The 55,667-nt window shown below is 72.8% G+C and carries 54 protein-coding genes, 1 tRNA gene, 1 pseudogene and 1 riboswitch (1 of these 57 running past the window's edge); of the genes and pseudogenes, 20 read left to right on the top strand and 36 right to left on the bottom strand.

The window, feature by feature from the left end:
• Positions 1-37: 37 nt before the first annotated feature.
• Positions 38-538: a hypothetical protein gene (locus BGP79_RS08415; RefSeq protein ID WP_143588347.1), complete on the bottom strand. Its 501-nt coding sequence runs from the start codon at positions 536-538 to the stop codon at positions 38-40.
• Between the two features lie 181 nt (positions 539-719).
• On the opposite strand from BGP79_RS08415, the gene BGP79_RS08410 reads away from it, so the two are divergent.
• The 5 genes from BGP79_RS08410 to BGP79_RS08390 all read left to right on the top strand — a co-directional run bounded on the left by BGP79_RS08410 (position 720) and on the right by BGP79_RS08390 (position 5,023).
• The gene (locus BGP79_RS08410) at positions 720-1,970 is read left to right on the top strand and encodes a helix-turn-helix transcriptional regulator (RefSeq protein WP_076694490.1); all 1,251 of its coding nucleotides are present in this window, start codon (positions 720-722) and stop codon (positions 1,968-1,970) included.
• A 72-nt stretch (positions 1,971-2,042) separates the two neighbouring features.
• A complete protein-coding gene (locus tag BGP79_RS08405) occupies positions 2,043-2,864 on the top strand; it encodes a methyltransferase domain-containing protein (protein ID WP_076694489.1) in 822 nt (273 codons plus the stop codon).
• A gap of 110 nt (positions 2,865-2,974) precedes the next feature.
• Entirely contained in the window at positions 2,975-3,511 is a 537-nt protein-coding gene (locus BGP79_RS08400; RefSeq protein WP_076694487.1) for a low molecular weight protein-tyrosine-phosphatase, read from the top strand.
• Positions 3,508-4,092, top strand: a complete 585-nt coding sequence (locus BGP79_RS08395; protein WP_076694486.1) for a hypothetical protein — start codon at positions 3,508-3,510, stop codon at positions 4,090-4,092. Before BGP79_RS08400 ends, BGP79_RS08395 begins: the two co-directional genes overlap by 4 nt.
• A gap of 49 nt (positions 4,093-4,141) precedes the next feature.
• On the top strand, positions 4,142-5,023 hold the full coding sequence (locus tag BGP79_RS08390; RefSeq protein ID WP_076694484.1) for an aminodeoxychorismate lyase: 882 nt from the start codon (positions 4,142-4,144) through the stop codon (positions 5,021-5,023).
• A 60-nt stretch (positions 5,024-5,083) separates the two neighbouring features.
• Here the strand turns inward: BGP79_RS08390 and BGP79_RS08385 are convergent, their stop codons facing one another.
• The 3 genes from BGP79_RS08385 to BGP79_RS08375 are packed head-to-tail and all read right to left on the bottom strand — an operon-like array spanning position 5,084 to position 8,213.
• Positions 5,084-5,905 (bottom strand): energy-coupling factor transporter transmembrane protein EcfT, encoded by an 822-nt coding sequence (locus BGP79_RS08385; RefSeq protein ID WP_076694483.1) that lies wholly within the window; start codon positions 5,903-5,905, stop codon positions 5,084-5,086.
• On the bottom strand, positions 5,902-7,599 hold the full coding sequence (locus BGP79_RS08380; protein WP_076694807.1) for an ABC transporter ATP-binding protein: 1,698 nt from the start codon (positions 7,597-7,599) through the stop codon (positions 5,902-5,904). Before BGP79_RS08380 ends, BGP79_RS08385 begins: the two co-directional genes overlap by 4 nt.
• Positions 7,596-8,213: an ECF transporter S component gene (locus tag BGP79_RS08375; protein WP_076694481.1), complete on the bottom strand. Its 618-nt coding sequence runs from the start codon at positions 8,211-8,213 to the stop codon at positions 7,596-7,598. The genes BGP79_RS08380 and BGP79_RS08375 overlap by 4 nt, the downstream gene beginning before the upstream one ends.
• 36 nt (positions 8,214-8,249) lie before the next feature.
• A riboswitch (TPP riboswitch) is annotated at positions 8,250-8,397 on the bottom strand.
• A gap of 75 nt (positions 8,398-8,472) precedes the next feature.
• Here BGP79_RS08375 and BGP79_RS08370 point away from each other — a divergent pair.
• Positions 8,473-8,733 carry a DUF4235 domain-containing protein gene (locus BGP79_RS08370; protein WP_076694480.1) on the top strand — a complete coding sequence of 87 codons (261 nt, stop codon included), beginning with the start codon at positions 8,473-8,475 and terminating at the stop codon, positions 8,731-8,733.
• 22 nt (positions 8,734-8,755) lie between these two features.
• Here the strand turns inward: BGP79_RS08370 and mnhG are convergent, their stop codons facing one another.
• From mnhG to BGP79_RS08340, 6 genes are all read right to left on the bottom strand, one after another.
• Positions 8,756-9,205 (bottom strand): monovalent cation/H(+) antiporter subunit G, encoded by a 450-nt coding sequence (gene mnhG / locus BGP79_RS08365; RefSeq protein ID WP_076694478.1) that lies wholly within the window; start codon positions 9,203-9,205, stop codon positions 8,756-8,758.
• 70 nt (positions 9,206-9,275) lie between these two features.
• Complete coding sequence (locus tag BGP79_RS08360) at positions 9,276-9,536, bottom strand: monovalent cation/H+ antiporter complex subunit F (RefSeq protein ID WP_076694476.1); 261 nt, start codon at positions 9,534-9,536, stop codon at positions 9,276-9,278.
• Positions 9,533-10,096, bottom strand: coding sequence for a Na+/H+ antiporter subunit E (locus BGP79_RS08355; RefSeq protein WP_076694475.1), 564 nt, complete (start codon positions 10,094-10,096; stop codon positions 9,533-9,535). The genes BGP79_RS08360 and BGP79_RS08355 overlap by 4 nt, the downstream gene beginning before the upstream one ends.
• On the bottom strand, positions 10,093-11,715 hold the full coding sequence (locus tag BGP79_RS08350; RefSeq protein WP_076694473.1) for a Na+/H+ antiporter subunit D: 1,623 nt from the start codon (positions 11,713-11,715) through the stop codon (positions 10,093-10,095). Before BGP79_RS08350 ends, BGP79_RS08355 begins: the two co-directional genes overlap by 4 nt.
• Positions 11,712-12,239, bottom strand: coding sequence for a Na(+)/H(+) antiporter subunit C (locus BGP79_RS08345; protein ID WP_083701704.1), 528 nt, complete (start codon positions 12,237-12,239; stop codon positions 11,712-11,714). The genes BGP79_RS08350 and BGP79_RS08345 overlap by 4 nt, the downstream gene beginning before the upstream one ends.
• Positions 12,236-15,181: a Na+/H+ antiporter subunit A gene (locus tag BGP79_RS08340; protein ID WP_076694472.1), complete on the bottom strand. Its 2,946-nt coding sequence runs from the start codon at positions 15,179-15,181 to the stop codon at positions 12,236-12,238. The genes BGP79_RS08345 and BGP79_RS08340 overlap by 4 nt, the downstream gene beginning before the upstream one ends.
• A gap of 211 nt (positions 15,182-15,392) precedes the next feature.
• Here BGP79_RS08340 and BGP79_RS08335 point away from each other — a divergent pair, with 211 nt between their 5' ends.
• A complete protein-coding gene (locus BGP79_RS08335; RefSeq protein WP_076694470.1) occupies positions 15,393-16,718 on the top strand; it encodes an MFS transporter in 1,326 nt (441 codons plus the stop codon).
• A 63-nt stretch (positions 16,719-16,781) separates the two neighbouring features.
• Here the strand turns inward: BGP79_RS08335 and dcd are convergent, their stop codons facing one another.
• On the bottom strand, positions 16,782-17,363 hold the full coding sequence (gene dcd / locus BGP79_RS08330) for a dCTP deaminase (RefSeq protein WP_076694805.1): 582 nt from the start codon (positions 17,361-17,363) through the stop codon (positions 16,782-16,784).
• A 194-nt stretch (positions 17,364-17,557) separates the two neighbouring features.
• Between dcd and BGP79_RS08325 the strand changes: the two genes are divergently transcribed.
• The 7 genes from BGP79_RS08325 (at position 17,558) to BGP79_RS08295 (ending at position 24,543) form a co-directional block, all read left to right on the top strand.
• The gene (locus BGP79_RS08325; protein WP_083701703.1) at positions 17,558-18,952 is read left to right on the top strand and encodes a CAP domain-containing protein; all 1,395 of its coding nucleotides are present in this window, start codon (positions 17,558-17,560) and stop codon (positions 18,950-18,952) included.
• Positions 18,953-19,202: 250 nt separating this feature from the next.
• Positions 19,203-19,273: transfer RNA gene (locus BGP79_RS08320), tRNA-Gly, on the top strand.
• Positions 19,274-19,453: 180 nt separating this feature from the next.
• Complete coding sequence (locus BGP79_RS08315; protein WP_233121281.1) at positions 19,454-20,629, top strand: M4 family metallopeptidase; 1,176 nt, start codon at positions 19,454-19,456, stop codon at positions 20,627-20,629.
• An 85-nt stretch (positions 20,630-20,714) separates the two neighbouring features.
• A complete protein-coding gene (locus tag BGP79_RS08310; RefSeq protein ID WP_076694468.1) occupies positions 20,715-20,993 on the top strand; it encodes a protealysin inhibitor emfourin in 279 nt (92 codons plus the stop codon).
• Entirely contained in the window at positions 20,990-21,913 is a 924-nt protein-coding gene (locus BGP79_RS08305) for an AEC family transporter (RefSeq protein WP_076694467.1), read from the top strand. Before BGP79_RS08310 ends, BGP79_RS08305 begins: the two co-directional genes overlap by 4 nt.
• 40 nt (positions 21,914-21,953) lie before the next feature.
• Positions 21,954-23,534, top strand: coding sequence for a helicase HerA-like domain-containing protein (locus BGP79_RS08300; RefSeq protein WP_076694465.1), 1,581 nt, complete (start codon positions 21,954-21,956; stop codon positions 23,532-23,534).
• A 1-nt stretch (position 23,535) separates the two neighbouring features.
• Entirely contained in the window at positions 23,536-24,543 is a 1,008-nt protein-coding gene (locus BGP79_RS08295) for a hypothetical protein (protein WP_076694463.1), read from the top strand.
• Between the two features lie 19 nt (positions 24,544-24,562).
• On the opposite strand, the gene BGP79_RS08290 is transcribed toward BGP79_RS08295, so the two are convergent.
• The 18 genes and pseudogenes from BGP79_RS08290 to BGP79_RS08205 form a co-directional block, all read right to left on the bottom strand.
• Positions 24,563-26,497: an NHL domain-containing thioredoxin family protein gene (locus BGP79_RS08290; protein WP_076694462.1), complete on the bottom strand. Its 1,935-nt coding sequence runs from the start codon at positions 26,495-26,497 to the stop codon at positions 24,563-24,565.
• On the bottom strand, positions 26,494-28,788 hold the full coding sequence (locus tag BGP79_RS08285; RefSeq protein ID WP_083701701.1) for a cytochrome c oxidase assembly protein: 2,295 nt from the start codon (positions 28,786-28,788) through the stop codon (positions 26,494-26,496). Before BGP79_RS08285 ends, BGP79_RS08290 begins: the two co-directional genes overlap by 4 nt.
• Before the next feature lie 101 nt (positions 28,789-28,889).
• Entirely contained in the window at positions 28,890-29,171 is a 282-nt protein-coding gene (locus BGP79_RS08280) for an HU family DNA-binding protein (RefSeq protein WP_076694459.1), read from the bottom strand.
• Positions 29,172-29,442: 271 nt separating this feature from the next.
• A complete protein-coding gene (rpsN, locus tag BGP79_RS08275) occupies positions 29,443-29,748 on the bottom strand; it encodes a 30S ribosomal protein S14 (protein WP_076694458.1) in 306 nt (101 codons plus the stop codon).
• Between the two features lie 3 nt (positions 29,749-29,751).
• Positions 29,752-29,919: a 50S ribosomal protein L33 gene (gene rpmG, locus BGP79_RS08270; RefSeq protein WP_076694457.1), complete on the bottom strand. Its 168-nt coding sequence runs from the start codon at positions 29,917-29,919 to the stop codon at positions 29,752-29,754.
• 1 nt (position 29,920) lies between these two features.
• On the bottom strand, positions 29,921-30,157 hold the full coding sequence (rpmB, locus tag BGP79_RS08265; protein WP_076694456.1) for a 50S ribosomal protein L28: 237 nt from the start codon (positions 30,155-30,157) through the stop codon (positions 29,921-29,923).
• 551 nt (positions 30,158-30,708) lie between these two features.
• Positions 30,709-31,503: an SGNH/GDSL hydrolase family protein gene (locus BGP79_RS08260; protein WP_076694454.1), complete on the bottom strand. Its 795-nt coding sequence runs from the start codon at positions 31,501-31,503 to the stop codon at positions 30,709-30,711.
• 77 nt (positions 31,504-31,580) lie between these two features.
• Positions 31,581-32,279, bottom strand: a complete 699-nt coding sequence (locus BGP79_RS08255; RefSeq protein WP_233121279.1) for a nucleoside/nucleotide kinase family protein — start codon at positions 32,277-32,279, stop codon at positions 31,581-31,583.
• Positions 32,280-32,436: 157 nt separating this feature from the next.
• Positions 32,437-33,546, bottom strand: coding sequence for a siderophore-interacting protein (locus BGP79_RS08250; protein ID WP_076694453.1), 1,110 nt, complete (start codon positions 33,544-33,546; stop codon positions 32,437-32,439).
• A gap of 299 nt (positions 33,547-33,845) precedes the next feature.
• Positions 33,846-34,721: pseudogene (locus BGP79_RS08245) on the bottom strand (ABC transporter ATP-binding protein); the annotation flags it as partial.
• A gap of 53 nt (positions 34,722-34,774) precedes the next feature.
• Positions 34,775-35,824 (bottom strand): iron chelate uptake ABC transporter family permease subunit, encoded by a 1,050-nt coding sequence (locus BGP79_RS08240; RefSeq protein WP_083701742.1) that lies wholly within the window; start codon positions 35,822-35,824, stop codon positions 34,775-34,777.
• 35 nt (positions 35,825-35,859) lie between these two features.
• Positions 35,860-36,954 carry an iron ABC transporter permease gene (locus BGP79_RS08235; RefSeq protein WP_076694451.1) on the bottom strand — a complete coding sequence of 365 codons (1,095 nt, stop codon included), beginning with the start codon at positions 36,952-36,954 and terminating at the stop codon, positions 35,860-35,862.
• A gap of 36 nt (positions 36,955-36,990) precedes the next feature.
• A complete protein-coding gene (locus tag BGP79_RS08230) occupies positions 36,991-38,022 on the bottom strand; it encodes an iron-siderophore ABC transporter substrate-binding protein (RefSeq protein WP_143588346.1) in 1,032 nt (343 codons plus the stop codon).
• Positions 38,023-38,140: 118 nt separating this feature from the next.
• Positions 38,141-38,986, bottom strand: a complete 846-nt coding sequence (locus BGP79_RS08225; protein ID WP_076694448.1) for a CoA ester lyase — start codon at positions 38,984-38,986, stop codon at positions 38,141-38,143.
• Positions 38,987-39,036: 50 nt separating this feature from the next.
• On the bottom strand, positions 39,037-40,344 hold the full coding sequence (locus BGP79_RS08220) for an MFS transporter (RefSeq protein ID WP_083701699.1): 1,308 nt from the start codon (positions 40,342-40,344) through the stop codon (positions 39,037-39,039).
• Between the two features lie 90 nt (positions 40,345-40,434).
• Positions 40,435-41,451, bottom strand: a complete 1,017-nt coding sequence (locus BGP79_RS08215) for an LLM class flavin-dependent oxidoreductase (RefSeq protein ID WP_076694447.1) — start codon at positions 41,449-41,451, stop codon at positions 40,435-40,437.
• A 115-nt stretch (positions 41,452-41,566) separates the two neighbouring features.
• Complete coding sequence (locus BGP79_RS08210) at positions 41,567-41,860, bottom strand: hypothetical protein (RefSeq protein ID WP_076694445.1); 294 nt, start codon at positions 41,858-41,860, stop codon at positions 41,567-41,569.
• A gap of 190 nt (positions 41,861-42,050) precedes the next feature.
• Positions 42,051-43,268, bottom strand: a complete 1,218-nt coding sequence (locus BGP79_RS08205) for a glycerate kinase (RefSeq protein WP_076694444.1) — start codon at positions 43,266-43,268, stop codon at positions 42,051-42,053.
• 162 nt (positions 43,269-43,430) lie between these two features.
• Between BGP79_RS08205 and BGP79_RS08200 the strand changes: the two genes are divergently transcribed.
• Positions 43,431-44,198 carry an IclR family transcriptional regulator gene (locus BGP79_RS08200; RefSeq protein ID WP_076694442.1) on the top strand — a complete coding sequence of 256 codons (768 nt, stop codon included), beginning with the start codon at positions 43,431-43,433 and terminating at the stop codon, positions 44,196-44,198.
• A 146-nt stretch (positions 44,199-44,344) separates the two neighbouring features.
• Positions 44,345-45,439, top strand: coding sequence for a DUF2332 domain-containing protein (locus BGP79_RS08195; RefSeq protein ID WP_143588345.1), 1,095 nt, complete (start codon positions 44,345-44,347; stop codon positions 45,437-45,439).
• 43 nt (positions 45,440-45,482) lie between these two features.
• Here the strand turns inward: BGP79_RS08195 and BGP79_RS08190 are convergent, their stop codons facing one another.
• Positions 45,483-46,226, bottom strand: coding sequence for an SDR family oxidoreductase (locus BGP79_RS08190; RefSeq protein WP_076694441.1), 744 nt, complete (start codon positions 46,224-46,226; stop codon positions 45,483-45,485).
• Between the two features lie 257 nt (positions 46,227-46,483).
• Between BGP79_RS08190 and aceB the strand changes: the two genes are divergently transcribed.
• Positions 46,484-48,094, top strand: coding sequence for a malate synthase A (gene aceB / locus BGP79_RS08185; protein WP_076694439.1), 1,611 nt, complete (start codon positions 46,484-46,486; stop codon positions 48,092-48,094).
• 114 nt (positions 48,095-48,208) lie between these two features.
• Complete coding sequence (locus BGP79_RS08180; RefSeq protein ID WP_076694437.1) at positions 48,209-48,622, top strand: MmcQ/YjbR family DNA-binding protein; 414 nt, start codon at positions 48,209-48,211, stop codon at positions 48,620-48,622.
• A gap of 60 nt (positions 48,623-48,682) precedes the next feature.
• Here the strand turns inward: BGP79_RS08180 and BGP79_RS08175 are convergent, their stop codons facing one another.
• Positions 48,683-49,159: a peroxiredoxin gene (locus tag BGP79_RS08175; protein WP_076694436.1), complete on the bottom strand. Its 477-nt coding sequence runs from the start codon at positions 49,157-49,159 to the stop codon at positions 48,683-48,685.
• 267 nt (positions 49,160-49,426) lie between these two features.
• On the opposite strand from BGP79_RS08175, the gene BGP79_RS08170 reads away from it, so the two are divergent.
• Positions 49,427-49,660, top strand: a complete 234-nt coding sequence (locus BGP79_RS08170; protein ID WP_076694434.1) for a hypothetical protein — start codon at positions 49,427-49,429, stop codon at positions 49,658-49,660.
• Positions 49,650-50,300 carry a hypothetical protein gene (locus tag BGP79_RS08165; RefSeq protein ID WP_076694433.1) on the top strand — a complete coding sequence of 217 codons (651 nt, stop codon included), beginning with the start codon at positions 49,650-49,652 and terminating at the stop codon, positions 50,298-50,300. Before BGP79_RS08170 ends, BGP79_RS08165 begins: the two co-directional genes overlap by 11 nt.
• Positions 50,301-50,318: 18 nt before the next feature.
• Here BGP79_RS08165 and BGP79_RS08160 read toward each other — a convergent pair whose 3' ends face one another.
• The 5 genes from BGP79_RS08160 to BGP79_RS08140 all read right to left on the bottom strand — a co-directional run.
• Positions 50,319-51,776 (bottom strand): APC family permease, encoded by a 1,458-nt coding sequence (locus BGP79_RS08160; RefSeq protein WP_076694431.1) that lies wholly within the window; start codon positions 51,774-51,776, stop codon positions 50,319-50,321.
• On the bottom strand, positions 51,773-52,969 hold the full coding sequence (locus BGP79_RS08155; protein ID WP_076694430.1) for a glutathionylspermidine synthase family protein: 1,197 nt from the start codon (positions 52,967-52,969) through the stop codon (positions 51,773-51,775). Before BGP79_RS08155 ends, BGP79_RS08160 begins: the two co-directional genes overlap by 4 nt.
• Before the next feature lie 46 nt (positions 52,970-53,015).
• Positions 53,016-53,492 (bottom strand): tRNA-dihydrouridine synthase, encoded by a 477-nt coding sequence (locus BGP79_RS08150; protein WP_233121276.1) that lies wholly within the window; start codon positions 53,490-53,492, stop codon positions 53,016-53,018.
• Positions 53,493-53,553: 61 nt separating this feature from the next.
• On the bottom strand, positions 53,554-55,296 hold the full coding sequence (locus tag BGP79_RS08145) for an AMP-binding protein (protein ID WP_158067154.1): 1,743 nt from the start codon (positions 55,294-55,296) through the stop codon (positions 53,554-53,556).
• Between the two features lie 34 nt (positions 55,297-55,330).
• A protein-coding gene (locus BGP79_RS08140; RefSeq protein ID WP_076694427.1) for an SGNH/GDSL hydrolase family protein crosses the window boundary here: on the bottom strand, positions 55,331-55,667 show its 3' end. It continues 467 nt past the right edge of the window; the window shows 337 of its 804 coding nt (coding positions 468-804); its start codon lies off the right edge, out of view; it ends in the stop codon at positions 55,331-55,333.

The raw sequence follows: 55,667 nt of genomic DNA, 5'->3' as shown, positions 1-55,667 counted from the left end.
GTTACCGACCGCAAGAACCGGTCTTGGGGTGAATCTGTCAGGCCGCGATGGGCGCGGAGTAGAAACGATCCGGCCAGTTGCCGACGGCCGGGATGATGGTGTTGAAGCGATCGGGCCAGTTGCCGACAGCGGGGGTGACGGTGTTGAAGCGATCGGGCCAGTTGCCGACAGCCGGTGTCACGGTGAAGAAGCGGTCCGGCCAGTTGCCGACAGCCGGTGTCACCGTGAAGAAGCGGTCCGGCCAGTTGCCCACGGCCGGGGTGACGGAGTAGAAGCGGTCCGGCCAGTTGCCCACGGCCGGGGTGACGGAGTAAAAGCGGTCCGGCCAGTTGCCCACCGCGGGCGTGACGGAGTAGAACCGGTCGGGCCAGTTGCCCACGGCCGGGGTGACCGAAGCCGAGACCGACGTCGACGTGACACTGTGCGCCGGCGTCACGGCAGCGTTCGCGGCCGATGCTCCACCAACGAGCAGCGGCAGCGCCAGTGCTGCACCCAGGACGGTCGGCAGTGTCTTCGAGACTCGAGTCTTCACGCTCATGGTTTCCCCAGTACCTTTCCGCCTGCGCGGTCACCGTGCCTCGACGCCGTCGAGGAACCGCCCCGACGGGCGGCGTGCTGTCAGGTTACGTGATGAAAGCAGAATTTGACAACCGATTCGCTGAAAAATTTGACTCGTGTACTTGACAGCTTTTGTCACATTCACCTGCTAGCATGACAGAATGTCCATCAGCACCAGTTTCAGTAAGAAGCTGAAGGCGGCGCGACTGGCCCGTGGCCTCACCCAGGCCGAGCTCGCCGGCGACGCCTACACGGCCAGTTACATCTCCCTCCTCGAGAGCGGGCGCCGCCGCCCGACGGACGCGATCCTGAGCGAATTGGCGGCGCGTCTCAGCGTTCCCATCGACGAACTGCGCAGTTTCCAGATGGAGGCGACGACCGGTGGCTCGATCGCCTCCATCGAGCTCGAGATGCAGGCGCGAGCGGCGTGGAAGAACTACGACTACGAGCAGGCTGCCGAGTTCGCGTCCCGCGCGCTCACGCATGCGCAGGCGGAACACAATCCGTCGGCCTGGTGGTCCCTGAGCATGCTCTACGCCGAGTGCCTCATGGTGAGCGAGAAGTACGAGCCCTGCTGGGAGGCCTGCCAGCAACTCCGCAACCACCCGATCGCCCGCGAGTCGGTCAATCTCGCCGCCGAGGCGGAGATCATCGCGGCCGCAGCCAAGCAGGGCATGGGCCGACTGCCCGACGCCGTGCACCATGCCCGCGCCGCGGTCGACCTGCTGCGCGGCCACCCCTCTGCCAACCCGTCGACGCTGCTCGAGGCGCAGTGCGCCCTCGTCGCGACGCTGGCGGAGAGCGACCAGATCGCCGAGGCGAATGAGGTGGCCGCCCAGGTCGACCTCGCGCCCAGCCCGCGGGTGTCGGCGCAGATGCGCGGCCGCGGCGCCTGGGCCGTCGGCAACATGGCATTCCTTCAGGGCAACCCGGAGGAGGGCGTCCGGCTGCACAACCAGGCGATCGACCTGCTCTCACCCGCGATGGGGCTGCGGCAGTGGGGCCGCCTGAACAAGACGACCGCGGACATGAGGATCACGGCCGACTCCGGCAGCGACCAGGTCACCGAGTATCTCGAACGCGCCCAGTTCGCCATCGACGTCGTCGGCAACCGCAGTGACAAGCTCGAGCTGGCGATGGTGAGCGCCCGGTGGGCACTCAGCCGTTCGCGCCCCGGCGAGGCGCTCACCCATCTCGCTCCGGTGCTGGCCGAACTCGAGACGCTCGCCCCGCAGACCGGTGGCGAGGCCGAACTGATCCATGCCCGCATCCTCGAGCAGATGGGCCGGGTCGGGGAGTCCTCGCGGGCCCTGCTCCGGGCCGCGCACGCGTTCGAGGGCGCCGGGGCCTACGAACGCGCCACGGACGCCTTCAAGCAGTACGTGACCCTCACCGCGCCGGCCTCGGCGTGATCGACGCCGAAGGAAACAACGGGTGACCTCTGGTCGACCGCGATGTGACCGGCTTTCAACACAGGGATGACAATGACGTCAGGATCACCGACGGCGCCTCCGGGTGTGCCGCGGTACACCCACGGCCACCACGAGAGCGTGCTGCGCTCGCACCGGTGGCGCACCGCCGAGAACTCGGCGGCCTATCTGCTGCCCCGGCTGACCCCCGGCATGAGCGTGCTCGACGTCGGGTGCGGGCCGGGCACCATCACCCGTGACCTCGCGGAGCGGGTGGCTCCGGGCGAGGTGATCGGGCTCGACAGTGCCGCCGATGTGCTGGACACGGCGGCCGCGCAGCCGGGGCCGCCGAACCTGCACTGGCGGCTCGGCGACGTGCTGGACCTGCCGTTCGCGGACGACCGCTTCGACGTCGTGCACGCCCACCAGGTGCTCCAGCACCTCACCGAACCGGTGCGCGCCCTGCGCTCGATGCGCCGCGTGCTGCGCCCGGGCGGCGTGATCGCCGTCCGCGACGCCGACTACCAGGCGATGTCCTGGTTCCCGCAGGTGCCCGAGCTCGACGAGTGGATGAGCCTGTACCAGCGGATCGCGCGGTCCAACGGTGCCGAGCCCGATGCCGGACGCCGGCTGCTGTCCTGGCTGCACCAGGCGGGGCTGACGGACGTCACCGTCACGGCGAGCACGTGGTGCTACACGGGCGACGAGCGGCGGTGGTGGGCCGAGCTGTGGTCGGACCGGATCACCCGGTCGGCCTTCGCCGACCAGGCCGTCCAGCGCGGGTTCGCCTCGCACCTCTATCTCGAGCGTCTCTCCCAGGGGTGGCGGCAGTGGGCGGAGAACCCGGACGCCGTGTTCCTCGTGCCCAGCGTCGAGGTCCTCGCCGTCCACCACTGACGGCGCTGGCGTTCGACCCGTCGGGCGGCGAGCTTCGATCCGTCGGGCGGCGAGCGCCGACCGACGGGCGGCGGCCGCGACGGGGCAGGAGGGCTGGGTACGGTGGAGACATGTTCCGGGTGATGACCGTCTGCACCGGCAATATCTGCCGCTCCCCCATGGCCGAGTACCTGCTGCGCCGCGCGCTCGAGCAGGAAGGCCTCGAGGACGACGTCGAGGTCACCTCCGCCGGTACCTCGCGCTGGGAGAGCGGCAACCCCGTCGACCCGCGAGCGCGTGCCGTGCTGCTGGCCGACGGCATCGAGGCCGTGGACCACCGGGCGCGGGAGTTCGACCCGGGGTGGTTCCCCGACCTCGATCTCGTGCTCGCGATGGACGTCGACCACCTGGACGACCTGCGGGAGCTCGCGCCGGACCCGCAGGAGGCGGACAAGGTCCACCTGTTCCGGGAATTCATGGACGAGTACTCCGCCGCATACTCCTCCGAGCACACCGCCGGGGCCGACCCGCGGCACGCGGGCATCAGCGACCCCTGGTACGGCACGGACGCGGACTTCGAGCAGACCCACCGGCTCATCACCGAGGCACTGCCCTCCCTCGTCGCCTGGATCCGCGACCACCGGAACGCCGGGGCATCGCGCCGGTGAGTCCGGCCGGCCGCACCCGGCTGATCGGGGTCGACGGGCGCTCCGGCGCCGGCAAGACCACCCTGGCCGACCGGTTGGCCGCCGCTCTGGCGGAGGGCGGCGCGCCGCTCCCGGTCGGCGTCTTCCACCTCGAGGAGCTCTATCCCGGTTGGGACGGGCTCGACGCCGGGATGGAGCAGTACCGCCGCAGCGTGCTGGAATCGCTCACCGCCGGACGACCGGCCCGATGGACCGACTGGGACTGGGTGCACGACCGACCCGGGCGGACCCACGTCATCGACCCGGGCGGCCTGCTGATCGCCGAGGGCGTCGGCGTCGGGCACGCGGCGGCCCGGCCGCTGCTGGACGCCCTGGTCTGGGTCGAGGTCCCTGCCGCCGAACGCCGGGAGCGGGCCCTGGCACGGGACGGCGATCTCTATCGACCCCACTGGGCGCGCTGGGCCGCCCAGGAGGACAGCTGGCTGGAGACGGACGACGTCGCGGCGGCCGCGGACGTCGTCGTGACCGGCGACCCCGGCGTCCACGAGATCGCCCGCCGGCTGATGGCCCGTCTGCACGCCGTGGACCCGGGCCCGCGGTGACGCGATCCGCGTCCGCCGGGGACGAGCACCCCGGCACTACTGTGAGGTCATGAGCGCCCTCGTCCTGCTGAACCCTGACGATCCGGACGGCCGCGTCGCCGATCCCGACGCCCCGCAGCTGCTCGTCACCGACCTCGGCGTCGTCCGCGGCGACGGCATCTTCGAGACGCTGCTGGCGGTGGACGGCCGTCCCCTGCAGCTGGACGCCCACCTGGACCGGCTCGTGTCCTCCGCCGACGCGCTCGACCTCACCCTGCCCGACGGCGCGCACTGGCGCGCCGCGATCGACACCGGGCTGGCCGAGTTCGCCCGCCGTCACGGCGAGGTCGACGCGATGATCCGGCTGGTCGGCACCCGCGGCGTCGCCGCCGACGGACCGCCCAGCTGCTGGGTGTACCTGCAGCCGGTGCCGCCGCGCGACCGCGAGCAGCGCGACCGCGGGCTCGACATCGTCCTGCTGGACCGCGGCTACTCCAGCGAGGCGGCCTCGGTGGCGCCGTGGCTGCTGCTCGGCTCGAAGACCACGTCCTACGCCGTGAACATGGCCGCGCTGCGGCACGCGCACCGGCAGGGGGCGGACGACGCCATCTTCGTCAGCTCCGACGGGCGGGTGCTCGAGGGTCCGACGTCGACCGTGCTGATCGCCCGCACGCGGGACGGCGTGCGCGAACTGGTCACGCCGCTGCTGCGCAGCGGCATCCTCGCCGGCACCACGCAGGGCGCCCTGTTCGCCACCGCCGAGCCGGCCGGCTGGCAGCTCGGCTACGGCCCCCTGACGCCGGAGGACCTGCACGGCAACGACGGCGTGTGGCTCGCCTCGAGCGTCCGGCTGCTCGCGCCCATCCGCCGCGTCGACGGCCGGGAGATCCCGGTCAGCCCCGAGCTGACCGAGGAACTGACGGAGCTGCTGCTCACCGCGACCCGCCGCTGACGACGCGGCCCGTCGCGGCGGGCCGTCGGGCAGTCCGGCAGTCGGGCGGTCGGGCAGGATCTAGAGGATCGGGTTCCAGGTGCCGGCGAGCACGGCGGCGGTGACGGCGACCGCCGCCAGCAGGACACCGCCGGCGACGACGAGGGCGTCCGACGGGTGGAACGTCGACAGCCGCGCCCATGTGCGCCGGCCCGTCCCGAAGCCGCGGGCCTCCATCGTGATCGCCAGCCGCCCGGCCCGGCGGATCGCCTGGACGAGCAGCGCCACCGTCTGACCGGCACCGGCGCGCGCCCGGCTCACCACCCGGGCCGGCCCGCGCCCGGTCCCCGCTCCGACCCCGCGTGCCCGGCGGGCCATCGTCAGCGTCGACCACTCCTGCACCAGCAGCCCGACGAGTCGCATCGCCGCGAGTGCTCCGAGGACGAACCGGTGCGGCAGGTGGAGGCGCTGGGCGAGGGCGTCCGCGAGATCGGTCGGATCGGTGGTGGCCAGCAGCATGATGCCCGGCACCGCGAGCGCCAGCCCGCGCAGGGCGATCCCGACGCCGGCGGTCAACGCCCCCGCCGTGAGGGCGAACGGGCCGGCCTGGAGCAGCACGCTGCCCGACGGCGGCGCCAGCACGGTGGTGCCGTAGCCGGAGATCAGGGCGGCGACCAGGATCGGCCAGCCCCGCCGCAGCAGCGTGCGCAGCCGGAGACCCGCCAGGGGCAGCAGGGCCAGTTCCCCGACGAGGGCGACGCCGGCGCACACCGGATCGGTCGTGGCCAGCAGGGCCACGGTCAGCACGAGGGCCGCGGCGAGCTTGGCCAGCGGGTGGGCCCTGGCGAGCACCGACCGGTCCCGCGCCGGACGGGTTCCGGCCGGGGCTGCGGTCGCCGTCATCGCGTGCCCGCCCGCGTCGGGTCCGCGGCGGTCGGGTTCGCGGCGGTCGGGTTCGCGGCGGTCGGGTTCGGGCTCGGGGTCGGGCCTGGCGGACGCGCCGTCGGCCCGGGGAGCTCGAGTCGGTCGCCTCCGAGCACGGCGGTGAACGCCTCGTCGTGGGTCACGGAGACGACCGCGCGGCCCTCGTCCAGCAGCCCGGTCAGCAGCTCGGCGAGCTGCCGCCAGGTGACGGCGTCCTGCCCGAACGTCGGCTCGTCGAGGACGACGACGCGCGGGCTCGCGGCGAGCACGGTGGCGACCGAGAGCCGCCGCTTCTCGCCGCCGGAGAGCGTGAACGGGTTGGCGGCGGCGAGGTGGGACAGACGCAGCCGCTCGAGCAGCTCGTCGACCCGCGCGTCCAGGGCGGACCCGCTCGGGGCCCGACCGGCACGTCCGGCGGCGTGCCGCGGCCCGAAGGCGAGTTCGTCCCGCACCGTGGTGGTGACGAACTGGTGCTCGGGTTCCTGGAACACGGTGCCGATCCGGCCGATCAGCTCGCCCGCATCCCAGTGGATCGGCTCGGCACCGGCGGCGCCGGCGAGCGCGGGCGTCGCCGTCACCTCACCGGCGGCGGGCGGCAGCAGCCCGGCGAGCGTGAGCGCGAGGGTGGACTTCCCGGCACCGTTCGGGCCGGTGACGCTCAGGGCCCGACCGGCCGCGAGGCTGACGTCGATGCCGTCGGCGGCGATGTCGATCGCGGGACGCGGGTCGGGGCGGCCGGCGCGGCGACGCCGCCCCGACCTCCGGTCCGCCGCCTGCCGGCTGACGGCGAGGTCCCGTGCGGTCAGCAGCGTCTCGCCGGGCAGCATCTCGCCGGGGCCCGTGCCACCTGACCCGGCACCGGTGAGCCCACGGCGGGGCAGCTCCGGTTCGTGCCCGGGCACCCAGATGCCGGCCGCCGCGAGGTCGGCGCCGTGCTCCGCGAGGATCCGGTCGATCGGCCCGTCGTGGGTGACGCCGGTCCTCCCGTCGGTCCCGGCGGCGAGGACGACGACGCGGTCCACGACCGGCGCCCACACCGCGACACGGTGCTCGACGACGACGAGGGTGGAGCCGGTCGCGTCCAGGGCCGCCGCGACCGCGTCGCGGACCTGCAGCACCCCGGCCGGGTCCAGGTTGGCCGTCGGCTCGTCCAGCAGCAGCAGGCCGGGAGCCATCGCCAGCAGCCCGGCCAGTCCGAGCCGCTGCTGCTGACCGCCCGAGAGCGCCCCGGTGGGGTGGTCCAGCGGCAGGGCGAGCCCGACGGCGTCGAGCGCGTCCCGCACGCGCGGCCAGATCAGCTCGCGCGGGACCGCGAGGTTCTCCGGGCCGAAGGCGACGTCGTCGCCCAACCGGGAGAGCACGATCTGCGCCTCGGGGTCCTGCTGGAGCAGTCCGGCGCGGCCGCGGGCCTCGAGCGCGGGAACGCCGTCGACCAGCAGCGCACCACGGGACTCGGCGTCCTGCGGGTCGAGCAGCCCGGCGAGGCCGTGCAGCACCGTCGACTTGCCGGCGCCCGAGGGCCCGAGCAGGAGCACCCGCTCCCCCGGCTCGATCCGCAGGTCGAGGCCGTCGACGGCCGCGGCCCGACGGCCGCCGTGCCGCCAGCCCCACCCGCGCGCCTCGACCGCGGCCGGCCGGGGCGCGGAGCCGGACCGCTGCGGCGCAGTGTTCAGACCCGCTCCCGTGCCGCGCGGCCGGAGGCGAGGCCACCGAGCACGCCCGTGCCGGCGAGGGCCCGCACGATCAGCCAGCTCACCAGTCCGGCGATCACCAGACCGGAGACGCCGGCCAGGACGGCGTACAGCACCTGCCAGCCACCGGCCCATTCGACGTTGTACAGCGCGTTCTCGCTGATGCCCATGGCCAGGCCGGAGACCAGGCCGGCGAGCAGCGCGACCCCGAGGCCGAACCGGCGGTACCGGAACAGCGCGAAGACGATCTCGGCGCCGAGGCCCTGGATCAGGCCGGAGAGGATGACGGTGAGCCCGAAGTGCGTGCCGAGAACGCCCTCGACGCACGCGGCGAGCAGTTCGCAGTACAGCGCGGCGCCGGGCTTGCGGATGATGAGTCCGCCGATCACCCCGGCGATCAGCCACCCGCCGCCGTAGAGGCCGCCGAGCGGCGGGAAGGCGGCGGTCGCGACGGCGACGGCCGCGTACCCCTGGCTCCACGCCCAGAAGACGACGCCGCAGGCGACGGCGACGACGGACGCGACGATGATGTCGATGACGCGCCAGCCGCGACGGGCGGTGGTGGGGGCGGCAGCGAACTCGCTGGATGTGCTCATGTGAATCCTCCTGGTATCAGGAGGGGGAAGCTCGTGGCTTCGAGAAACTCGACTCCCTAGCGCCGGTACTGACCGGATCAGGTTCGAGGGTCTGCGGCGGTCCGCACTCTCAGCGCCGGCCGCGTCGCCCGACCGGGTCCGAGAACCCGGCGGACGAGCAGGAGGCGCTCCCCTGTCGTTGTGCGCATCAGTCTACCCGGCGGCACGCAGTAGGCTGATGAGCGATCGAACGACATCGAGGGAAGGGGAGAAACACGCGATGGATACCGTCGTCAAACTCGCAGGAACCGGTCTGTCGATCGGCGCCGTCATGGTCGCGAACAAGCTGCTCACCGCCGGCTGGCAGAAGGTCGTCGGCAAGGAGCCGCCGACCAAGCCGGGCGACCGGGACGACGACACCGTCAAGGAGATCCTGGCCTGGGCCGTGCTGACCACCATCGTCAGCACCGCGATCAAGTTCGGGGTGGCCAAGTCGACCCAGCGTGCCGCCCGCTCGATGCGGGACCCGCGCGAGGTCTGAGCCCCCTCCCCGACAGTCCCGTTCAGGAGCCGTGAGACGGCGGATCGACAGCGGTCGATCCGCCGTCGTCGTGTCCGGCGCGGTCCCGCTCGTCCGACTCGGCGTCCCGGGACCGCCGGTCGCGGGCGGCGCCGGCACCCTGCACGACGTCGCGCAGTTCGTCGATGACGACGTCGCCGTGGTCGACGCGCCGGGTGCGGTAACCGGCCCGGGCCACCATGTGGCCACCGACCGGGATGGTCAGCAGCTGGAAGATCCACATCAGCACGAGCAGGGGCACGAGCGCCCACGCGTGCAGCGCGAGGGCGAGGGCGAGCAGGAGGAGCAGCAGCCCGAAGACCTGCGGTTTCGTCGCCGCGTGCATGCGCGTGAGCAGGTCCGGGAACGTGAACAGGCCGATCGCCGCGGCCAGCGACATCGAAGCGCCGACCACCATGAGCACGGCGGCGATGCCGTCCAGGATCTCGTTCACCGGTTCTCCTGACCGCTCACGTTGCGCCGTCCGACCTGTCCATCCCGGGTGATCCCCGCTCGCACCGGCCTCACCGCCGCGACGCCACGAACCGGGCGACGGTCACCGAGCCGATGAAGCCGACGATGGTGATGGTCGCGATCAGAGGAACCGAGTCGATGCTGTGCCGGTAGACGGCGTCGACGATCACCGCCGAGACGATGATGACGAGCAGCACGTCCGCGGCGAGCACCCGGTCCAGCAGGGACGGCCCGCGGCCGAGCCGGTAGATGGCTCCGGCGGTGGCGATCACGAGCATGACCGCACTGATCACGACGGCGACGAACATCATGCGGTGCCTCCGATCCGGGCGCGCTCGGCGGTACCGAGGCGCTCGAGTTCCTCCCGCGAGCCCATCATCTTGATCAGCCGCGCCTCGGTGCCCCGGACCGTCTCCCGCACGCGGTCCGCGTCCGCCGGTGTCGACACGTCCAGGCAGTGCAGGTAGAGGGTCGACCCGGCCCGGTCCACCTCGACGACCACCGATCCGGGCACGAGACCCGTCACGCTCGCGGTCGCGGTGATGATCAGGTCCGAGTGGGTGCGCAGGGGCACCGCGATGAGCGAACTGCGGACCGTCCGGCCGCGGAACACGGCGATGGCGAACACGTGGAAGCTCGCGATCGCCAGCTCGCGCAGGAACTCGAGGACGGCGATGAGCATCTGCACCACGTTGAACCGGCCGCCCAGCTGCACCGGGGGCAGGTAGAAGGTGTGCACGACGACGAGCGCGACCACCGCGCCGAACACCAGGGTGCCGAGGCTGAAGTCCTGCCACAGGGCACCCCACACCAGCACCAGCCAGACGAGCAGCGGCGCCTCGGTGCGCAGGGAGATGCGTTGCCGGCTCATCGGTCCGCCGCCCCGGCGCCGAGCACGGACTCGATGTACGGGGTCCGGTCCAGCATCGACTGGGCCGCCGAGTCCGCGAGGCCGAACAGCGGGCCGGCCACGACGGTCAGCGCCACGCCGACGGCGACGATCCCCACCGTCACCCCGACCATCCCGCTGGGCAGCAGCCGCGTGGACTCCGCGCCCGCCCAGCGGCCCTTCGGGGCGTCCATCACCATGGCGCTGGTCCGCACGGACCGGCCGTCCTCCCGGGTGGCCAGCAGCACCGGGTCCGGGTACTCGGCGTCCTTCGGGCTGCGCCAGAACACGCGGTTCCACACCCGGGCCAGAGCCAGCAGGGTCAGCAGGGAGACGGCGACGCTCGCGACGACGAGGGTGAGGGCCAGCGGGCTGCCGTCCTGCACGCCCGCCTGCAGCAGCCCCAGCTTGCCGAGGAACCCGGAGAACGGCGGGATGCCGCCCAGATTCATCGCGGGGATGAAGTACAGCACCGCCAGCACGGGCGCGATCCGCGCCATCCCGCCCAGACGGTCGATCGCCGTCGTCCCGCCCCGGCGTTCGATCAGCCCGGCGACGAGGAACAGCGCGGTCTGCACGACGATGTGGTGGACCACGTAGTAGATGGTCGCGCCGAGGCCGACGCGGGAGGAGAGGGCGAGGCCGAAGATCATGTAGCCGATGTGGCTGACCAGGGTGAACGAGAGCAGACGTTTGATGTCCGTCTGCGCGAGCGCGCCGAGGATGCCAACCACCAGGGTGAACAGGGCCACCACCATGAGCAGGGCGTTGAGCTCGTCGCCCGGGAACAGCAGCGTTTCGAGCCGCACGATGGCGTAGACGCCGACCTTGGTCAGCAGCCCGGCGAACACGGCCGTCACGGGGGCGGGCGCCGTCGGGTACGAGTCGGGCAGCCAGAAGGAGAGCGGGAAGACGGCGGCCTTGATGCCGAACGCGACGAGCAGCATCAGGTGCAGCAGGGTCTGGGTGCCGGGGTCCAGGTGGGAGACCTCGACGGCGATGTCCGCGAGGTTGACCGTGCCGGTGGCCGCGTACACCAGGGCGATGGCGATCAGGAACAGCATCGAGGAGATGACGCTGACGACGACGTAGGTGACGCCGGCCCGGATCCGCGGGGACGTGCCGCCGAGCGTGATGAGCACGTAGCTCGCGGTCAGCAGGATCTCGAAACCGACGTAGAGGTTGAACAGGTCTCCGGCGAGGAACGCGTTGGACACCCCGGCCACGAGGATGAGGAACGCCGGGTGGAACACCGAGATCGGCTCCTCCTCCTCACCGCCCGCGGCGCCCTGCGCGGTCGCGTAGACAAGGACCGCGAGGCTGACGACGCTGGAGACCACGAGCATCAGCGCGGAGAACTGGTCCACGACCATCACGATGCCGAAGGGCGCCGGCCAGCCGCCGAGCTCGACGGCCCGCGGCCCCTGGTCCCACGAGTTCGCGAGCAGGACGCACTCCAGCAGCAGCGTGGCGGCCAGGACGCTGTTGGACATGATGGCCTGCGCACGCCGCCGGCGGATCAGCAGGAACGCGAACGCCGCCCCGAGGAAGGGCAGGACGACGGCGAGCGGCGCCAGGGAGACGAGGCTGAAGCCGGTCATGCGTCCACCCCCCGGTGGGGCTCGTCGGCGTGACCCGCGGCGCGCGCGGCGTCGGCGTGGCCGGGCCGGCCGGGCCGTTCGTCCTGGTCCTCCAGCGGCGTCTCCGTGGCCCCGGTGAACTCCGAGGTGTCGTACGGGATGACGGCGTCCTCCTCCCGCTGGAAGCTGGGTTGGTGGGCCACGCGGCGGTCCTCGATGTCGTCCTGCACCTCGTCCTGGCGCGCGAGCATCCAGGACCGGTAGATGACGCCGAGCAGGAACGCCGTGACCGCGAAGCTGATCACGATGGCCGTGAGGGTCAGGGCCTGCGGCACCGGGTCGGTGTACGCGTGCGGGTCCGTGCCCGAGACGATCAGCGGGGCCTTCCCCGCGACGCCCGCCGTCGTCAGCAGCAGCAGGTTGGTGGCGTTGGTGATGAGGATGAGGCCGAGCATCACGCGGGTGAGGGAGCGCTCGAGCAGCAGGTAGACGCCGCACGCGTAGAGGGCACCCATGACGATCAGCAGGGTCAGGTTGATGCTCACCGGTGCCCCACCTCCGCCAGGGCGGGTGACTCCTCGCTGCGCCGGTCCACCTCGGCGCCGAGGCTGCGCAGCACGTCGAGAACGAGGCCGACCACCACCAGGTACACCCCGATGTCGAACAGGGTCGAGGTGACGAGCTTGACGTGCCCGAAGACGATCCAGTCCATCTCGATGATCGCCGTCTGGAACACCTCCCCGCCGAAGAACAGCGGCAGGACGCCGGAGACGCAGGCGATGGTCAGGCCCACGCCGAGCAGCTGCCCGGCCGTGAGCACGGTGGCCTCGGCCAGTTCGTACCGGCCGCCGGCCAGGTAGCGCACCGCCAGGGCGAGGCCGGCCACCAGGCCGCCGGCGAAGCCACCGCCTGGGGCGTTGTGGCCGTTGAGCAGCAGGAAGACCGAGAACAGCACCATGGTGTGGAAGATCAGTCGCGTCATCACCTCGAAGAGGATCGAGCGCCGCTCGGGGGCGAGGGTGCGCCCGGCCACCAGCCACGGCTCCCGGTCCGAGTCCGCGAACCGGCGGGCGACGTCCAGCCGGGCGGACCCGGTGGACGTGCTGCGGCCGACGGAGCCGATCTGCTCGGCGGTCGCCCGCTGCAGGGGCCGGCCCCGGCCGTGCACGAACACCAGGGACGCGACACCGGTGGCGGCGGCCGCGAGCACGGTGATCTCCCCGAAGGTGTCCCACGCCCGGATGTCCACGAGGGTCACGTTGACGATGTTCAGCCCGCCGCCGCCGCGATAGGCGAGGTCCGGGAACGCCAGCGAGATGGGCTCCGCGGTGCGGGCCGCCATCGCGGTCGCCGCGACGAACACCATGCCGCCGCCGACCGCCAGCGCCAGGATCAGCCGGCCCACCCGGAAGCTGGACGGGGCGCGGCGCCACAGCCGGGCCGGCAGCACCCGCAGGGCGAGGACGAGGGCGACGAGGACGATGGTCTCCACGAGCATCTGCGTGAGCGCCAGGTCCGGAGCGCCCTGCAGGGCGAAGATCACGACCATGCCGTACCCGGTGACCGAGACCATCAGGACGGCGAGGAACCGCTTGGACGCCCGGGTGGCGGCCACGGCACCGAAGACGATGCCGGCGCCGACGGCGATCTGGACGGGGCTGTCCGCGAGCAGCCACTGCGGGGTGCCGCCGGGTCCCCGCGCCGCGCTGCCGGCCGGTCCCCCCGCGAGGGCGGCGGCGCCGACGGAGGCGACCACGAACACGCTGAGGATGATGAACAGGTAGAAGACCAGCGAACCCCGCTGGGTGCGGCCGGTGGTCCATACCGCGACGATGTCGAGGACGTTGACGACGTCGCGGTAGACGACGTCGGCCGCTCGCATCCGGGGCAGCGCGGCCTGCACCCGCTCCACCCGTTCACGGAGCAGCACCAGGGTGAGCCCGAGGGCGAGCGTGATCGCGGTCAGCCCGAGCGCGGCGGTGAACCCGTGCCACAGCGCCAGGTACGGATCGGGCCCGTGCGCGGGAAACGCCTGCAGGTACGGCCCGATCCAGGCGTTGATCGGTGCCGGCCAGAGCCCGTACAGCACGGTCGCCACGGCCAGCACCACGGGGGCGGCGAGGAAGAGCGGGGACGGGGCGGGGAAGTCGATGGGTTCGAGGCCACGCTTGGTGGCGAAGGCGCCCCACAGGAACCGGCCGCTGTACGCGACGGTCAGCACGGAGCCGGCGACGATGCCGATCAGGCCGAGCAGGCCCCAGATCCCGTCGACCTCCGCGGCGTGGACGAACGCCTCGTAGGCGGACTCCTTCGCCACGAACCCGCCGAGGAAGGGGATGCCGGCCATCGAGGCGGCACCGACGACGCCGACGACGGCGAGCAGGGGCGCCTGGGCCCCGACGCCGCTGAGCCGGCGCACGTCGCGGGTGCCGGCCTGGTGGTCGATGATGCCGACGACGAGGAACAGCGTGGCCTTGAACAGGCCGTGGGCGAGGACGAGCGCGAGCCCGGCGAGCGCGGTCTCCCGGGAACCGGCCCCGGCGTTGAGCGCGAGGAAGCCGAGCTGGCTGACGGTGCCGTACGCCAGGATCAGCTTGATGTCCGTCTGGCGCAGGGCCGCCCAGCCGCCGAGCAGCATCGTCCCGGCGCCGACGATCAGCAGCAGCCACCGCCACAGCGGGCTCTCCCCGAACACCGGCGCGAACAGGGCGACCAGGTAGATCCCGGCCTTGACCATGGCGGCGGCGTGGAGGTAGGCGCTGACCGGGGTGGGGGCGGCCATCGCGCCGGGCAGCCAGAAGTGGAACGGCAGCAGCGCGGACTTGGTGATCGCCCCGGCGAGGATCAGCACGAGCGCGATCCCGATCGCCGGGCCGTGCTCGAGCAGGGCCGGCCCGAGGGCGAGCAGCGCCGAGATGCGGTACGTGCCGGCGACGGTGCCGAGCACGATCAGCCCCACCAGCATCGCGAGGCCGCCCGCCGTCGTCACCACGAGGGCCTGCAGCGCGGAGCGACGGGCGGAGAGCTTGTTCCGGTTGTAGCCGATCAGCAGGTACGACAGGATCGTCGTGATCTCCCAGAACACGAAGAGCAGGATCAGATCGTCCGCGACGACGAGGCCGACCATCGCGCCGGAGAAGGCGAGCAGCTGCGCCCCGAAGGCGGGCAGCGACGGGTCGTCCCGGTGGAAGTAGCGGGTGCAGTAGAGCAGCACGAGGGCGCCGACGCCGAGGATCAGCAGGCAGAAGAGCCAGCTCAGGGCGTCCATCCGGAACTCGAGGGCCAGGTCCAGCTGCGGCACCCACGGCACGCCCTGGCGGATCGCGGCACCGGGACCGGCGTGGGTGGGCCCGTACTGCGTGAGCAGCCACACGAGGCTGCCGGCCGGGACCGCGGCGAGGACGCCGAAGCCGACGGTGCGCCCGGCACGGAAGAGGAGAGGGGCGGCGAGGGCGACGACCGCGTGGATCGCGAGGACGACGATCACGGCACCCTCCTCGCGTTCACTCGACGGCGCCCGTCCGGCGTCGTGGCCCCCTTCCAGCAGCCGTCACGGGCCCGCACGGAGCGGGAATCGGACGGTGGGCGGAGGGACCGGTCACAGCGGGGCGCGAGACGAGATCGGACGCTGCGACGACCGTTTCACCCTATCAAGCGCGCCACCCGGCCTGACGCACCCGGCGGGCTATCCTGCAGCCATGCGTACACCTGGCGGTCCCGCACGAGGGGGAGTCGGACGGACCGATCGACGCCAGGTGCTGGCGTGGGCGTGGTGGGACTGGGGCGACTCCGCGATCAACGCCGTGATGACGACCTTCGTCTTCACCGTCTACCTGACGTCGTCCTCGTTCGGCGACCCCGACCATGCCTCCTCGGTGCTCGGTTGGGCGCTCGGGGCGTCCGGGCTCGCCGTCGCCGCGCTCGCGCCGGTCACCGGGCAGCGCGCGGATCTCTCCGGCCGGCGTCGTTTCTGGCTCGGCGTGCACACCGGCATCGTCGTCCTCACGACCGCCGCCTGCTTCCTCGTCCGGCCCGCCCCCGAGTTCCTCCTGCTCGGGGCGACGCTGATCGCCGTCGCGAACGTCTTCAACGAGTTCGCGGGCGTGAACTACAACGCGATGCTGCCGCAGATCTCCACCCCGGCCACGATCGGCCGGATCTCGGGCCTGGGCTGGTCGATGGGGTACCTCGGCGGGATCCTCGCTCTCGCGATCGTGCTGTTCGGCTTCGTGCAGCCGAACCTGCTGCACCTCCCGACCGACGACGCCCTGAACATCCGCACCGTCGCCCTGTTCTCCGCCGTCTGGTTCGCCGCCTTCGCCATCCCGGTGCTCACGCGCGTCCCGGAGATCCGGCCGGACGTCGCGGGCGAGAAGGTCGGGTTCCTCGCCTCCTACCGGGTGCTGGTGCGCCGGGTGATCGCCCTCTACCAGCGCAGCCCGCACACCGTCTACTTCCTGGCCGCCAGCGCCGTGTTCCGGGACGGACTGGCCGCGATCTTCACCTTCGGCGGCGTGATCGCGGCCGGCACCTTCGGCTTCACCCTGTCCCAGGTGATCGTGTTCGCGATCGCCGGCAACGTGGTCGCCGCCGCCGGCGCGGCCGCCGGCGGCGTGCTGGACGACCGGCTCGGCCCGCGCCGCGTCATCGTGCTGTCCCTGATCGGACTGCTCGCCTCGGGCACTGCGATGCTGTTCATGACGAGCCAGGCGGGGTTCTGGGTGTGCGGGCTCGTCCTCTGCCTGTTCGTCGGGCCGGCCCAGGCCTCGGCCCGCTCGTTCCTCGGCCGGCTCGCTCCCGCGGGGCAGGAGGGCGAGCTGTACGGGCTCTACGCCACGACCGGTCGCGCGGTCAGCTTCCTCGCGCCCACCCTGTTCGCCCTGGCCGTGACCCTGTTCGGGGCGCAGCGCTGGGGCATCCTCGGCATCCTCGTGGTGCTGCTGGCCGGCCTGCTGGTGCTGCTGCCCGTCCGCCCGCCCGAGCACGCGCCGCAGCCGGACCCGATCGACGTCGGGCGGAGCTGACCGGGGCGACCCGGGTCGCGACGCCGCGCGTCAGCGCCAGCCCGCGGTCCGGAACCTCCCGCGTCAGCGGGGAAGCGGCGTGCGGTGGAAGTTCAGGTGCGAACGGGATGCCGTCGGGCCGCGCTGGCCCTGGTACCGGTTGCCGTAGGGCCCACTGCCGTACGGGTGCTCGGCGGGCGAGGTGAGCTGGAAGAAGCACAGCTGACCGATCTTCGAGCCCGGCCACAGCTTGATCGGCAGGGTCGCGACGTTGGAGAGCTCGAGCGTGACGTGCCCCGAGAAACCGGGGTCGATGAAGCCGGCGGTGGAGTGGGTCAGCAGGCCGAGCCGGCCGAGGGAGGACTTGCCCTCGAGCCGTGCGGCGATGTCGTCCGGCAGGCTCACCACCTCGTACGTGGACCCGAGCACGAACTCGCCCGGGTGCAGGATGAACGGCTCCTCCGGATCCACCTCCACCAGCCGGGTCAGTTCGCTCTGATCCTCGGCGGGGTCGATGTGGGCGTACTTGTGGTTGTCGAACAGGCGGAAGAACCGGTCGATCCGCACGTCCACGCTGGAGGGCTGGATCATCCCGTCCTCGAGCGGATCCAGCACGATGCGGGCGTCGTCGAGCTGGCGGCGGATGTCGCGGTCGGAGAGCAGCACGCCGTCCAACATAACCGACGGGTGATGATTCCGGCTTACCGATCACGGGAAGGTGTCGATAACACAGTCAGCGACCCTGCTGGTGGCGCCACGCCGTGACACGGATTACCGTTCCGTAACGACGCAACGGCGTGGTCTCGAGCCGCCACCAGAGGGTGACTGCGTTGCCCCGATCCGCCTGCACGAGGAACACCATGCCCAGACGACTTCTGGCCTGCCTGCTGGCCTGCCTCTTCTCCATCACCACCGTCACCGCACTGGCCCCGGCCGCGACGGCGGCGCCGGTCACCGCTCCGGCGACCGTCCGCGACATCGTCCACGACTCCAACCTCACCCAGGTCCGCGCGCTGCTCTCCGGGATCAACACCTACCGCGCGCAGAAGGGCCTGAAGCCGGTCAAGTACAGCCCGACCGTCTCGGTGATGAGCCAGGAGTGGTCCGACAGCATCGCGGCGCGCGAGGTGATCGAGCACCGGGCCAGCTTCTGGACCGATCCGCGCGTCGGGGGCCCGTTCCTGACCGACGCCATGCGCGAGGTCATCGCCGTCGACTGGAGCCGGAACGCGGCCAACCTGATCGCCTGGTGGAAGACCTCCCCCGCGCACAACGCCGCCCTGCTCAAGCCCGACGTCAACGTCATCGGGATCGGCGTGACCTTCACCAACGGCAACTGGCAGACCACCCCCAGGCGCTACACCATGTGGGGCGTCGTCAACCTCTTCGGCTACCGGACCGTGCCGGCCAACGCCACGAGGACGGTCGTCTCCACCCCGAGCGGCCCCGCACCGACGGCCGCCCCCGCGGGCATCTGCCCCTCCGGCGTCGCCGGCCGCGCCACCACGACGCCGCCTCCCGCCGCCTGGATCCGCAGCACGGCCGACGTCCTGGCCGTCGACACGGCGGGCACCCTGTGGGACTACCCCGCCACCGGGGCGGGCTCCCTCGCCTCCCGGCGCTCCCTGATGACCGGCTTCGGCGGCGCCCAGGACGCCTTCGCGGCGGACTGGAACCAGGACGGCGTCGTCGACGTCGTCACGATCTGGCGCTCCGGGCTGCTCACGCTCAACCGCGGGCTGGCCACCGGAGGGTTCGGCGGCGCGGTGCAGATCGGCGGCGGCTGGGCGGGCATGACCGCCACCATCGGCCACTGGTGCACCGGCGAGCGTTTCCCCGGCATCGTGGCCCACCGACCCGACGGGAAGCTTCTCTACTACCGCAACACCGTCGGCGCGGGCGCGAGCGCCGGCGTCACGATCGGCGCCGGCTGGCAGGGACTGAGGTTCAACATGGCCGACGTCGACGGCAACGGCACGGCAGACCTGGCCGTGCGCCGTTCCGACGGCTCGATGCTGCTCTACCGCTCCGACGGACGCGGCCGGTTCCTCTCCGAGGCGCGCCGCACCATCGGCTCGGGCTGGGGCCCGGTCGTGAGCACCCGGACCCTCTACGGTTACGCCGGGGCGGGCACCAAGGGCCTCGTCGCGAAGTGGTCCGACGGCCGGCTGAGCTACTACCCCATCGCCGGCGGCGGGCTGCGCTCCGGCACCGCCGAGGGACGGGGCTGGAGCTCGTACGTGCTGGTCAAGTGACACCGGGCGCCTGAGTCGGCCGTCCGTCCCGGCCGTCCGTCCCGGTCGCCGACTCGGGACGCCCACTCTGCCCCGGCCCACCCGCTGATCCGCACGGCACCCCTGATCCGCTCGGCCGTGCGACGGTCTCGGGTGGTCCGGACGGCAGGGCGCGGAAGCAGTGGGGGGCGGTGCGGCTGACCTGCCGAGGTGCGCTAGGCTGTCCGATGACGTCGCGCCGCACGATCACCGCGCGGAGGCGGGCGTCCACGCGGCTGTAGCTCAATGGTAGAGCGCGCGCTTCCCAAGCCTGATACGCGGGTTCGATTCCCGTCAGCCGCTCCGCACACGACGCATCACGGCGCCGGCTCCGTCATCACCGACGGGACCGGCGCCGTTCGCGTTCCCGACACCGTCACGTCGCCGTCGTGCCGTGTCTCCCGCTCATCCCGTCCCACCCTGCCCGGCCGAACTGTCGGAGGCCCTCACTAGGCTGGCGGAACACGCGACGGGAGGCACGACATGCCACAGAAGATGAACCCCGCAGAGAGCAACCCCGCATCCGAGCGCGGGTCCGGATCCGATCGTTCCCACCAGACCCGCCACGACGGGCACGGCCCGCTGCCGGTGTGCTCGATCGTGCCGCCCTACCTGCTGCGCCGGCTCGCCCGGCTGCAGGACCCGCCGATGCTGGACGCCGCCGGCGCCGCCCGGCACGCCCTGGACCATCTCGAACGGATCCACGCTCAGCGGCGCGGGCTGCGCGGCTCCGTCACCCCGCCCCTGACCCGGACCACGCTGACGCGGACCATCAGCGACGCGGAGCACGGCGAGACCCTGCCCGGCACCACCGTCCGCGCCGAGGGCCAGGACCCCGTGGCGGACCGAGCGGTCGACGAGGCGTACGACGGCCTCGGCCACACCGCGGACTTCTACGCGCAGGCGTACGGGCGTCGCTCCCTCGACGGCGACGATCTCCCCCTGGATGCGACGGTCCACTTCGGTCAGCAGTACGACAACGCCTTCTGGAACGGCGAGCGGATGGTCTTCGGCGACGGGGACGGCGACGTGTTCGTCTCCTTCACCTCCGCCCTGACCGTCATCGCCCACGAGCTGACCCACGGCGTCACCCAGTACAGTGCGAACCTCGTCTACCAGGGGCAGTCCGGCGCCCTGAACGAGTCGGTCTCCGACGTGTTCGGGGTCCTGGCCGAGCAGTGGGTGCGGGGTCAGGACGCGGCGAGTGCGGACTGGCTCGTGGGCGCCGGCATCTTCGGTCCGTCGATCCACGGCACCGCCCTGCGCTCGCTCGCGGCACCGGGCACGGCGTTCGACGACCCGGCCCTGGGCAAGGACCCGCAGCCGGCCCACATGGACGGGTACGTCGAGACCACCGAGGACAGCGGCGGGGTGCATCTGAACTCCGGTATCCCCAACCACGCCTTCTACCTCGTCGCGACCGCGCTCGGCGGCAACGCGTGGGAGCGGGCGGGCCGCATCTGGTACGACACCCTGACGTCGGACCGGCTGCCGGCGAGCGCCGACTTCGCCCGCTTCGCTCAGGAGACGCTCGACGTCGCGGCGGAGCGCTACGGTGCCGACGGTGCCGAGGTCCGCGCCGTCACCGACGCCTGGGCGGGCGTGGGCGTGACCCCGGCCAAGACGGCGCGCGCCGCGGAGGGAACCGCCCTCGAGTGACGTCCCCGGCCGCGTGAGTCCCGCGGCCACCTCCGGATTCCCGTCGGTGCCGTCCACGCGTCAGAATGGGACGCGGGAGGCAGCCATGGAGATCACGATCACGCGCACCGGCGGATTCGCCGGCCTGCGCCGGCAGTGGGTGGTGGCCGTCGACGACCAGACGGCCACGCAGCTGGTCGGTCAGATGGCGGACGGCAGCGTCGCCGCCCGCGCCGCCACCGCTCCTGCCGTCCGGGACGGCTTCAGCTACGTCTTCGCCGCGGAGGGCCACCGCATCACCATCGCCGAATCGCGGCTGGACGGACCCTGGCGGGATCTGCTGGACCGGGCGCGGAACGACACCGGAATGCCCCCTCCCGCGTGAGCGGGGTCCTCGCCGGGTTCTCGATCGTCTGGGTCGTCATCGGGATCGGCTACCTGATCGGCCGCTCCGGGGTGCTCGGGCCCAACGCCCAGCAGGTGCTCAGCCGCACCGTGTTCTTCGTCGGTACGCCCGCCCTCATGCTCGTCACCTTCGGCCGCACCGACCTGCACCGGGTGTTCTCCGTCCAGCTGCTGGTCGCCGCCGCCAGCGCCGGCATCGTCCTCTCCCTGTACCTGCTGTGGTCGCGGCTCGTGCTGCGGCGGCCGTGGCCGGTCGCGATCATGACCGGCGCCACCGGCTCCGTCGTCAATGCCGCGAACCTCGGCATCCCGATCGCGGTGTACGTCCTCGGGGACGCCGCGGTGGCCGCCCCGATCATCGTGTTCCAGATGACGCTGCTCACCCCGCTCGTCACCGCATCCCTCGACGTCGCCACGGCCCGGCACGGGACCAGCGCCCTGCGCCGCATCGGACAGGTCGCCGCGAACCCGGTGCTGATCGCCTCCGTGGTCGGCATCGCGCTCTCCGTCACCGGTGTCCACCTCCCCGACCTCGTGATGGAACCGTTCCGGCTGATCAGCGGCATCGCGGTGCCCGGGATGCTGCTCGCGTTCGGGATCGGGCTGCACGGCTCCCGCCCCCTGCGGGACCGGTCCCAGTGGGCGGACGTGGCATCCGCGACGACGTCGAAGGTCGTCGTCCAGCCGCTGGTCGCCCTCGCCCTCGGTGCCCTGGTCCTCGGCCTGTCGGGTCCCGCCCTGTTCGCCGTCGTCGTGATGGCGGCGCTGCCGACCGCGCAGAACGCCTACGTCGTCGCCGCGCGCTACGGCACGGCCGTCAGCCAGACGAAGGACACCGTGCTCGTGACCACCGTGCTCTCGGTGCCCGTGCTCATCCTGATCGCGGCGCTACTGGCCTGAGCTGGGCGGATCCGACCCCCGCTGGGCTAGCCTTGGGCGCATGACCGAGAAGACCTCCACGGACCAGGTCCACGCCATCGCCGAGGGGTACACCTTCAGCGGCCCCGCCATCGCGCTCGGCGCCGCCCTCGTCGACGGGCAGGTCCACGCGGACGCGCCCGTCCGGCTGCCCCTGGCCATGATGAACCGGCACGGCCTCGTCGCCGGCGCCACCGGCACGGGCAAGACGAAGACCCTGCAGCTGATGGCCGAGCAGCTCTCCGCCGCGGGCGTTCCCGTGTTCCTCGCAGACATCAAGGGCGACCTGAGCGGGCTGTCCGCCCCGGGGACGCCGAACGAGAAGATCACCGCCCGCGCGTCCGACGTCGGCATGGACTGGTCGCCGGCGTCGTTCCCGGTCGAGTACTACGCGCTCGGCGGTGACGGCACCGGCGTGCCGCTGCGCGCCCGGGTCTCCAGCTTCGGCCCCATCCTGCTCTCCCGGATCATGGACCTGAACGAGACGCAGGAGTCCAGCCTCCAGCTGATCTTCCACTGGGCCGACCAGCAGGGCCTCGAGCTGTACGACCTCAAGGACCTGCGCGCCGTCATCACCCACCTGACCTCGCCCGAGGGCAAGCAGTCCCTCGCCGAGCTGGGCGGCCTGTCCAAGGCGACCGCGGGCGTCATCCTGCGCGAGCTGGTGGGCCTGGAGGCCGACGGGATGGAGAAGTTCTTCGGAGAGCCCGAGTTCGACAGCAAGGACGTGCTGCGCACGGCGTCGGACGGCCGCGGCGTCATCTCGTGCCTCGAGCTGCCCACCGTGCAGACGAAGCCGGCCCTGTTCTCCACGTTCCTCATGTGGCTGCTGGCCGACCTGTTCACCGACCTGCCCGAGGTGGGCGACGTGGACAAGCCGAAGTTGGTGTTCTTCTTCGACGAGGCGCACCTGCTGTTCAAGGACGCCTCCCCCGCGTTCCTCGACTCGATCCTCACGACCGTGCGGCTGATCCGCTCGAAGGGCGTGGGCATCTTCTTCGTCACGCAGACTCCGAAGGACGTCCCCGGCGACGTCCTCGGCCAGCTCGCCAACCGGGTGCAGCACGCCCTGCGCGCGTTCACACCCGACGACGCGAAGGCCCTCAAGGCCACCGTCGCGACCTTCCCGGTCAGCCCGTACGACCTCTCCTCGGTCCTGACGTCCGCCGGTACCGGCGAGGCCGTCATCACCGTGATGAACGAGCGCGGCGCCCCGACCCCGGTCGCCTGGACCCGGATGATCGCGCCCCGGTCCCTGATGGGCCCCGCCCCGGCGGACGCCATGCAGGCGGCCGTCGCCGCGTCCCCGGGCCAGGCGACCTACGGCACGCCCGTCGACTCGCCGTCGGCGTACGAGAAGCTGAACGCGCGCAGCGCGGCCCCGGCCAGCACCGGCGGCGGTGACGCCGAGGCGCAGCGGATCGAGGACCAGATCACCCGCGAGCCGGAACGCCGTGAGCCCGAGCGCCGGGAACCGGAACGGGCACGCAGCGCGCCCCGCGCCGCGGACAACCCGCTGCTCGACGTCGCGGCGTCCATCGCGGGCCAGGTCGGTCGCGAGTTCGTGCGCGGGCTGTTCGGCACGCGCCGCCGCCGTCGCTGACGTGGGGCGGGCGATCGACACCGACCACCGTCTCCGGCGCGCGACCCTGCTCTGGGCGCTCGCCCTGCTCGCCGTGCTCGCGATCGCCGGCGTCGTCGTCACGACGGTGAATGCGCGTGGCTACGGACCCGAGCATGCGGTGCGGGCCTACCTGGACGCCCTGCACGACGGGGACGGGTCCCGTGCGCTCGGCCTGCTCGGGGCGACGGTGCCGGCCGGGGACCCGACGCTGCTCACGGGTGAGCCGCTGAAGCGCTCGGTCGCGAAGCTGAAGGACGTGGACCTGACGGTCTCGGACCGGAACGGCGAGGACGCGACCGTGACGGCGCACTACACCCTGGACGGAAGGGCCGGCACCACGGTGTTCCCCGTGCACCGGGCCGGCGTCACCTGGCTGTTCTTCGACCGGTGGGAGCTGGCCGGCACGAGCCTGCCGCACACCACCGTGACCTTTCCCGGCCAGGACCGTGCCCGGGTGAACGGGGCCACGGTGGCGGCGCCGAAGGGCAGGGCCACCGTGCTCAGCTTCGCACCGGCGACGGTCACAGCGGGGTGGTCGGACAAGCTCGTGCAGGCGCCGGAACACAGCACCACCGTGTCAGGGCTGGGCGATGCGCGGGCCGTGGCCCTCGCGGCGCAGCCGACGCCGGCCGTGGTCAGCTCGGTCGACGACCAGGTGCACCGGATGCTGGACGCGTGCGCGAGCCAACAGGTGCTCGCCCCCGCCGGCTGCCCGTTCTACCACTTCTCCGACAACCTGATCACGGGTCCGGTCTCGTGGAGGATCACGCGGTACCCGCAGCCGGCCCTCGCGTACCGCGACGGTGCGTGGACGGTCCAGCCGCTCTCCGGGCAGGCCGCGCTGTCCACGAAGGAGACGGACCTCTACACCGGCGTGGAGCGGCAGCTGCACACCACGTCGGACTTCAGCTTCACGGCAACGATCGAGGTGGACGGGGACACCGTGACGGTGCACCCGCGGGTCACCGGGCCGGACGCCACCGGCTGAGACACCCGTCGCCAGCCGGTCAGGCGTTGATGCCGCGCAGGTCCAGGACGAGCTCGGTCTCCCCGTCGGTGCCCACCGTGACCGGGATGCCCCAGTCCTGCTGGTACAGGTGGCAGGCCGCGTGGTCGGGGATCGGGCCGTCCTTCTCGCCGTCGCAGGACGCGGCCCGGGCGGTCAGGTGCAGCACACCCTCGGTCACCTCCGGGTTGAGCCGCAGCGTGCGGGTCAGGCCGGTCGAGGAGCCCGCGCCGTCGAGCAGCAGCTCCGCCGGGGTCGCCGAGACCTTCAGCTGGGTGGGATCGCCCCAGCGGTCGTCCAGCTTCTGCCCGGTCGGGGCGCTGAACCGGATCGCGACGTCGAACGCGCCGGCGGCCACGGGCGTGCGCGGACGCTGCGTCTGCGCGGCCCCCTCGTCGACCTGCAGGGCCGTCGCCGGCACCGGCAGGCGGACCAGCTGGTGCGCGTTCGTCTCGACGACGAGCAGCAGCGGCGTGGTGCCGGTGGTGTCCAGCAGCACGTCGGAGGGCTCGGCGAGTTCCCGCGCCAGGGTGCTGACCTGACCGGTGGCCGGCTCGTAGCGCCGGATGGCGCCGTTGTACGTGTCCGCGATCGTCACCGAGCCGTCCGGCAGCACGGTCACCCCGAGGGGGTGCTGCAGCCGGGCCTGCGCGGCGTCGCCGTCGCGGAAGCCGAAGTCGAACAGGCCGGCGCCGACCGCGGTCTCGACCGTGACGCCGCCGTCCTCGGTGGGGACCAGGCGCCGCAGGGACGAGGTCTCGGAGTCCGCCGCCCAGATCGACCCGTCCGTGCCGGTGGCCAGGCCGGAGGTCTGGGCGAACCAGGCGTCCGGGCCCGCACCGTCGAGCAGCCCCTCGTTGCCGTTGCCGGCGAGCATGCGCAGGGAGGGCGCGGCAGGGTCGAAGGCGAAGATCTGGTGCGTGCCGGCCATGGCGACGACGACCGTCTGCAGCTCCGGGGACCACACGACGTCCCACGGTGAGGAGATGGCGACGGTCACCGGGTCCGCGCCGGCCAGCCGCTCGGGCTCGCGGGCGGCGTCGGCCGGGTCCTGGATCAGCCGCTGCACGCCGTTGCCGGCGACGGTCGTCACGGTTCCGTCGGCCAGGTTCAGGCCGCGCAGCCGGTGGTTGACGGTGTCGGCGACGACGACGTCGTACCCGACGCGGGCGGCCACGTCGGCGGGCAGCAGGGCCACGCCCTGCGGCTCGCTGAACCGCGCCGCACCGGCGTCGCCGTCGCTGTCGCCGCGCTGCCCGTCGCCCCAGGCCCGCACGACGGTGCTGAGGTCGGCGTCGAGCTCGACGATCCGGTGGTGCCCGGTGTCGCTGACCAGGTAGTGACCCTGCCCGCGCTCACCGAGCGGCAGCACCTTGCCCGGGAAGCGGAGGGCGGACTCGGAGGCGGGCGGCGGGACGTACGGGCCCTGCCCGCGGTGCAGCGTGCCCTTCGCGTCGTGCTCCTCGACGAGTTCGGTGATGAGAGAGGCGAGACCGTGGCCGTGCCCCTCCCCCGTCAGGTGGGCGACGATGTAGCCCTCGGGGTCGATGACGACGAGCGTCGGCCATGCCCGCGCCGCGTACGCGGACCACGTGGTCAGCTCGGGGTCGTCGAGGACGGGCCGGTGGATCTCGTACCGGTCGACGGCGGCGGCGAGGGCGTCCGGGTCCGCCTCGTGCTCGAACTTCGGGGAGTGCACGCCGACCGTGACGAGGACGTCGCCGTACTTCTCCTCGAGCGGACGCAGCTCGTCGAGCACGTGCAGGCAGTTGATGCAGCAGAACGTCCAGAAGTCGAGGACCACGATCTTGCCCCGCAGCGACGCGAGCGTGACGTCGGTCCCGCCGGTGTTCAGCCAGCCGCGGCCGACCAGCTCGGAGGCGCGCACCCGGTAGTCGGTGCGCAGACTGGCGGTACTCGTCGTGGAGCTGGTCACGAGGTCTCCTTCGCGGGGTCGTCCGGGTCCGTGCCGGAGGCCGGGCGCGTCGCGGTGGACGCGCGGCCGGCCGCCGGGGTGGACGGCCCTCCGGTCGGTCGGATGGTCGGGGAGTCGCCGGGCCGGCCGGGCTGCGCGGGAGCGCCGCCCTCCGCCAGCCGGGCGAACATGTCGTTGTAAGCGGACAGTTCCGCCTCGTTATTCCGGTCCGCGGCCCGGTCGCGGCGCCGTGACTCGCGGGTGTCGGCGCGGGACCACATGACGGCCACGCCGATCGCGACGACCAGCGTCGGGATCTCGCCGATGCCCCACGCGAAGGCGCCACCGAGCTGCTGGTCCGCGATCGGCGAGAGCCCCCAGGGGCGGCCCAGGTTGCCGAAGTAATCGGGTTCGAGCAGCGTCGTCGAGCTCATCAGCGTGACCCCGAAGAACGCGTGGAACGCCATCGTCGCGAGCAGCAGCACGAGCCGAAGCGGGTACACGGGCCGGCGGGGCAGCGGGTCGATGCCGATCAGCACGAGCACGAACAGGTAGCCGGTGAGCAGGAAGTGCAGGTTCATCAGCTCGTGACCGACGTGCTCGGTCAGGGCGAAGCCGAACAGCGGGGTGTAGTAGAAGACGAGCAGGGACCCGCCGAAGAGCACCGCCGCGACCACCGGGTGGGTGATCAGCGCCGAGTACCGGGAGTGCACGACGCGCAGGATCCACTCGCGCGGCCCCCGGGTGCCGTCGGTGCGGGGCCGCAGCGCCCGCAGCGCGAGGGTGATCGGGGCGCCGACGACGAGGAAGAGCGGGACGACCATGGTCAACGCCATGTGGTCGACCATGTGGATGCTGAACATCACCCGCCCGTACACGGCCAGGCCGCCCGAGGTGACGTACACGAGGGCGAGGCAGCCCACCAGCCAGCTGATGGTGCGCAGCACGGGTACGGCGTCGCCGCGGCGGTGCAGCACCCACACGCCGCGCAGATACCCGACGGCGGCCAGGAGGGCGACGGCGATCCACAGCCAGTCCCAGCGCCACTCGGTCAGCATCCGCCCCGGCGTGAGCTCCGGCGGCAGGTCGTACCCGGAGAGGAGGTAGGCGGGCGAGGCGTCCGGGGTGAGGTCCTCGGGCACCGGGGTGGGGGAACGGGACAGGGCGGTGCCGAGGCCCATGGTCGCGGCCATGACGACGATCTCGCCGACCACGAGCTGACTCATCACCCGGCGGGCCCCGAGCCGGCCGGAGTCGAACCGCGGGATCACCCACCGGCGGTGCGCGAAGCCGAAGACGCCGAGCACGACGGTCGCGACCGTCTTGGCGACCACGAGCAGGCCGTAGGGCGAGCCGAGCGCACCCCAGTCGCCGAGCCGGATGGCGGCGTTGACGACGCCGGAGGCGAACACGAGGACGTAGGCGACCCCGGCGAGAGCGGAGAACCGCCGGAGTGTGACGCCGGTCAGCGCCCCGAGGGCGGGTGCCGCGACGGCGAGGGCGCCGATGCCGCCCACCCACAGGCTGATCCCGACGAGGTGCAGGCCGAGCGAGCTGGTGGCGCCCTCGTGGTCGCCGGCCGAGGCGGCGTGACCGATCAGGGAGAGCGGGATGGTCGCGCCGAGCGCGAGCAGCGTGGTCAGGGCGAGCCCGGTGATGTTGCGGACCCCGAGGGCGAGCGTGCTGACGAGGGCGGCGATGACGGTGATCGTCAGCCAGGCCTGCCCGGTGCCGAGCGTCGTGACGAAGTAGGCCAGCTGGGCGGTGAAGGCGGGCGCGGCGGAAAGCCGGCTGCCCGAGACGTCCGAGTAGGTCAGGACGGTGACGACGATCGCGGCGAGCGTCCAGACGACACCGCCCGCGGCCGCGGCGGTCATCAGCCGGCGGAAGGCGGGGTGCTCGGCGTCCCGGTCCGGCACGGCGCGGGAGCGGGGCCGGCGCCGGTCGGCGAAGGCGGGGACGAGGGTCGCGGCGAAGAGCAGGCAGCCGATCACGACGGCCATGCTGAGGTAGGTGGTCATCTGCGCAACGGGCAGACCCCAGCGGACCACGGCACCGGGGTCCGAGAGGGCCCGGGGCGCGGCGGCGCCGGTCAGCTGCAGGCCGGCGACGACGCCGATGACGGCGGCCACGGCGGCGGGCGCGAGCCAGAAAGCCGCGTTCGGGGGCAGCGCGGGCGTCCGCTCCGCGTCACGGGCCGCGGGTGCCCTGCCGGACGCGCGGCCCGACCCCTGTCGTTGTTGCGTGCTCACCACGCCTCCATTGTCCGTCACCGGGACCGTCGGCCGGAAAACGGGCGACGCACGCCACATCCGGCGTCATCCGGGCCCGGACACGGAGCGAGACGGGGCCGACCGTCATCGGTCGTCCCCGCCTCGTCGTCCTGCCGCGGCGGTGCGCCGCGGCCGGGAGATCACTTGGAGGCAGCAGCCTTCAGCTTGCTGCCCGCGGTCAGCTTGACGCTGTGGCCGGCGGCGATCTGGATGGTCTCACCCGTCTGCGGGTTGCGACCGGTACGGGCGGCGCGCTCGGTGCGCTCGACGGCCAGCCAACCCGGGATCGTGATCTTCTCGCCGCTCTTGACGGACGAGGAGAAGACGTCGAACAGGGCGTCGAGGACACCGTTCACCGCGGTCTGGGTGGTGCCGGCCTTCTCGGCGACCTCGGCCACCAGTTCACTGCGATTCTTAGCCATACGTCTGGCCTCCTGTTGCTCGATCGGGTTCTCGTTCGGTTGCTCGCGGCGGCCCGTCGGGTCGCCACTCATCGGCCAACCTACCAGCCGGTGCACGCCGTTCCGGTGGTTTCGACCCCCGAACTGCCTTGATTTTCCGCCATTCTCCACTCGGCGAACCGTCCGGAGGGGTGCGGGCACGACGAAGGCCCGCCAGCGAGGTGCTGACGGGCCTTCGTCGTTGGTCGGGTGGTGACGTCACGTCACCGCCGCGGCAGGGTGCTGCCAGAGGTCACCAGGAGGACTTGGTGACGCCGGGGAGCTCACCGCGGTGCGCCATCTCCCGGAACCGCACCCGGGAGATGCCGAACTTCTGGAGGGTGCCGCGGGGGCGACCGTCGATCTGGTCGCGGTTGCGCAGGCGGATCGGCGAGGCGTTCCGGGGAAGCTTCTGCAGACCCAGACGGGCCTCCTCACGCTCCTCCGCGGTCGCGTTCTCGTTGACCAGGGTCTTCTTCAGCTCGAGCCGCTTCTGCGCGAAGCGGTCGACGACGAGCTTGCGCTGCTCGTTGCGGGCGATCTTGGACTTCTTGGCCATGGGTCAGCGCTCCTCTCGGAATTCGACGTGCTTGCGCACGACCGGGTCGTACTTCTTCAGCGTGATCCGGTCCGGGTCGTTGCGCCGGTTCTTGCGGGTCACGTAGGTGAAACCGGTGCCCGCGGTGGACTTCAGCTTGATGATCGGACGAACGTCCTTGTCTTTGGCCATCTCAGATCTTCTCCCCGCGCGCCCGGATGTCGGCCACGACAGCGTCGATACCCTTCACGTCGATCACCTTGATGCCGCGAGCGCTCACATTGAGCACCACGGTCCGGCGCAGCGACGGGACCCAGTAACGCTTCTTCTGGATGTTCGGGTCGAACCGACGCTTCGTGCGACGGTGCGAGTGCGAAATGCTGTGGCCGAAACCCGGCTGGGCTCCGGTCACCTGGCAGTGCGCTGCCATGTTCTCCTCCAAATAGCTCGGACGGTACGCAGTTGTCTGGAATCACGTCGACCGGCACGCGAGCGTGCGCGGAGTCGGCGGATCATGCGCGGTTGATTGCGTCCCGTCACCATGGACACCTGACGACTGCGGCGCTCGTGGCGGACCGGTACATCGGCGTCAGGACGCCGATCCGGACCCCTCGCCGCGGGGAAGACGGTGAAGATCTGGTGTCGAGCAGTGGGTTCCACCTACGACAGCGATCAAGTCTACGGTGGGCGCCGAACCTGTGCAAATCCGGGCCCGCGGCGAGCCGGTTGGTGAGCCGCAGGATGATCGGTAGTATCTCCCTCGATGGTGGGACGGTCGGTCTCACCATCTCCATCCGCCGGGTCGGGAACCACGTCATCGTGAGGGCCAGTTACCGCCGCATGTCCGCCTCGGCCGATGGACCCCGTTCTGCCCCGGCCGGGCATCGTTTCCCCCGATGGTGCCCGGTCGGGGCTTTTCACGTCCCGGAGCGGAACGCTGTGCCGCTCCGGTACGGAGGCGCCGAGGTACGAGCGACGGCGTCAGGGCGCAATCGGCGTGACCGCGAGCGGCGTCGGCACCGGTCGGCGCGGCTCTAGGTACTTCCCCGAGGACGTGTTCCGGAGCCGGCGCATCACCCACGGACCCACGTGCTGGCGCGTCCAGCGCACGTTGGCGCGGACGGCGTCGAGCCGGCGCACCGGCACCAGCGCGGGCAGCGGATCCTGCTCGAGGGTGTGCTCCCGGCGCAGCGTGTCGAGCACGCGGCCGGCCATGGTGATGTGGCCGCGGGTGGACATGTGCAGCCGGTCGACGTCCCACATCCGCGGGTCGTCGTACTCGTCGAACCGCCAGTAGTCCACGATGGTCGCCCCGTGCCGGTCCGCCACCTCGCGCACCAGCTCGTTGTAGATCGCCGTGCGCCCGCGGTTGACCGAGAAGAACCGGGAGGCCACGGTGTCGAAGCCGGTGAACAGCAGCACGGCGGCTCCCGTGGCCCGCAGACGGCGGATGGCGTCGTCGTACCCGGCCATCAGCGCGTCGATGTCCACGCGGGGCCGCAGGATGTCGTTGCCGCCCGCGTAGAGGGTCACCAGGGTCGGCGCCATCGCCACGGCGGGCTCGATCTGCTCCTCGACCACCTCCCGCAGCTTCCGGCCGCGGATGGCGAGGTTCGCGTACTCGGTGCGCGGATCGGCCAGGGCGAGCTGCTCGGCCACGCGGTCGGCCCAGCCGCGCACGCCGTTCGGCAGGGACGGGTCCGGGTCGCCGACGCCCTCGGTGAAGGAGTCGCCCAGGGCCACGAATCGGGTGTGTTCAGCATCGTGTTCAACCACCGATCCAGTCTGCCACCAGCAGCGCGCACCCCGGGACACGGGGTGGCTCCGCTCGTTCGACTAAGTCGCCGTTCCGCTCAGTCGAGGGTGACGACGACGTCGGCCCGGGCGCCGGCCGCGGCGATCAGTGCCGCGTTGGCCTCGTCGGGGCCGAGCGCCCAGGCCCGGGCGGCCTCCGGCGTCATCCCGTGCCGCACGTGCCGGGCGATCAGCCGCTCGTGCCGCTGCTCCTCGGGCAGCGTCAGGTGCCACACCTCGTCGAGGCAGCGGGCCGCCTCGGGCCACGCCCCGTCGGACGCGAGCAGGTAGTTGCCCTCGACCACGACGACGGCGCAGGCGGCGGGCACCGCGACCGCGGAGCCGATGGACTCGTCGTGCTCGCGGTCGAACCGGGGTGCGTAGACGGTGCGCTCGCTCGCCTCCTCGGTGCCGGTGCCGGCCCTGCTGACGGTGCCGGTGCGCTGATCGCGGACGCGCGCGAGCAGCGCTGCGAAGCCGGCGTCGTCGAAGGTGTCCGGGGCGCCCTTGCGATCGCGGCTGCCGCGGGCGATCAGCAGCGCGTTGGCCAGGTGGAATCCGTCCATGGGTAGCACGACGGCGACGTCGGACCCGTGGGCGGCGCGGGCGCGCGCGACGAGCTCCTCCGCGAGCGTGGACTTGCCGACGCCGGGGGCACCAGCGAGCCCGAGCAGCAGCCGTCGGCCGGAGGCCACCGCGGTGCCGGCGGCGGCATCGAATCGGCGCAACGCGGCGTCGAGGTCCAGGGGAACGGGCACGCGCCTCACCCTACCGAGGACCCTTATCGGGCAGGCCGCGTCCTGGGCGGCGTATCGGGCAGGCCGGATGCCGACCAGGCGCTGCGCGAGACCGGCCGCCGGACGGGCGGGCGTCGCGCTGACGGGAAAGCGGACTGGGTCCGATCCCCGGTCCGGGTCAGTGCTGGGCCGCCCCCTGCCGCCAGTAGCCCATGAAGGCCACCCGGTGCCGCTCCATGCCGCGCTCGCGCACCAGGCAGCGGCGCAGGTGCTTGACCATGCCGGACTCCCCCGCGATCCACGCGTACAGCGGGTCGTCCACCACCGCCGTCGCGGGGGTCGCCGGGACGGGCTCGTCCTCGAGCGGCTCCCCGCCGGACGAGTACTGCGGGGTCTCCCAGAGCAGGCTGTCGGGGGCCTCGATGACCGCCTCGGCAGCGTCGGCGTGCGGGGCGGGCACCACCGTCATGTGGTCGGCGGCGTAACCGAGCAGCACGCAGTCCACCCCGCAGTCGCGGTGCGCACAGGTCAGCCCGAGGGCGCTGCGGACGGCGCCGATCAGCAGGTCGCCGTGCTCCGCGCCGTCCCGGGCCAGCCAGGTCACGGTGATGCCCGGGACCGACGGCAGGTCGAGGATGTCGGCGGTGGTGGGCACCTCGAGGTAGACGTCGCCGGTCTGGGTGGGGCCGCTGGCGAGGATCGACGCCACGGCCGGCACCGCGGTCTCGTCCGCGACAAGCAGGATCCGCTCGGCCGGCCCCGGATCGAACTCGATGCCGGACCGGCCGCCGGCCGCGCGATGGGGGCCGAGCAGGCACAGCCGGTCCCCGGGCCGGGCCGCGGCGGCCCACTGCGCCGCCGGTCCCGCGGCATCGTGCGGGGCTCCGGGAGCATCGGGATCGCCGGCAGCTCCGGTGGCGCCGTCGGGCCGCGTGCCGTGCAGCACGAAGTCGATGGTCACCGTCCGCTGCGGCACCCCGGCGTCGTCGAGCGCGTCGTCCACGGACCGCACCGTGTAGGTGCGCATCTGGCCGCGGGTGTCGGGGTCGGCCGCCAGCCACCGCTGGTACCACCCGTCGTCGCCCACCTCGAGCATCGGGGCGGGCCGGCCCGGGCTCGGGATGAGCAGTTTGATCCGCAGGTCGAGGGGGTCGCGGTCGGGTCCGAAGTTCTCGAGGCCGGGGCCGCCGAAGACGATCCGCCGGTAGTGCGGGCTCAGGTCGTGGACGGCGATCACCTCGGCGTCGACGGAGACGACCGGGGAAGCGGACGTGGTCGTGGCGGTCATGGGCGTACTTCCTCGTGGGGTCGCGTGGGACCGGCACCGGCGGAAGGCTCGGTGGTGGGCTCAGGGTGGGTCTCGGTGGGCATCGGGGCTGGTGGGGGCGTGGGCATCGTGTCGTCGGCGGTCTGCTCGTCGCCGAGCCGGCGCATGGCCCACGGGACGCCGGACACGGCATCGCCCGGTTCCGCGCGCTCGGTGGTCGGTGCGCGCTCAGGAGCCGGGGCGTCCGGGGCGTCGGCGTCCGGGGCCGCGAGCCCGTGCTGTGCGTGCTGTGCGTGCTGTCCGTGCTGACGGTGCTGTCGGTGGTGGCGGCCCATCGGGACGATCATCGGGGTGCCGCTGACCGGATCGGTGAGCACCCGGGCCTCCAGCCCGAACACGTCGCGCACCCGCTCGGCCGTGAGGATGGCGGCGGGCGCCCCCTCGGCGACGACGGCGCCGTCCTTCATGGCGATGAGGTGGTCCGCGTACCGGCTGGCGAGGTTGACGTCGTGCAGGACGAGGACGATCGTCGTGCCCCGGCTCCGGTTCAGGTCCGTGATCAGGTCGAGCACCTCGATCTGGTGGGTCACGTCCAGGTAGGTGGTGGGCTCGTCGAGCAGCAGGACGTCGGTCTGCTGGGCCAGCGCCATCGCGATCCACACTCGTTGCCGCTGCCCGCCGGAGAGCTCATCCACGGGCCGGGCGGCGAGGTCGAGGGTGCCGGTGACGACCATCGCCTCGGCAACGGCGTCCCGGTCCCGCTGGGTGGTCTGCTGGAAGAAGCCCTGGTGCGGGTAGCGGCCTCGGGTGACGAGGTCCACCGCGGTGACCGCCTCGGGGGCGGTGGGCGACTGAGGCAGCAGCCCGACCCGGCGCGCGAGCTCCTTGGCCGGGTAGCGGTGCACGTCCTTGCCGTCCAGCAGCACGGTGCCGGACTGCGGGCTCAGCAGCCGGGAGAGCCCGCGCAGCAGGGTGGACTTGCCGCACGCGTTGGCGCCGACGATCACGGTGATCCGGCCGGGCGGCAGCGCCACGGTCAGGCCGTCGACCACGGTCCGCCCGTCGTAGCCGAGCGTCACCGCATCCGTGCGCAGGCTCGTCTCGTTGCCCGGGTCGGTGTCCGGGTTGGTGCCCGGATCGACGGGGCGAACGGTGGGGCCGGTCGCGGCGGCGCGCGGAGGCGTGGGAGCGGCCATGGGTTCCTCCCGGGTCGGCGGGGTGGGGGTCGGCGGGGTCGTCGTCCTCATGGTCAGCCCTCACTCGCGCCGGCGCGGCGGCTGAGCAGCAGCCACAGCATGAAGGGGGCACCCAGCCCACCGGTCAGGACGCCGACCGGGAGCACGGTGCCGGGGATGAGGTAGGCCGCGGCGTAGTCGGCGGCGAGCACGATCGCGGCGCCGACCAGGGCGGCGATCACGATCGTCGCGCGCCCCCCGTTCAGGCGCCGGGCGATCGGGCCGGACAGCAGGGCGATGAAGGAGATCGGCCCGGCGGCCGCGGTCGGAAACGCGGTCAGGGCGACGCCGACGACGAGCAGGGCGAGCCGGGTGCGCTCCACGTCCAGCCCCAGCCCCGCGGCGAGGTCGTCCCCCAGCGGGAGGATGCGCAGGCGCCGGCCCCAGGCGGCGAGGAACGGGGCCACCAGCACGAGGCCGAGGCCCAGCAGCGCCAGCCGCTCCCACGTCGCCCCGTTCAGGCTGCCCACGATCCACTGCAGCGCGTCGTTGGCGCGGTAGATGTCGGTGCGCGAGAGCAGCTGCACGACCACGGCCTGCAGCAGGGCGGCGACGCCGATGCCCACGAGCACCATGCGGATGCCGGCGGTGGACTGGTGCCGGGAGAGCAGGAAGATCACGGCCGCGACGACGAGCGCCCCGATCAGCGCCGCGACCGGCACCAGGGCACCGGTCCCGCCGATCAGCACGATCGCGATCACCGCGCCGGCGCTGGAGCCGAGGCTCACGCCGATGATGTCGGGGCTCGCCAGCGGGTTGCGGAGCATGGTCTGGAAGACGGCGCCGGCCGCCCCGAAGGACAGCCCCGTGAGCAGGCCCATCAGCGCGCGCGGCAGCTTCGACTCCATCACGATGAACCGGGCCCCCGGGATGTTCTCCCCGGCCAGCAGGCGGAAGAAGTCCGGCACGGTGACGGTGTAGTCGCCGAGCAGCACCCGGCAGGCGAACAGCGCGAGGACGAGCAGGCCGAGGGATCCGGCGACGAGGGCCCACTGCCGGCCGGCGGCACGGCGGATGCCGGTGAGCCGCCGCTGGACGGCGTCCAGGTCGGACGTGGCGGACATGGCGGGCGTGGCCGGAACGGTGGGCACGGTGGAGGTCACAGGGCGCCCAGCTTCCGGCGGCGGACCAGGGCGATGAACACGGGCGCCCCGATCACGGCCGTCATCACGCCGACGGCGATCTCGCCGGGCGGGGCGATCACCCTTCCGAGAATGTCCGCGCCGAGCAGCAGCGTCGGGCCGAGCAGAGCGCACAGGGGCAGGACGGCGCGGTAGTCCGGCCCGGTCAGGGAGCGCACGGCGTGCGGGATGACGAGGCCGATGAAGGCGACCGGCCCGGCGAGGGCGGTGGCGCCTCCGGCCAGCAGGACGACGCCGACGCAGACCACGGCGCGGGTCAGGCCGATGCGCTGGCCGAGGCCGCGGGCGACGTCGTCGCCGAGCGCCAGACCGTTCAGGGCCGGCCCGCTGACGAGGGCGAGCACCGCGCCGACGGCGAGGAACGGCGCGACCACGAGCACCTGTTCCCAGTCGCGCCCGGCGATCAGTCCCACCTGCCACTGCCGGTAGGCGTCGAAGCTCTCCGAACTGGAGACGAGCACGCCCGAGATGATGGACGCCAGGCCGGCGTTGACGGTGGCCCCCGTGATGGCGAGCTTGAGCGGGGTCGCCCGCCCCGGGCCGAGCCCGGCGAGGGCGAAGATCACCAGCGTGGCGATCGCGGCGCCGGCGAGGGCGAACCACACGTACCCGGTCAGGGAGCCGACGCCGACGGTGAAGATGGCGAGGACGACGGCGACCGCCGCGCCGGCGTTGATGCCGAGCAGGCCGGCGTCCCCGAGGGGGTTGCGGGTGATGCCCTGCAGGACGCCGCCGGAGAGGCCGAGGGCCGCCCCGACGAGCAGGCCGGCGACGGTGCGGGGCACGCGGGCGCCGATGATGGCGTCGGTCCCGCTGTTCGGGTCCGGGTGGGTCAGCGCGGCGATGACGGTGTCCGGGGCGAACGGCTGGGAGCCGATCGCGAGCGAGGCGAAGCAGAGCAGGACGAGGAGCACCGCGGAGCCGGCGGCCAGCAGCGCGACGCGCGAGGACAGGACCCGCTGCGCACCGCCGCGCGCGGCGGTTCCCGGCAGCGGGGTCGTGGCCCCGGTCGTCGTGTGCTCTGTCGTCACGTGCTCCGTCGTCGTGCTCATCGGTCGATGCGTGTCCCCGGTCGCGCCGGCGTCCGGTCAGCCGGCCTTCTGGGCGGCGGCGTCCAGCTGCGGCAGGTAGGTCGAGAGCAGCGTCGGGATGGACAGCGGGGACGGGGTGGTCAGCGTGGTGGCCTCCGGCTCGTCCGTCACCACCACCGACGCGCCGCGCTTGATGGCCGGCATCTGGCTGAGCAACTTGTCCTTCGTCGCCACGTCCTTGGCGTCGGAGTAGATCATCGCGATGTCGGAGGTCAGCTTCGGCGCCCGCTCGGCGGAGACGTCGTAGTAGAAGGCGCCCTTGGAGCTGTTCAGCTGCTCGACGACGGGCGCGACCTTCAGGCCGAGCTCGGAGAGCACCCGTACCCGGTTGTCCACCGAGGTGTAGACGGAGAGCTTGGACGTGTCGGTCGACATCGCGGAGGCGAAGATGAACGTCCTGCCCTTGACGGCCGGGTGCTGGTCGACGGCCGTGCGGATGCGGTCGAGGGTCTCCTGCTCCGCCTTCTTCGCCGCGGCCGGACGGCCGAGCGCCTGGCCCACCATGGTCAGGGACGTCTGCCACGGCGTCGTCCACGCCTGGTCCGGGTAGGCGACGACGGGGGCGATCTTGGTGAGCTTGTCGTAGTCCGCCTGGGTCAGCCCCGAGTTGGTGGCCAGGATGACGTCGGGGTTCGCCTTCGCGACGGCGTCGAACGGGACGCCGTCCTTCTCGTCCCAGCGGGTCGGCTGGGTGCCGCCGAGCTCCTTGAGCTTCGCGTCGAACCAGTCCGTCGATCCGGCGCCGTTGCCGCCGTAGGTGATCTTCGTCGAGCCGACCGGCACGACGCCGAGGCTCAGGGCCATGTCCTGATCGCTCCAGCCGATGGTGGCGACCCGGGTGGGCTGCTTCTCGATCGTGGTCTGCCCGAACGCGTGCTTGATGGTGACCGGGAAGGCTCCCGCCTCGGCACCGGCGGAGGAGGCGGTCCCGCTGGAGCTGCCGCCCGTCGAGGCCGGGCCGGTGGAGCAGGCGCTGAGCAACAGCACGCCGCTGACCAGCACGGCCAGCAGTCGGAGCACGCGAGTCATGAGCATCCTCGGGGCAGGGCGACCACAGGGCCGCGTCGAACGGGTAAGGCAACCCTAACCCCACCGACCGCGAATTAGAAAACGCTTTGCTTATGTAATCCGCATCAGGTGCGCGGCATCACTCGTTCCAGAGCCCGTAGGACTCCCCCAGGTTGCGGATCTTCTGGGCGCGCGCGAGACGGGGCAGGTAGCTGCCGTCGCCGCCGGCCTCGCCGTGCTCGTGGGCCTCGAGCAGTTCGTGCGCCCACATGATCTCGCTCGCGCTCGGGCTCAGGCCCGCGTTGATCGTCTCGGTCTGCTCGATCTTCAGCGTGAGCTTGCCGGTCATGCCCATCGAGGCGGAGACGCCACAGGCGGCCATCAGGTCGTCCCCGGCGGCACCGACGCTCGGTCCGTCGATCGGGCCGGGCAGCTGGCCGACGCGGGAGGCGACGACGAGCCGGCCGCGGGCGTAGGCGAGGGCCAGCGGATCGTCGCCGACGCCGGTGTCCCGGCGGAAGTCGCCGATGCCGAACGCCAGCCGGAAGGTGCCCGGGGCCTTCGCGATGTCGGTCGCGTTCTCGACGCCGAGCGCCGACTCGACCAGGGCGAGCACGGGGGTGCCGGGCCGCAACCGCATGGCCGTCAGGGTCACGTGCTCGGGCTTCTCGGTCTTGGCGAGCATGACGCCGCGCAGGCCGGGGGCGTTGGCCAGGGCGTCGAGGTCGTCCTGCCAGAACTCGGTGTTGATGTCGTTGATCCGCACCCAGCCGGTCATGCCGCCGTCGAGGGCCTTCAGGACCCGTTCACGCGCGGCGGCCTTGCCGTCCGCGGGCACGGCATCCTCGATGTCGAAGACGACCGAGTCGGCCTCGGAGGCCAGCGCGGCGGCGAAGTCCGCGTTCTCCCCGGCGGCGGCGAGCAGCCAGGATCGGGACAGGGTGGCGGGCAGGGCGGCGGCGCGCTGGTTGCGGAGAACGGGCATGGATCCAGCGTAGGACAGGCGGTGGGCCGGGTTCGATCTGCGTCGGCGGTTCAGCGCACCGATCGGATCGGCGCGACGAACACCCCGCCGAGCAGCCCGGCCAGGGCGGCGCAGCAGAACAACGCCACGAAACCGCCGCCCGAGGTGACGAGTGGCCAGGCGATCACCGGGGCGAGCACCTGCGGCAGGGACGCCGCGATGTTGATCACCCCCATGTCCCTGCCCCGGTTCGCGGCGGCCGGCAGCACCTCGGTGAGCAGCGCGAAGTCGACGGCCAGGTAGGCGCCGAAGCCGATGCCGAGCACGATCGCGGCGACCAGGGCCCCGGAGAAGGTGGGAACGAAGGCGGCGATCAGGGAGGCGGCCGCGATCACGAGCGAGGCGCCGATGACGAAGGGCTTGCGGCGGCCGATCCGATCCGATGCGGGCCCGGCGATCACGGCGGTGACGAGCACGGCGGCGACGTAGCACCCGGTGAGCACGAGCACCCCGAACGTCGGGTCAGGGTGGTGCACGGCGTCCTGGAGGAAGTACAGCAGGTACAGCGTGAACATCGAGTTGCCGAGGAAGACGAGGAACCGGGTGATCCACGCCCAGCCGAAGTCGGGGTGGCGGCGCGGGGAGATCCAGAAGCCGGTGAGCAGCTCGCGGGTGCTCGCCTCCGGGCGTTCGTGCCGCTGCAGCGGCACGTCGCGGGAGCCGCGCAGGTACGGCACGGCGAGGACGACGATGACGGCGGCGCAGAGCAGATAGCCCGGCAGCAGGTCCCGGGCGACGTTCGCGATCACCATGCCGAGCAGGATGCCGGTGGTCGTGCCCAGCGCGATCCAGCCGCCCACCCGGCCTCGCTGCCGGCGGGGCACCCGGTCCGGCACGGCCGCGGTCAGAGCTGCCGTCATGGCGTTGCAGCCGGCCTGGACGAGGGACCAGCCGACCACCATGACGCCGATGCCGGGGCTGACCGCCAGCACGAGCAGACCCACGACGGCGATGCCCGCGCCGATGACGACCCAGGGCACGCGCCGCCCGAAGCGGGAGACGGTGCGGTCCGAGACGGCCCCGAACACCGGGTTGGCGACGAGGGAGACCGCGGCGCCGACGCCGGTGACGAGGGCGAGCACCGCCTCCTTCTGCCCGGCGTCGAACTGCTGGGCCTGGAGGGCGAGGTAGATCTTGATGCAGGCGAAGAGGACGGCGTTGACGCCGAGGGTCGCGAGGGTGACCGAGAGGACCCATCGCGGCCGGACGCCCTCGACGGGTTCGGCGAGCGCGAGCGGGCCGTCGAGGCGACCGTGCGGATCGCGCACGCCGGCCGGGTCACCGGCCTCCGGGATGCTGCCGGACCTGCTCGTGGACACGGGTCGCCCCTCCCCGCCCCGGGGCACCCGGGGACGGGTCCAGCCTAGTCGGCGGCGGGTCGGCCGGTCAGGAGGTCGACGGGCCGGGCATCAGAGTGCCGCGGCGCTCGCCTCCGCCGTCGGACGCACCGCGTCGGCCAGCAGCTGCACGGACCGCACCCGGACGGCCGGATCGTGCGTGTAGGTCACGGTCATCAGCTCGTCGACCCCGGTGGTGGCCACGAAGCGGTCCAGCTGCTCCCGCACGGTGGCCGGGCTGCCGACCGCACTCGCGGTGAGGCGCGAGCGGACCATCGCCAGCTCGTAGGGGTCCCAACTGTTCACCGCGGCCTGGTCCGGCGGCAGCAGCGCGCGCCGGTCGTTGCGCACGATGCCGCGGGCCATCTGCAGGTGGGTGGTGAACTGGCGCTCGGCCTCGTCGTCCGTGTCCGCGACGACGACGTTGACGCCGGCCATCGCGTACGGCCGGTCGATCTGGGCGGTCGGCGCCTTCGGGTCGAAGTACTGCCGGTAGACGGCGAGCGCGTCCATCAGGCTCTGCGGGGAGAAGTGGGAGGCCGCGGCGTAGGGCAGGCCGAGCTGGCCGGCCACCATCGCGCCGGAGGTCGAGGAGCCGAGCACCCACAGCGGCACGTGCCGGTTCAGGGCGGGGCCGGCCTTGACCGGCAGCTGCCGCTGGTCGCCGAACCAGGCCTGCAGCTGGGCGATCTCCCCGGCGAAGGCGGGTTCGGACGAGTCGCCCCGGCGCAGCAGGGCGGCGGTGCGGGGATCGGTGCCGGGCGCCCGGCCGAGCCCGAGGTCGATCCGGTCGCCGTACATGGCGGCGAGGGTGCCGAACTGCTCGGCGACGGTCAGCGGCGGGTGGTTGGGGAGCATGACACCGCCCGAACCGACGCGGATCCGCTGGGTCAGCTGCGCGGCACGGCCGATCAGCAGCGCGGTCGCGGAACTGAGGAAGACGCCGGTGTTGTGGTGTTCGGCGTACCAGAGCCGCCGGTAGCCGGTGGCGTCGGCGACGACCGCCAGATCGGCGCTGGCCTGCAGGGCGTCGGTCGCGTCCTGCCCCTCACTGCGTGGGACCAGGTCGAGGATGGAGAGCGCGACCACGGTTCACCCCTTCTCTTCTCGTCGTCCATGGCACGCGCGACCGAGGGTCGGGTGTGCCGTTCTCCCCCGGTACAACCGCGGGGAGGACGAGAAATTCCGGCGGGGCCGGGGCGCCTCAGGAGACGAGCAGGTCCGGTTCGTCCTGCGCGAGGACGGGAAGCTCGATGACCGCGGAGGGCTGCAGCGCCTCCGGGACGACGTTGGTCTTAGCGGCCCGGTCGATCGCCGGGCCGAGGGAGACCTCGATGTGCGCCCGGGTCATGTCCTTGATGGTGCCGAAGCGGCCCTTGGTGACGAGGATGAAGTGATCCTCCTTCACCCCGACGATGTCGGTGCGCCGCCCGCGCGTGACGAACAGCGGGCTCAGCCCCGAGATGACGTTGCCGAGCAGCTGCCGGGCATGCGCCATCGAGTCGGCGGGCAGAACGAGACGTTCAAGGGCATCCGGTGCATGGAGACCACGGTCGAGCACAACGGAGTACGAGGCATTCACTGTGTTCCCCCCACGGAAACTTGGGATGCGTACTGACGAGTACATCGTAGGGTGCTCGTGCTTGATTGTTCAAGTGTCCCAGGTCACAGGCCGATCCGGGCCGTCGTCAGGCCCGCGGGGCGGGCACCGGGCGGACGACGCCTCGCGAACGCCCCTCCGGGTCGTGCAGACCGGTGCCGATCCGTTCACCGATGAGGCGCAGCAGGGCCGTCGCGCCGCGCATGCTGCGGTCCGGGTCGGGTTCGAGCTCGGCCAGCGTGTGGACGGCACGGAAGCCCGCCCGGCGGACCTGCTCCGGCGTCAGCAGACTGCGCCCGGCGACGGCCACCACGGCGACCCCCGCCCGCTGCCCGGCGGCGAGGACGCCCATCGGCGTCTTCCCGGCCAGGGACTGCTCATCGAGGCTGCCTTCCCCCGTGATCACGAGGTCGGCTCCGGCGATCCGCGCCGGAAGGCCCACGAGCTCCATGACGAGGTCGGCTCCGGCCCGCCGCCGCGCCCGCAGCGCCGCCAGGGCGGCGAACCCGACGCCGCCCGCCGCACCGGCGCCGGCCCGGTCCGCGGGGCGGGTGCCCGCCGCGCCGAGGGCGACGCCCAGCAGCTCGGCGTACCAGTGCAGTCCCACTTCCAGGCGTCGCACGCCCTCGGCCGAGGCCCCCTTCTGCGGACCGAACACCGCGGCGGCGCCCCGGGCGCCGAGGAGGGGGTTCTCGACGTCGCTCGCGAGGACGACGTCCACGTCCGGCAGGCGCGGGTCGAGTCCGGACACGTCGACACGGTCCAGCCGCTCCAGCGCACCACCCCCGTCCGGCAGGTCCCGGCCCGCCGCGTCGAGCAGCCGGACGCCGAGAGCGGTCAGCATGCCCGCGCCGCCGTCGGTGCTCGCGCTCCCACCGACACCGAGGACGACACGGCGGGCTCCCGCGTCCAGGGCGGCGCGGATCAGGTCCCCGGTGCCGCGGCTGCTCGCCGTCAACGGCGCCGGCAGGCCCTCCGGCAGCACGGCCAGACCCGAGGCTGCCGCCATCTCGACGAACGCCTCGTCACCGCGGAGACCGAACGCCGCCGTCAGCGGCTTCCCCGTCGGCCCGTGCACCGTCACGTCACGACGGCCGAACCCCCCGGCGAGAGCGGCGTCGAGCGTGCCCTCTCCCCCGTCGGCGACCGGCACGACCTCGACCGTGGCGTCGGCCCGGACGGCGAGGATCCCGGACGCCAGGGCCGCCCCGACCTCGTCCGCCGTCGCGGAGCCCTTGAACTTGTCCGAGGCGATGACGATGCGGGGGCCGGTCGCGGTGTGGATCGGTGCCGGCGGGTGCGCCATGGACTGCTCATCTCCTCGTCGGTGCCCTGTGCGAAGGCGGATGCGGTCAGGATAGTCGCGGTCGAGCCCGCGTCCCCCGCCCATCGATTCTGTATCGTGGAAAGTCTGGACCGTAGGACGGTGGCTCGCCGTGCCGGTACGCCACGGCGAGAGGAGCACGGGATGACCGAGAATGCGAAGGCCCGCAGCGGCGCCGGGGTGCAGTCCGTGGAGCGGGTGTTCGAGTTGCTCGAGGCCATCTCGGGCGCCGGCGGGGAGGTCTCGCTGAGCGACCTGGCCATCCTGTCGGGGTTGCCGATGCCGACGATCCACCGGCTGCTGCGCACCATGGTGGCTCTCGGGTACGTCCGGCAGCTGCCCTCCCGGCGGTACGCCCTCGGTGCGCGGCTGATCCAGCTCGGCGAGATGGCCGGCCGGCAGCTCGGCTCGGCGGCTCGCACGGAGCTCGCCTCGCTCGTCGACGACCTCGGGGAGACCGCGAACATGGCGGTGCTGGACGGCGACATGATCGTGTACGTCGCCCAGAAGCCCTCCCCGCACCCGATGCGCATGTTCACCGAGGTGGGGCGCCGTGCCCACACCCACGACACCGGCGTCGGCAAGGCGATCCTGGCCCAGCTGCCGGACGCCGACGTGCTCCGGATCGTCGCGAGCGCCGGCATGCCCGTGCACACCGAGCACAGCCACGCGACCACCGAGTCGCTGCTCGAGGACCTGGCCGAGATCCGCCGCCGCGGGTACGCCATCGACGACGGCGAACAGGAACTCGGCGTGCGGTGCTTCGCCGTCGCCGTCCCGGACGCGCCCACACCCATGGCGGTCTCCGTCTCGGGCCCCACCACCCGGGTGGGCGAGGACTTCGCCGACCGCGCCGTGCCCGCTCTGCAGGCCTCCGCGCGTCGGATCTCGGCGGAACTGAGCCCGCGCTGATCCGCGAGTGACCCGGCGCCGGTGCGGGCGCCGGTGCCCCATCGGTTCATCCGGCTGATCCGCGTACACCCCCGGCCGACCTCGGCGGACGACGTGGTGTTACGCCCGGGCGGTGTCGTCCTCGCCCGGCGGCGCATGATCGAAGGATGATGACCGTGCTGCTCGCCGACGTCGCCACGCACTTCCGGCATCAGGCGGCGGCGTGCGAGCGACTCGGATCCCCGCTCTACGCCGCCCTGCTGCCCCGCCTCGCGGACGACCTGCTCGCAGGCGGTCCGACGGCGGACGTCATCACCGGGCACGAGCACCGCCCCGAGTCCGACGCCCTCTCCCTGCGGCTGCTCGGCGGTGCCCATCGGCTCGCCCTCTCCGGCCTCGCCCCGGACCTGGCCGCGCACCTGCCCAGCTGCGGCGGGGACGCCGACGTGGAGGGCGCCTGGTCGGCCCTGCACCGGCTGCTGGTCGACGAGCGCGATGTCCTCCGCCACGCGCTGGACCTGGCCCCCCAGACGAACGAGGTGGGCCGCTCCTCCGCGCTGCTCGGCGGCCTGCTGACCGTGCTCGGCGGCGGGGCGATCGACCCGCACACGCCCGTGCGCGTGTTCGAGCTCGGCACCTCCGGCGGCCTGAACCTGCGGGCGGACCACTACCGCTACACCGACGCGGACGGCGCCACCTGGGGGCCGGGCGACTCCCCCGTCCACCTGGCCGGCGCCTGGTCCACCGTGCCGGCCGGCGCCCCGGACCGGGTCGACGTCGTCGAGCGCGTCGGGGCGGACGTCAACCCGATCGACGCCGCGACCGACGCGGGCGCCCTGCGCCTGATGTCGTTCGTGTGGCCGGACCAGACCGCGCGGATGGACCGGTTGCGCGGAGCCATCGAGGTCGCCCACCGGGTGCCGGCGCGACTGCAGCGCATCAGCGCCCTCCCGTTCATCCAGGCCATCGAGCCCCGGCCCGGCACGCTGACGGTGCTGTGGCACTCCGTCATGTGGCAGTACATCGGTCCCGAGGAGGCCGCCGCGAGTGCGGAGGCGATCCGGCGGATCGGTGCCCACGCCACGGCCGAGGCTCCCTTCCTCCACCTGTCGATGGAGTCCGGCGACCGGTGGCGCCGCGGCTTCCCCGTGATCGCCGACCTGTGGCACGGGGGCGAGGACGACGGCGCGAGCCGTGTTCTCGGTGTGGCCCCGGCGCACGGCGTGCCCACCCGGTGGGCCGACACCGACCGACCCGCCTGAGCGGCACGGCGCCGCGCTCGCCTGTCGGACGGCGCCGCGCCCGTCAGCCCCGGCCGACGAAGGGCATGCCCGTGGCGGTGATGACGAGCGAGTCGACCGTGCAGTCCAGCGGCAGCGAGGCCATGAAGACGACGGCGCGTGCGGCCTGCTCGACCGGGAACGTCGGCTCGACGCGGCGGCTGCCGTCGGCCTGCAGCGCCCCGGTGGCGGCGCCGAGGCCGTCCAGCAGCGGGGTCGCCGTATTGCCGATGTCGATCTGGCCGACGCTGATCCCCGCCTCCCGGCCGTCCAGGGAGAGGCTCTTCGTCAGTCCCGTCATCGCGTGCTTGCTCGCCGTGTACGCGGCGCTGTGCGGGCGGGGGACGTGCGCGGACACGGAACCGTTGTTGATGATCCGCCCACCGCGTGGTGCCTGGACCCGCATCCGGGCGAAGGCGGCGCGAGCGCACAGCAGGGCGCCGGTGACGTTGACGTCGAGCACCTGGCGCCAGACCGCCGGGTCGATCCCGTCCGGCGCAGCAGCCGTGCCGAACATCCCGGCGTTGTTGACGAGCAGGTCCACGCGTCCCCAGCGGTCGACGACGGCGTCGAACAAGGCGTTCACGGCCTCCTCGTCGGTGACGTCGGTCGGGTGGACGAGGCTGTCCGGGTGGCCGCCCGCGGACTCCGCGAGGGGCTCGGCCCGGCGCCCCGCGAGCGCGACCTGCCATCCCTCCGCGAGCAGTCCCCGGGCGACCGCTCGACCGATGCCGCTGCCGGCTCCCGTGACCACCGCGATGCCGCCCATGACGCCTCCCCTTCACCGCCGGCCGCCACCGGAACGGGTTGTACTTTCATTGAATAGAACATAAAGTCCATATCGTGGAACAGCGATGCGGCGCACCACGCCGCCGTTCGTTCCACCCGCGTCGATCCGGAGGGCCCGCCGTCACCATGACGGGCACGACGGTCGACGTCGGCGATGACCTCACCGTACGTTCCGCCTCGGCACCACCGTCAGCACGACCGACCATCCGACCCCCCTCCTACCCACGGGAGTGCCCCATGAGCATCGAGACCACCGACCGGACCCCCGTCGACCGCGCCGACGAGATCCTCACCGACGAGGCTCTCGCCTTCGTCGCGTCGCTGCACACCCGCTTCGCCGCCCGCCGTGACGAGCTGCTCGGCAAGCGCGTCGAGCAGCAGCAGGCCGTGGCCGCCGCCGGGACGATCACCTTCGACCCGGCCACCCGGGACGTGCGCGAGGGCGACTGGACCGTCGCCCCCGTGCCCCCGGCCCTGCAGGACCGCCGCGTCGAGATGACCGGCCCCGCCAGCCCCGCCAAGATGGCGATCAACGCCCTGAACTCCGGGGCCAGGGTGTGGCTCGCCGACATGGAGGACGCGAGCTCGCCCACGTGGCACAACGTCGTCGACTCCGTGCTGAACCTGCGCGACGCCGCCCGCGGCACCCTCGCCTTCACCTCCCCCGAGGGGAAGACCTACGCGCTGCGCACCGATGCGCCGCTGGCCACCGTCGTGATGCGCCCGCGCGGCTGGCACCTGGACGAGGAGCACGTGACGATCGACGGCCGGCCCGCCGTCGGCGCCCTGGTCGACTTCGGCCTGCACGTCTTCCACGTGGCGCAGCAGTTGATCGCCAACGGCGAGGGCCCGTACTACTACCTGCCCAAGATGGAGAGCTACCTCGAGGCCCGGCTGTGGGCCGAGGTGTTCGCCGCCGCCGAGGAGGACCTCGGCATCGAGCACGGCACCATCCGCGCCACCATGCTGATCGAGACCATCCCCGCCGCGTTCCAGATGGAGGAGTTCCTCCACGAGCTGCGCGACTACGCCGCCGGCCTGAACGCCGGGCGCTGGGACTACCTGTTCAGCATCATCAAGTACTTCCGCGACTCCGGTGACCGATTCGTCCTCGCCGACCGCTCGAAGGTCACCATGACGGCGCCGCTGATGCGCGCCTACACCGAGCTGCTCGTCAAGACGTGCCACCGCCGCGGCGCCCACGCCATGGGCGGCATGGCCGCGTTCATCCCGTCCCGCAAGGACGAGGAGATCAACCGGGCCGCGTTCGAGAAGGTCCGCAGCGACAAGACCCGTGAGGCGAACGACGGGTTCGACGGCTCGTGGGTGGCCCACCCCGACCTCGTGCCCGTCTGCCAGGAGGTCTTCGACGGCGTCCTCGGCGACAGGCCCAACCAGGTGGACCGGCTTCGCGAGGAGGTCACGGTGACGCCCGAGCAGCTGCTCGACGTCCCTTCCGCCGGGGCCGAGCGCACCGAGGCCGAGCTGAACGCCAACCTGTACGTGGCCATCGCCTACACGGCCGTGTGGCTGTCCGGCAACGGCGCCGTCGCGATCCACAACCTGATGGAGGACGCGGCCACCGCCGAGATCTCCCGCTCGCAGGTGTGGCAGCAGATCGCCAACGGCGTGGTCTACACCGACACCGGCAACACCGCGACCCGCGAGCTGGTCACGGCGGCCCTGGACGCGCAGAAGGAGAAACTGCGCGGCGAGGTGGGCGAGGAGCAGTACACCCGGTTCTACGAGCCGGCCGCGGCCGTCGTCGCGGACCTGGTGCTCTCCGAGGAGTACGCCGACTTCCTCACCGTCCCGGCCTACGACGCCGTGGTGGCGAGCGGGCGCTGAGCACCGGCGGAGCGACACGTCGGCGCCCGGACACCGCACGGTGTCCGGGCGTTCTCGTGCGCCCATCGTGCCGCAGGTCTTGTCGGTCATCGGGCACTGGTCGAGAATGCTCGCATGGCCCACCCGCGCATGTTCGACGAGGACGACCAGTACCTCGCGCGGGTCCGGGCGCTCGCGCTCGCCCTGCCGGGCGCCAGTGAGCTCATCTCCCACGGCCGGCCGGTGTTCCGCACCATCAAGCTCTTCGCCCTGTACGGGGGTTCGACGAAGGCCGACCCCGAGACGGGGCTCGTCACCCGCTATCAGCAGTCGGTGCTCGTCCACCCCGACCCGTCCGAGCAGGCGTACCTGCTGGCCCAGCCGCAGTCCTACGCGCCCGCGTACCTCTCGGCCTCCGGCTGGGTCGGCATCGACCTGACGCACCGCGACGGTGCCGGCGGCGTCGACTGGATCGAGATCGCCGAGCTCATCGACGGCTCCTGGCGGGCGACGGCGCCGGCGATCCTCACGCGGTCGCCCCGGCGCTGACGGCGGTCGACCGGCCCGCCACGGCCGGGAACGCCGGGATCGCCGCGAACGGGCGTCGGCTCAGGGATCGAGGCCGAGGTCCCGGCGCAGCTGCGCAACGTGGCCGTCCGCGGTGACGCTGGTGTCGGCGAGCACGAGGACGCCCTCGGTGTTGATGACGAAGGTCGAGCGCAGCGGGCCGACGGTCGTGGAGCCGTCCGACCGCGTCCGCTCTCCCCACGCCCCGTAGCGCTGGGCGACGGCGCCCTCGTCGTCGGAGAGCAGATCGAAGTTCAGGTGGTACTCGCGGGTGAAGTCCGCGAGCTTGTCGACGGGGTCCCCGGACACCCCGAGCACGGTGTACCCGGCGCCGGCCAGCGAGGCCAGGTTGTCGCGGAAGTCGCAGGCCTCGGCGGTGCAGCCGGGGGTGAAGGCGGCGGGGTAGAAGTAGAGGACCACCTTCTTCCCGGCCAGGTCCTGCAGGGACACGGTGCCGCCGGACGCGTCGGGCAGGGAGAACGCCGGGGCGACATCGCCGGGCGTGAGGGTCGCGGGCATGGGGCTTCCTTCCGTCACGGACCCGTGGGTGCACCACGTGGTCGTCGTGGCCATCCTCGCAGGCGAGCGGACGACGGGGCCACTCCGTGACGCGCCGTCGGTACGGTCCCGTGGTCGCGAACCGGTGGCACGAGCCGGGACACGGAGGGTTCCCTCTCCGCGCCTTGCCGGCCGGGCGCGGGACGTGCCCTACCGTGCGTCGAAGACCGTGATGACCGTCCTGGCATCCGGGGGCGCCGATCGGCGCGGGGACCCGCACGAGAAGAGATGCCCGTCGTGGGCTCGACGGTGCTGTTCATGGGGCTGTGCCTGGCCCTGCCGAGACGAGCACCCGTGACCTTCACGGCGACGGCCGGCACCCTCGGCGGCGTCGCGGCTCTGTCCGGGGCGCTGGCCCTGCTCCAGGCGGGCACCGTCGTGCACCGGACCGGTCCACCGGGTGGGCCGTGGCCGGATACCGTACCGCGGGATCGGGCCTACGCTCGTCGGTGTGAGCAGTGAGCACTCCGACCACACGACACCGCCGGACCACGAGCCCCGCTGGGGTCAGCGCCTCGACGTGCCGTCGTCCCCACCGCGGCGCGAGCTCGTGGGCCGGGAACTGGTCGCCTACCGTCGGATGGGGCGGGGGCTCTCGTTCTCCGCGATCGTGCTCGGTCTGCTGCTCGGCACCGGCGGGCTGACGGCGACCGGTCCCGCCCGGGTCGTGCTCCTCGTCGTCGCCGCTCTGCTCGCCGTCACCGGCGTCGTCGGGTACGTCCTCGTCAACACGGGGCGGCTGCCCCGGCACGCCGGCCCGAGCGAGCCGTCACGGGTGCGGGCGGTGGTGAGCACGCGGCCGGGCCGGATCGCGATCGTGCTCGCCGTGCTCGGCCTGATCCTGCTCGGCGCGAGCGCGGTGATGGTCCCCCTGGTGGACAACACCCCCGCCGAGGCGACGGGGACCTCTCTCGTGCTCGCGTGCCTGATGTCCGCCCTCGCGCTGTTCATCGCCGCAGCGATCGCGGTCACCGTGGCCGTGCTGTCCGAGGGCCGGGACGACGAACCCGGCGACGACGATGGCGGGCCCGGCCGGCGCGGGCCGCGCCGCGGCGGTCCGATGACCTACGACTCCGACTGGATCACCCGACCGCACCGCTGAGCAGCGGCGCCGGCAGGCTCAGGCGTCGACCGTGGACCGACGCCGCCGGTGCGCGTACCAGGCGACCATCAGCGGGACGCCGGCCGCGAGGGCGACGATCCCGATCACCAGTCCCCCGCCCACCCCGAGCACGCTCGTGGCGCCGGACGCCGGATCGGCGAGGTCGACGGCGGAGGCGATCAGCGCCACCGTCATGATGACGGCGCCGGCCAAGGGAAGGATCACCCGGTCCAGCCACTGCCGTGGCCCGCGGGCATCACGACGGAACAGCCATGCACACGCGAAGCCCGTCAGGGCGTAGTAGACGGCGATGAACAGGCTGATCGCGGCGATCGAATCGGCGAGCAGGTTCGTGCTCAGGGCCGTCATCAGGACGAGATAGCCGATCGCCGCGCCGCCGACGACCGTGGTGGAGAACGTCGGGGTGAGATGCCGCGGGTGCACGCGGGCGAAGGCGTCCGGCAGGGCGCCCTGGACGGCCATCGACAGGGTGCCGCGCGCGGTGGGCAGGATGGTCGTCTGGGTGGAGGCGATGACGGAGACCAGGACGGCGAGCAGCATGACCGGCGCCCACGGGCCCATCACGGCCACGCTCGCCTCGTGCAGCACGTCGCTCACGGCGCTCACATCGACCGAGCCGGAGCCGGCCCCGGTCACGGCGGTGACGAGGAGGGCCATGACCACGTAGGTGACCAGGAGGATCACCGAGGAGAGCACCGCCGCCCGGCCCGGGACGGTGCGCGGGTCCTTCGTCTCCTCGTTCAGGGCCAGGCAGGTGTCCCACCCCCAGTAGATGAACAGGCTGAGCAGGATCCCGTAGCCGAGCGCCCCGCCGTCGGCGACGCCGAACGGATTGAACCAGTCCGCGGCGGGGGCGGCCGCGGCCGGGACCGCGCCGGTGGCCAGGGCGACGGCGGCGACCACCGCGAAGACGGCGAGACCGGCGTACTGGAGCACGGTCATCCCCCACTGCAACCGCTGGCCGAGGTCGATGCCGAGCAGGTTCACCGCCGTCATCGCGGCGATGAAGACGACGCCGGTGCCGGTGACCAGCCAGGTGTTGTCCGCGGCGTCGGGAGCGACCAGCAGCCACAGGTACTGGCCGGCGACCTGCGCCAGGTTGGCGAGGACGATGATGCCGGCCAGGGCCATCGCCCAGCCGCTCATCCAGCCGGTGCGGCGGCCGAAGGCGCGGGACACCCAGGTGAAGGTGGTGCCGCAATCCGGCAGGGAGGCATTGAGTTCTCGGTAGGCGATCGCGATGAACAGCATCGGCACGAAGGCGAGCACCATCACGACCGGGGTCTGCGGGCCGCACGCGGCGATCACCAGTCCCAGCGTCGCGGCCAGGGAGTAGGCCGGGGAGGTGGAGGCGATGCCGAGCGCCGTGGAGCCGGCGAGACCGAGCCTGCCGGCCGCCAGACCCTTGGGCCCGGTGGGGGCGTCGGCGATCTCGTGGCCCGGTACGGCGCTCATCGGGCGCCCTCCGCCGCCGGTGCGGGAACCGGAGCGGGGGCGTCGATGACGTTGGGCAGGAAGCGGGCGAAGTAGTCCGTCACCAGTCCGTCGGACTCACGCACGCCGACGCCGACCGATTCGCCGTCGACCACCCAGGCACCGAGGACCGCCCGGTTGCCGCCGAAGTCGGGCAGCGGATGGAACGCCTGGTAGCACCAGCCCTCGCTGCCGTAGTGACCGGGCTGGACCAGGTCGATGCCCTCGGCGTGGATGACGATGTTGTCGCCCTCCCGCCCGTGCAGCGGTTTGGCGACCCACTCGGTGAGCGGCCCCGGCTGGTCCAGGTACGCCGGCAGCAGGTTCTCGTGGTCCGGGTAGAGGTGCCAGAGCGCCGCCAGCAGCGCCTTGGTCGACAGGAACATCTTCCAGGCCGGCTCGAACCAGGTGACCGCCTCGGGATGGTCCTGGACGTGCATGCCGAAGGGGTCGGCCATCATCAGCTCCCACGGGTAGAGCTTGAAGATGGCCTCGATCGGGGCGTCGTCGAGGTCGACGAACCGCTTGGCGTCACGGTCCCAGCCGATGTCGGCGAGGTTGAGGCCCTGGGTCTGCCAGCCGCCCTGCTGCGCGGTGTCCAGCAGGTAGGCGGCGTTCATCCAGTCCTCGCCGGTGCCCTCCTCCCCCACGTGTGCGACGTGCAGCCGCGCCAGGCCGGTCTCGGTGCGCCGCCGGGCCCACGCCGCGACGAGCGCCTCGTGGATGCCGTTCCACTGGTCGTTGGCCGGCTTGACGTCCTGCAACCAGTACCACTGGCAGATCGCGGCCTCGACCAGCCCGGTCGGGGTGTCCGCGTTGTACTCGAGCATCTTCGCCGGGCCCGTGCCGTCGTAGGCCAGGTCGAACCGGCCGTAGACGGCGGGGTCGCCCGCCTCGAGGGAGTGGCGGGCCAGCTCCATCGCGGCCGGGCCGATGCCGAGGTCGCCCATGGCACCGGTGGCCAGGAACCGGGCCGCCTCCAGGCTCATCCGGTGCAGATCCTCGGTGACGGACTCGAGCGTCTCCACCTCGGGCATCGTGAACAGGTAGTAGGCGTCCTCGTGCCAGTACTCGACGGTGCTGCCGTCGTCCTTGACGGTGGTCGAGTAGATGAGGCCCTGCGCCTCGGTCCGCTGCCGCCAGTCGGGGCGCGGGGTACTGCGGATGCGCTCCATGCGCACTCCTTCCGTCGGTGCAACGGGTCGTGGTCGCGGGGGTCGGTCAGCCGCCGACGTGGACGCCCTTGCCGCCGCCGCCGAAACCGCCACGGCTGACGCTGGACGAGCCCTTCGCGGGCACACCGGACTTCGCGCTCGCCCCCGCGGGAACGGAGGTGGTGCCACCGGACAGCCGGTCGCCGACGCCGGGCAGCGAGCGGCTGGAGCTGGAGTTCCGGGAGCCCATCGGGAAGAAGTACCAGCCGTAGTGACCGCCGGCGCGGCCGGAGTCGGAGCACTTGTCGTCCTCGACGCGCTGCTGGCTGGTGCGGTCCTGGCAGACCTGCGCGTAGTCGGCGTCGATCACGTCCCCGTCCGGCGAGCACCCGGTCATCAGCGCGCTGGCCAGTACCGCGGTCACCCCGAGGCCGACGGTGGTGCTGGCCCGGAAGCGGCGGCGCGCGGGCGGTGTGGTGCTGCTGGTCGCGGTCTCGTCCGATCGACGGCCCGGCTCCGGGCGCGCGGCGGCGTCCTCGGTCATGCGGTGTCCCCCTGCTGATGCGATGCTGCTGGAAGCGTACGGGATGCGGGGCCGAGGGTGATCACCGGCGGCGGCGCTGCTGTCCGCGCGCCACCGGCAGGCGGCCGGTGAAGCTCAGTTCGGCGAGCTGGTGGCGCAGCGCCCGCCGGTTGACCGTGCCCAGGGCATCGACCGGCAGCTCGTCCTCGGCGACGATCCGGCGCGGCACCTTCCACGGCGCCAGACGCCGGCCGCACCAGGCGCGCAGCGCCTCCTCCCGGAACCGGGCGTGCTCCGCCATCACGACGACGGCGACGATCTCCTCCCCGCCGGTCACGGTGAGCGCACCGACGACGGCGGCGTCGCGTACCCCCTGGTGCTCGCGCAGCACCGCCTCCACCTCGGACGGGGTGACGGCGTACCCGCCGCTGACGATGACGTCCTTGGCCCGGTCCACGATCGTCACGACGCCGTCGTGCACGGTCACGACGTCCCCGGTGCGCAGCCACCCGTCGGGCAGCAGCACCTGCCGGGTGGCCGTGTGCTTCTTCCAGTAGCCGGTGAACACCTGCGGGCCCCGGACCAGCAGCTCCCCCGGGCCGTCCGTGACGTCGCGGCGCGGGTCGTCCCGGTCCACCACCCGGATCTCGGTGCCCGGCACCGGCCGCCCAGCAGAGCTGGACGACTCAGCACCGGAGGGGACCGCGCCGGAGGCAACGGCACCGGGGTCCGGGTCGCCGGCGAGCACGAGCGGGGAGGCCTCGCTCAGCCCGTAGCCCTCGATCAGCGGGCCGGCGGCGATGCGGGACCAGCGGCGCCGGACCCGGTCGGGCAGGGCCGTCCCGCCCGAGAAGGCGAAGCGGAGGGCGGGGAAGCCGTCGTCGTCGGCCTCCGCGGCGGCCGCGAGCCGGTCCAGCAGCGGCGGCACGGCGACGAGGTAGTCCAGGGGCACGCGCCGCTGCGCCCGGAGCACGTCCTCCGGGTCGGCGGCCGGCAGCAGCACGAGCCGGGCCCCCGACCGCACGGACAGCAGCAGGGAGAGCGTGAGCGCCCAGGCGTGGACGAAGGGCAGCACGCAGGCCACCGCGGACCCGGCCGGCAGCTCGGGCAGCACGGCACGGGCCTGAGCGACGTTCGCGGTCAGGTTGCGGTGACGCAGGATCGCGCCCAGGGGGTCCCCCGTCGTCCCGGCCGTGTACTGCAGGACGGCGGCGTCGTCGGGCGTCGGTCGCGGCACGTCCCGGAGCGCGGCGGCGGCCCTGCCGCGGGCGCCCCGCTCCAGCAGCGCGGTGAACGTCATGCCGCCCCGCGGCACCGCCTTGTCGCCGAGCTCCTCGCGGAGCCGGCGCGCGGTGGTGCCCGGCAGGTGCAGGGCGAGGCGACGGCGCAGCGGCAGGTCCTCGACGAGGCTGACGGTGATCAGGTGCCGGGGCCGGACGTCGTCGGGCAGCCGGGCGACGCGATCCGCCACCCCGGTCCAGACCACGGCGACGTCGGCGGTGTGATCCTCGAACAGGTGACGCAGTTCGCGGCCGCGGGAGTCCTGATGGTGGGCGACGACGATGCCGCCGAGCCGCCAGACGGCGAACGCGGCGACCAGCCAGGCGGGGCAGTTCGGCAGTACCAGCGCCACCCGGTCCCCGCGCCCGATGCCGAGGGTCGTCAGCCCGGCGGCGGCGCGGTCGACGCGTGCGGCGAGCGCACGGTAGGAGATGGTCTCACCGAGCAGGTCCGCGACCGGGGCGTCCCCGTGGGCGGCGACCGCCGCGTCGAGCAGGTCCGGCAGGGTGGCCGGCTCGGCGCGGTCCGGGAACGGCGACGTCACGGGGCCTCCTCGATCGGGCTGGCTGCGGATGCTCCTATCCTGCCAGCCGGGCCATCCGGGCCCGGGCCAGGCGCTTCATCCCGTCGGCCGGGCGGATGGGGTCCGGCCAGCGCGGTTCGAGGTCGTCGCCGAGCGTCACGCCGCGCAGCTTCCGCCCGAACATCGGCAGCACCCAGTCGGTGACCCACTGCCGCTCCGCCCGCAGCGCGTCCCGCAGACCCGGCCGCTCGGGGTCGTCGTCGGGCAGATCCGGCACGTACGTCACCCCGAGCAGGTCGAGCACCCGGGCGGTCATGTACCGGTGGCCGGCCGTGGACATGTGCATCCGGTCGGGGTCCCACATCCGCGGATCCCGGTAGGCCGTGAGTGCC

This window comes from Tersicoccus sp. Bi-70 (genome assembly GCF_001968825.1).
In the GTDB taxonomy this organism is placed as follows: Bacteria; Actinomycetota; Actinomycetes; order Actinomycetales; family Micrococcaceae; genus Tersicoccus.
This window is presented reverse-complemented; position numbering and strand designations above follow the sequence as displayed.

Excerpts from the sequence above, each read along its gene's own strand:
- BGP79_RS08160 (WP_076694431.1), bottom strand. The coding sequence starts at position 51,776 with ATGAGCGCCGTACCGGGCCACGAGATCGCCGACGCCCCCACCGGGCCC.
- BGP79_RS08205 (WP_076694444.1), bottom strand. The coding sequence starts at position 43,268 with ATGGCGCACCCGCCGGCACCGATCCACACCGCGACCGGCCCCCGCATC.
- BGP79_RS08190 (WP_076694441.1), bottom strand. The coding sequence starts at position 46,226 with ATGGGCGGCATCGCGGTGGTCACGGGAGCCGGCAGCGGCATCGGTCGA.
- BGP79_RS08155 (WP_076694430.1), bottom strand. The coding sequence starts at position 52,969 with ATGGAGCGCATCCGCAGTACCCCGCGCCCCGACTGGCGGCAGCGGACC.
- BGP79_RS08315 (WP_233121281.1), top strand. The coding sequence starts at position 19,454 with ATGCCACAGAAGATGAACCCCGCAGAGAGCAACCCCGCATCCGAGCGC.
- BGP79_RS08335 (WP_076694470.1), top strand. The coding sequence starts at position 15,393 with ATGCGTACACCTGGCGGTCCCGCACGAGGGGGAGTCGGACGGACCGAT.
- BGP79_RS08170 (WP_076694434.1), top strand. The coding sequence starts at position 49,427 with ATGCCCGTCGTGGGCTCGACGGTGCTGTTCATGGGGCTGTGCCTGGCC.
- BGP79_RS08375 (WP_076694481.1), bottom strand. The coding sequence starts at position 8,213 with ATGAGCACATCCAGCGAGTTCGCTGCCGCCCCCACCACCGCCCGTCGC.
- BGP79_RS08400 (WP_076694487.1), top strand. The coding sequence starts at position 2,975 with ATGTTCCGGGTGATGACCGTCTGCACCGGCAATATCTGCCGCTCCCCC.
- rpmB (WP_076694456.1), bottom strand. The coding sequence starts at position 30,157 with ATGGCAGCGCACTGCCAGGTGACCGGAGCCCAGCCGGGTTTCGGCCAC.
- BGP79_RS08240 (WP_083701742.1), bottom strand. The coding sequence starts at position 35,824 with ATGTCCGCCACGTCCGACCTGGACGCCGTCCAGCGGCGGCTCACCGGC.
- BGP79_RS08385 (WP_076694483.1), bottom strand. The coding sequence starts at position 5,905 with ATGACGGCGACCGCAGCCCCGGCCGGAACCCGTCCGGCGCGGGACCGG.
- BGP79_RS08350 (WP_076694473.1), bottom strand. The coding sequence starts at position 11,715 with ATGACCGGCTTCAGCCTCGTCTCCCTGGCGCCGCTCGCCGTCGTCCTG.
- BGP79_RS08210 (WP_076694445.1), bottom strand. The coding sequence starts at position 41,860 with ATGGCGCATGCCCGGCAGCTGCTCGGCAACGTCATCTCGGGGCTGAGC.
- BGP79_RS08200 (WP_076694442.1), top strand. The coding sequence starts at position 43,431 with ATGACCGAGAATGCGAAGGCCCGCAGCGGCGCCGGGGTGCAGTCCGTG.
- BGP79_RS08250 (WP_076694453.1), bottom strand. The coding sequence starts at position 33,546 with ATGACCGCCACGACCACGTCCGCTTCCCCGGTCGTCTCCGTCGACGCC.
- BGP79_RS08230 (WP_143588346.1), bottom strand. The coding sequence starts at position 38,022 with ATGACTCGCGTGCTCCGACTGCTGGCCGTGCTGGTCAGCGGCGTGCTG.
- rpmG (WP_076694457.1), bottom strand. The coding sequence starts at position 29,919 with ATGGCCAAAGACAAGGACGTTCGTCCGATCATCAAGCTGAAGTCCACC.
- BGP79_RS08235 (WP_076694451.1), bottom strand. The coding sequence starts at position 36,954 with ATGAGCACGACGACGGAGCACGTGACGACAGAGCACACGACGACCGGG.
- aceB (WP_076694439.1), top strand. The coding sequence starts at position 46,484 with ATGAGCATCGAGACCACCGACCGGACCCCCGTCGACCGCGCCGACGAG.
- rpsN (WP_076694458.1), bottom strand. The coding sequence starts at position 29,748 with ATGGCCAAGAAGTCCAAGATCGCCCGCAACGAGCAGCGCAAGCTCGTC.
- BGP79_RS08370 (WP_076694480.1), top strand. The coding sequence starts at position 8,473 with ATGGATACCGTCGTCAAACTCGCAGGAACCGGTCTGTCGATCGGCGCC.
- BGP79_RS08415 (WP_143588347.1), bottom strand. The coding sequence starts at position 538 with ATGAGCGTGAAGACTCGAGTCTCGAAGACACTGCCGACCGTCCTGGGT.
- BGP79_RS08150 (WP_233121276.1), bottom strand. The coding sequence starts at position 53,492 with ATGACCGAGGACGCCGCCGCGCGCCCGGAGCCGGGCCGTCGATCGGAC.
- BGP79_RS08285 (WP_083701701.1), bottom strand. The coding sequence starts at position 28,788 with ATGTGGCGTGCGTCGCCCGTTTTCCGGCCGACGGTCCCGGTGACGGAC.
- BGP79_RS08410 (WP_076694490.1), top strand. The coding sequence starts at position 720 with ATGTCCATCAGCACCAGTTTCAGTAAGAAGCTGAAGGCGGCGCGACTG.
- BGP79_RS08390 (WP_076694484.1), top strand. The coding sequence starts at position 4,142 with ATGAGCGCCCTCGTCCTGCTGAACCCTGACGATCCGGACGGCCGCGTC.
- BGP79_RS08195 (WP_143588345.1), top strand. The coding sequence starts at position 44,345 with ATGATGACCGTGCTGCTCGCCGACGTCGCCACGCACTTCCGGCATCAG.
- BGP79_RS08175 (WP_076694436.1), bottom strand. The coding sequence starts at position 49,159 with ATGCCCGCGACCCTCACGCCCGGCGATGTCGCCCCGGCGTTCTCCCTG.
- BGP79_RS08405 (WP_076694489.1), top strand. The coding sequence starts at position 2,043 with ATGACGTCAGGATCACCGACGGCGCCTCCGGGTGTGCCGCGGTACACC.
- BGP79_RS08300 (WP_076694465.1), top strand. The coding sequence starts at position 21,954 with ATGACCGAGAAGACCTCCACGGACCAGGTCCACGCCATCGCCGAGGGG.
- BGP79_RS08355 (WP_076694475.1), bottom strand. The coding sequence starts at position 10,096 with ATGAGCCGGCAACGCATCTCCCTGCGCACCGAGGCGCCGCTGCTCGTC.
- BGP79_RS08280 (WP_076694459.1), bottom strand. The coding sequence starts at position 29,171 with ATGGCTAAGAATCGCAGTGAACTGGTGGCCGAGGTCGCCGAGAAGGCC.
- BGP79_RS08225 (WP_076694448.1), bottom strand. The coding sequence starts at position 38,986 with ATGCCCGTTCTCCGCAACCAGCGCGCCGCCGCCCTGCCCGCCACCCTG.
- BGP79_RS08360 (WP_076694476.1), bottom strand. The coding sequence starts at position 9,536 with ATGATGTTCGTCGCCGTCGTGATCAGTGCGGTCATGCTCGTGATCGCC.
- BGP79_RS08310 (WP_076694468.1), top strand. The coding sequence starts at position 20,715 with ATGGAGATCACGATCACGCGCACCGGCGGATTCGCCGGCCTGCGCCGG.
- BGP79_RS08325 (WP_083701703.1), top strand. The coding sequence starts at position 17,558 with ATGCCCAGACGACTTCTGGCCTGCCTGCTGGCCTGCCTCTTCTCCATC.
- BGP79_RS08180 (WP_076694437.1), top strand. The coding sequence starts at position 48,209 with ATGGCCCACCCGCGCATGTTCGACGAGGACGACCAGTACCTCGCGCGG.